48 protein-coding genes (2 of these 48 only partly in view) are annotated in these 56946 nt (G+C 68.5%); 27 read left to right on the top strand and 21 right to left on the bottom strand.

What is annotated here, in order from left to right; translation table 11 throughout:
• The 6 genes from C7443_RS09915 to C7443_RS09890 form a co-directional block, all read left to right on the top strand.
• Positions 1-584: the end of a TRAP transporter large permease gene (locus C7443_RS09915; RefSeq protein WP_110018454.1), read on the top strand. 700 nt of this gene lie to the left of the window's left edge; only the last 584 of its 1284 coding nucleotides appear in the window; its start codon lies beyond the left edge, outside the window; its stop codon occupies positions 582-584.
• 73 nt (positions 585-657) lie between these two features.
• The gene (locus C7443_RS09910; protein WP_110018453.1) at positions 658-1326 is read left to right on the top strand and encodes a response regulator; all 669 of its coding nucleotides are present in this window, start codon (positions 658-660) and stop codon (positions 1324-1326) included.
• Positions 1323-2696, top strand: coding sequence for a sensor histidine kinase (locus C7443_RS09905; protein WP_110018452.1), 1374 nt, complete (start codon positions 1323-1325; stop codon positions 2694-2696). The genes C7443_RS09910 and C7443_RS09905 overlap by 4 nt, the downstream gene beginning before the upstream one ends.
• A gap of 83 nt (positions 2697-2779) precedes the next feature.
• Positions 2780-3361: a cytochrome b gene (locus tag C7443_RS09900; RefSeq protein ID WP_110018451.1), complete on the top strand. Its 582-nt coding sequence runs from the start codon at positions 2780-2782 to the stop codon at positions 3359-3361.
• Positions 3362-3377: 16 nt separating this feature from the next.
• Entirely contained in the window at positions 3378-4748 is a 1371-nt protein-coding gene (locus C7443_RS09895; protein ID WP_110018450.1) for a cytochrome C, read from the top strand.
• Positions 4749-4756: 8 nt separating this feature from the next.
• Positions 4757-5143 (top strand): c-type cytochrome, encoded by a 387-nt coding sequence (locus C7443_RS09890; protein ID WP_110018449.1) that lies wholly within the window; start codon positions 4757-4759, stop codon positions 5141-5143.
• Between the two features lie 66 nt (positions 5144-5209).
• Here C7443_RS09890 and mepK read toward each other — a convergent pair whose 3' ends face one another.
• A complete protein-coding gene (gene mepK, locus C7443_RS09885) occupies positions 5210-6232 on the bottom strand; it encodes a peptidoglycan L,D-endopeptidase MepK (protein WP_170123572.1) in 1023 nt (340 codons plus the stop codon).
• A 193-nt stretch (positions 6233-6425) separates the two neighbouring features.
• Between mepK and ybaK the strand changes: the two genes are divergently transcribed.
• Positions 6426-6914, top strand: a complete 489-nt coding sequence (ybaK, locus tag C7443_RS09880) for a Cys-tRNA(Pro) deacylase (RefSeq protein WP_110018447.1) — start codon at positions 6426-6428, stop codon at positions 6912-6914.
• 5 nt (positions 6915-6919) lie between these two features.
• Here the strand turns inward: ybaK and C7443_RS09875 are convergent, their stop codons facing one another.
• Complete coding sequence (locus C7443_RS09875; RefSeq protein WP_110018446.1) at positions 6920-7123, bottom strand: SlyX family protein; 204 nt, start codon at positions 7121-7123, stop codon at positions 6920-6922.
• A 111-nt stretch (positions 7124-7234) separates the two neighbouring features.
• Between C7443_RS09875 and rlmKL the strand changes: the two genes are divergently transcribed.
• From rlmKL to C7443_RS09860, 3 genes are all read left to right on the top strand, one after another.
• Positions 7235-9397 (top strand): bifunctional 23S rRNA (guanine(2069)-N(7))-methyltransferase RlmK/23S rRNA (guanine(2445)-N(2))-methyltransferase RlmL, encoded by a 2163-nt coding sequence (gene rlmKL, locus C7443_RS09870; protein WP_110018445.1) that lies wholly within the window; start codon positions 7235-7237, stop codon positions 9395-9397.
• A gap of 304 nt (positions 9398-9701) precedes the next feature.
• Entirely contained in the window at positions 9702-10706 is a 1005-nt protein-coding gene (locus C7443_RS09865; protein ID WP_110018444.1) for a PEP-CTERM sorting domain-containing protein, read from the top strand.
• A gap of 176 nt (positions 10707-10882) precedes the next feature.
• Positions 10883-12181 carry a tetratricopeptide repeat protein gene (locus C7443_RS09860; protein ID WP_110018443.1) on the top strand — a complete coding sequence of 433 codons (1299 nt, stop codon included), beginning with the start codon at positions 10883-10885 and terminating at the stop codon, positions 12179-12181.
• A 12-nt stretch (positions 12182-12193) separates the two neighbouring features.
• On the opposite strand, the gene C7443_RS09855 is transcribed toward C7443_RS09860, so the two are convergent.
• Positions 12194-12946, bottom strand: coding sequence for a phosphodiester glycosidase family protein (locus C7443_RS09855; RefSeq protein ID WP_110018442.1), 753 nt, complete (start codon positions 12944-12946; stop codon positions 12194-12196).
• A 4-nt stretch (positions 12947-12950) separates the two neighbouring features.
• A complete protein-coding gene (locus tag C7443_RS09850; protein WP_110018441.1) occupies positions 12951-13865 on the bottom strand; it encodes a DMT family transporter in 915 nt (304 codons plus the stop codon).
• A gap of 180 nt (positions 13866-14045) precedes the next feature.
• On the opposite strand from C7443_RS09850, the gene C7443_RS09845 reads away from it, so the two are divergent.
• On the top strand, positions 14046-15341 hold the full coding sequence (locus C7443_RS09845; protein ID WP_110018440.1) for a hypothetical protein: 1296 nt from the start codon (positions 14046-14048) through the stop codon (positions 15339-15341).
• Between the two features lie 13 nt (positions 15342-15354).
• On the opposite strand, the gene C7443_RS09840 is transcribed toward C7443_RS09845, so the two are convergent.
• Both C7443_RS09840 and C7443_RS09835 read right to left on the bottom strand, forming a co-directional pair.
• The gene (locus C7443_RS09840; protein ID WP_110018439.1) at positions 15355-16146 is read right to left on the bottom strand and encodes a PhzF family phenazine biosynthesis protein; all 792 of its coding nucleotides are present in this window, start codon (positions 16144-16146) and stop codon (positions 15355-15357) included.
• Positions 16147-16207: 61 nt separating this feature from the next.
• Positions 16208-16441 carry a DUF1127 domain-containing protein gene (locus C7443_RS09835; protein WP_110018438.1) on the bottom strand — a complete coding sequence of 78 codons (234 nt, stop codon included), beginning with the start codon at positions 16439-16441 and terminating at the stop codon, positions 16208-16210.
• A gap of 94 nt (positions 16442-16535) precedes the next feature.
• On the opposite strand from C7443_RS09835, the gene ehuR reads away from it, so the two are divergent.
• The 5 genes from ehuR (at position 16536) to C7443_RS09810 (ending at position 22906) form a co-directional block, all read left to right on the top strand.
• A complete protein-coding gene (gene ehuR, locus C7443_RS09830; protein ID WP_110018437.1) occupies positions 16536-17915 on the top strand; it encodes a MocR-like ectoine utilization transcription factor EhuR in 1380 nt (459 codons plus the stop codon).
• A gap of 47 nt (positions 17916-17962) precedes the next feature.
• Positions 17963-18670, top strand: a complete 708-nt coding sequence (locus C7443_RS09825; protein WP_110018436.1) for an alanyl-tRNA editing protein — start codon at positions 17963-17965, stop codon at positions 18668-18670.
• A gap of 296 nt (positions 18671-18966) precedes the next feature.
• The gene (locus C7443_RS09820; protein ID WP_110018435.1) at positions 18967-19587 is read left to right on the top strand and encodes a hydrolase; all 621 of its coding nucleotides are present in this window, start codon (positions 18967-18969) and stop codon (positions 19585-19587) included.
• A 195-nt stretch (positions 19588-19782) separates the two neighbouring features.
• Positions 19783-22257 (top strand): ankyrin repeat domain-containing protein, encoded by a 2475-nt coding sequence (locus C7443_RS09815; protein WP_110018434.1) that lies wholly within the window; start codon positions 19783-19785, stop codon positions 22255-22257.
• A gap of 55 nt (positions 22258-22312) precedes the next feature.
• Entirely contained in the window at positions 22313-22906 is a 594-nt protein-coding gene (locus C7443_RS09810) for a hypothetical protein (RefSeq protein ID WP_110018433.1), read from the top strand.
• Between the two features lie 4 nt (positions 22907-22910).
• Here C7443_RS09810 and nhaA read toward each other — a convergent pair whose 3' ends face one another.
• A complete protein-coding gene (nhaA, locus tag C7443_RS09805) occupies positions 22911-24083 on the bottom strand; it encodes a Na+/H+ antiporter NhaA (protein ID WP_110018432.1) in 1173 nt (390 codons plus the stop codon).
• Between the two features lie 283 nt (positions 24084-24366).
• On the opposite strand from nhaA, the gene mobB reads away from it, so the two are divergent.
• Entirely contained in the window at positions 24367-24894 is a 528-nt protein-coding gene (mobB, locus tag C7443_RS09800; protein ID WP_110018431.1) for a molybdopterin-guanine dinucleotide biosynthesis protein B, read from the top strand.
• Here the strand turns inward: mobB and metH are convergent.
• Positions 24876-28568, bottom strand: coding sequence for a methionine synthase (gene metH / locus C7443_RS09795; protein WP_110018430.1), 3693 nt, complete (start codon positions 28566-28568; stop codon positions 24876-24878). The two genes, mobB and metH, sit on opposite strands and share 19 nt — an antisense overlap.
• Before the next feature lie 502 nt (positions 28569-29070).
• On the opposite strand from metH, the gene ilvB reads away from it, so the two are divergent.
• The 4 genes from ilvB to C7443_RS09775 all read left to right on the top strand — a co-directional run bounded on the left by ilvB (position 29071) and on the right by C7443_RS09775 (position 33975).
• On the top strand, positions 29071-30735 hold the full coding sequence (gene ilvB, locus C7443_RS09790; RefSeq protein ID WP_110018429.1) for an acetolactate synthase large subunit: 1665 nt from the start codon (positions 29071-29073) through the stop codon (positions 30733-30735).
• A 3-nt stretch (positions 30736-30738) separates the two neighbouring features.
• The gene (gene ilvN / locus C7443_RS09785; protein WP_110018428.1) at positions 30739-31035 is read left to right on the top strand and encodes an acetolactate synthase small subunit; all 297 of its coding nucleotides are present in this window, start codon (positions 30739-30741) and stop codon (positions 31033-31035) included.
• Positions 31036-31377: 342 nt separating this feature from the next.
• The gene (locus C7443_RS09780; protein WP_110018427.1) at positions 31378-33135 is read left to right on the top strand and encodes a 2-oxoacid:acceptor oxidoreductase subunit alpha; all 1758 of its coding nucleotides are present in this window, start codon (positions 31378-31380) and stop codon (positions 33133-33135) included.
• Positions 33136-33138: 3 nt separating this feature from the next.
• On the top strand, positions 33139-33975 hold the full coding sequence (locus tag C7443_RS09775) for a 2-oxoacid:ferredoxin oxidoreductase subunit beta (protein WP_110018426.1): 837 nt from the start codon (positions 33139-33141) through the stop codon (positions 33973-33975).
• A 41-nt stretch (positions 33976-34016) separates the two neighbouring features.
• On the opposite strand, the gene C7443_RS09770 is transcribed toward C7443_RS09775, so the two are convergent.
• The 3 genes from C7443_RS09770 to C7443_RS19880 are packed head-to-tail and all read right to left on the bottom strand — an operon-like array spanning position 34017 to position 35940.
• On the bottom strand, positions 34017-34259 hold the full coding sequence (locus tag C7443_RS09770) for a DUF6868 family protein (RefSeq protein ID WP_110018425.1): 243 nt from the start codon (positions 34257-34259) through the stop codon (positions 34017-34019).
• Positions 34260-34279: 20 nt separating this feature from the next.
• Entirely contained in the window at positions 34280-34966 is a 687-nt protein-coding gene (locus C7443_RS19885) for a hypothetical protein (RefSeq protein WP_146213279.1), read from the bottom strand.
• The gene (locus C7443_RS19880; protein ID WP_146213278.1) at positions 34963-35940 is read right to left on the bottom strand and encodes a hypothetical protein; all 978 of its coding nucleotides are present in this window, start codon (positions 35938-35940) and stop codon (positions 34963-34965) included. The genes C7443_RS19885 and C7443_RS19880 overlap by 4 nt, the downstream gene beginning before the upstream one ends.
• Before the next feature lie 354 nt (positions 35941-36294).
• Here C7443_RS19880 and C7443_RS09765 point away from each other — a divergent pair, with 354 nt between their 5' ends.
• Both C7443_RS09765 and C7443_RS09760 read left to right on the top strand, forming a co-directional pair.
• The gene (locus C7443_RS09765; protein ID WP_110018424.1) at positions 36295-36489 is read left to right on the top strand and encodes a hypothetical protein; all 195 of its coding nucleotides are present in this window, start codon (positions 36295-36297) and stop codon (positions 36487-36489) included.
• Between the two features lie 64 nt (positions 36490-36553).
• The gene (locus tag C7443_RS09760) at positions 36554-37510 is read left to right on the top strand and encodes a glycoside hydrolase family 17 protein (RefSeq protein WP_110018423.1); all 957 of its coding nucleotides are present in this window, start codon (positions 36554-36556) and stop codon (positions 37508-37510) included.
• Positions 37511-37516: 6 nt separating this feature from the next.
• Here C7443_RS09760 and ptsJ read toward each other — a convergent pair whose 3' ends face one another.
• Entirely contained in the window at positions 37517-38815 is a 1299-nt protein-coding gene (gene ptsJ, locus C7443_RS09755; protein ID WP_110018422.1) for a MocR-like B6 salvage transcription factor PtsJ, read from the bottom strand.
• Between the two features lie 109 nt (positions 38816-38924).
• Between ptsJ and C7443_RS09750 the strand changes: the two genes are divergently transcribed.
• Together C7443_RS09750 and rhtB are read left to right on the top strand one after the other, a co-directional pair.
• Positions 38925-39632, top strand: a complete 708-nt coding sequence (locus C7443_RS09750) for a glutamine amidotransferase (protein WP_110018421.1) — start codon at positions 38925-38927, stop codon at positions 39630-39632.
• A gap of 183 nt (positions 39633-39815) precedes the next feature.
• Positions 39816-40445 (top strand): homoserine/homoserine lactone efflux protein, encoded by a 630-nt coding sequence (gene rhtB / locus C7443_RS09745; RefSeq protein WP_110018420.1) that lies wholly within the window; start codon positions 39816-39818, stop codon positions 40443-40445.
• Positions 40446-40451: 6 nt separating this feature from the next.
• Here the strand turns inward: rhtB and C7443_RS09740 are convergent, their stop codons facing one another.
• The 6 genes from C7443_RS09740 to C7443_RS09715 all read right to left on the bottom strand — a co-directional run bounded on the left by C7443_RS09740 (position 40452) and on the right by C7443_RS09715 (position 46417).
• On the bottom strand, positions 40452-41183 hold the full coding sequence (locus C7443_RS09740; RefSeq protein ID WP_170123570.1) for an HD-GYP domain-containing protein: 732 nt from the start codon (positions 41181-41183) through the stop codon (positions 40452-40454).
• A 74-nt stretch (positions 41184-41257) separates the two neighbouring features.
• A complete protein-coding gene (locus C7443_RS09735; RefSeq protein ID WP_170123569.1) occupies positions 41258-42589 on the bottom strand; it encodes an MATE family efflux transporter in 1332 nt (443 codons plus the stop codon).
• On the bottom strand, positions 42580-43416 hold the full coding sequence (locus C7443_RS09730) for a D-hexose-6-phosphate mutarotase (RefSeq protein WP_110018417.1): 837 nt from the start codon (positions 43414-43416) through the stop codon (positions 42580-42582). Before C7443_RS09730 ends, C7443_RS09735 begins: the two co-directional genes overlap by 10 nt.
• 48 nt (positions 43417-43464) lie before the next feature.
• A complete protein-coding gene (locus C7443_RS09725) occupies positions 43465-44109 on the bottom strand; it encodes a LysE family translocator (protein WP_110018416.1) in 645 nt (214 codons plus the stop codon).
• Positions 44110-44212: 103 nt separating this feature from the next.
• Positions 44213-45220, bottom strand: a complete 1008-nt coding sequence (locus C7443_RS09720; protein WP_110018415.1) for an alpha/beta hydrolase — start codon at positions 45218-45220, stop codon at positions 44213-44215.
• Positions 45221-45298: 78 nt separating this feature from the next.
• Positions 45299-46417, bottom strand: a complete 1119-nt coding sequence (locus tag C7443_RS09715) for a GGDEF domain-containing protein (RefSeq protein ID WP_110018414.1) — start codon at positions 46415-46417, stop codon at positions 45299-45301.
• Positions 46418-46607: 190 nt separating this feature from the next.
• Here C7443_RS09715 and uvrA point away from each other — a divergent pair, with 190 nt between their 5' ends.
• Together uvrA and C7443_RS09705 are read left to right on the top strand one after the other, a co-directional pair.
• Positions 46608-52262 (top strand): excinuclease ABC subunit UvrA, encoded by a 5655-nt coding sequence (uvrA, locus tag C7443_RS09710; RefSeq protein ID WP_110018413.1) that lies wholly within the window; start codon positions 46608-46610, stop codon positions 52260-52262.
• An 80-nt stretch (positions 52263-52342) separates the two neighbouring features.
• On the top strand, positions 52343-52792 hold the full coding sequence (locus C7443_RS09705; protein ID WP_110018412.1) for a thioredoxin domain-containing protein: 450 nt from the start codon (positions 52343-52345) through the stop codon (positions 52790-52792).
• Positions 52793-52982: 190 nt separating this feature from the next.
• On the opposite strand, the gene otnI is transcribed toward C7443_RS09705, so the two are convergent.
• From otnI to C7443_RS09690, 3 genes are all read right to left on the bottom strand, one after another.
• Positions 52983-53774: a 2-oxo-tetronate isomerase gene (gene otnI / locus C7443_RS09700; protein ID WP_110018411.1), complete on the bottom strand. Its 792-nt coding sequence runs from the start codon at positions 53772-53774 to the stop codon at positions 52983-52985.
• A 43-nt stretch (positions 53775-53817) separates the two neighbouring features.
• Positions 53818-55104 (bottom strand): hypothetical protein, encoded by a 1287-nt coding sequence (locus C7443_RS09695; protein ID WP_110018410.1) that lies wholly within the window; start codon positions 55102-55104, stop codon positions 53818-53820.
• 406 nt (positions 55105-55510) lie between these two features.
• On the bottom strand, positions 55511-56946 hold the 3' portion of the coding sequence (locus C7443_RS09690) for a DUF6600 domain-containing protein (RefSeq protein ID WP_110018409.1). 439 nt of this gene lie beyond the right edge of the window; the window shows 1436 of its 1875 coding nt (coding positions 440-1875); its start codon lies off the right edge, out of view — the gene reads right to left on this strand; the stop codon is at positions 55511-55513.

Genomic DNA, 56946 nt, shown 5'->3' with positions numbered 1-56946 from the left:
TGTTCACGCCGACCGAGGCCGCGGCGATGAGCGCCGTCTACGCCTTCATCGTCGCCGTGTTCGTCTACAAGGACATGCGCCTGAAGGACGTGCCGAAGGTGCTGCTGAGCTCGGCGAACATGTCGGCGATGCTGCTCTACATCATCACCAACGCGGTGATGTTCAGCTTCATCATGACCGACCAGAAGATCCCGCAGACGCTGGCCGAGGTGATGATCGGCAGCGGCCTGGGGCCGGTGACGTTCCTGCTGATGTGCAACATCGTGCTGCTGCTCGCCGGCAACGTGATGGAGCCGTCGTCGATCGTACTGATCTTCGCGCCGATCCTGTTCCCGATCGCGATGCAGCTCGGCATCGACCCGGTGCACTTCGGCATCCTCATCGTCGTCAATATGGAAGTCGGCATGTGCCATCCGCCGGTCGGCCTCAACCTCTACGTCGCCTCCGGCATCACCCGCATGGGCATCACCGAGCTGACGATCGCGGTGTGGCCGTGGCTGCTGACGATGCTGATCTTCCTCGCGCTGGTGACCTACATCCCGGCGATCTCGCTGACGCTGCCGAAGCTGCTCGGCGTGATGTGAGCGGGCAAGCGGGAGCGGCCGTCCGCCGCTCCCGCTTGCCGCCCACCGGCGCGCAGATGATGATCTGCGCATCATGCGTCTGCTGCTGGTGGAAGATGACTGGCCCCTCGCCGCCGGACTGCGCGAGGGGCTCGAACGCGAGGCCTTCCAAGTCGATCAGGTCGACTGCGGCGAGCACGCCCTGAGCGCGCTGGCGCTGACCCACTACGACCTGGCGCTGGTCGACATCGGCCTGCCCGGCATCGACGGCTTCGAGCTGGTGCGCCGCCTGCGCCGCGCCGGCTCCAGCATCCCGCTGCTGGTGCTGACCGCGCGCGACGCGCTGGAAGACCGCGTGCACGGCCTCGACATCGGCGCCGACGACTACCTGCTCAAACCGGTCCTGCTGCCCGAACTGGTGGCGCGGGTGCGGGCGCTGATCCGCCGCAGCCGCGCCGCGGCCTCACCGCGGCTGTGCTTCGGCGCGCTCGAACTCGACCTCGCGCTGCACCAGGCTCACCTCGACGGCGCCGCCCTCGAACTGACCGGGCGCGAGTGGGACGTGCTCGAACAGCTGATGCTGGCGGCGCCGAAGATCGTCTCCAAGCACACCCTCGCCGAGAGCCTGAGCCGCTGGGACAAGGAGATCACCGGCAACGCCATCGAGATCTACGTCTCGCGCCTGCGCGGCAAGCTCGGCGCGGCGGTGGCGATCCGCACCGTGCGCGGCATCGGCTATCGCCTCGAAGAAGCCGTGCGATGAGCACGCGGCGTGCCTCCAGCCTGCGCCGGCGGCTGCTGCTCGGCCTGCTGACGCCCTTGCTGACGCTGGTCGCGCTCGGCGGCATCACCGACTACCGCACCGGCCTGCAGGTCGCCGACGACGCCTACGACTACGCGCTGACCAGCACCGCGATCGCCCTCGCCGCCCGCCTCGAACTCGACAAGGACCACGACCTCGATGTCGATCTGCCGGCGGCGGCCGAGGCGATCCTGCGCGCCGATGCCAGCGACCAGATTTTTTTCGCCGTCACCGACGTGCACGGCCGGCTGATCTCCGGCGACCCGTCACTGCTCGAACTGGCCATGCCGCCGGGCTCGGCCAATCCGGGCTTTCGCAACGTGCGCCGCGGCGCGCAGCCGCTGCGCGTGGCCACCTACCACTATCAGGGCCCGGAAGGCAGCGCGACGATCGTCGTCGCCGAAACCACGCTCAAACGCCAGCGCGCGGCGCGCACGGTACTGGCCTCGGCAATCTGGCCGAACCTGCTGATGTGCGTGGCCACGCTGCTGATCGTCGCCCTCGGCGTGCACATCGCGCTGCGCCCGCTCGACGAGCTCAGCGGGGAACTCGACCGGCGCCCGCCCGATGCACTCGGCCCGATCGCCGAAGGCGACACGCCGCGTGAGGCACGCACGCTGGTCGCGGCGCTCAACCGGCTGATGGCGCGGCTGCAGCAGGCCGCAGCCGCGCAGCAGGCGTTCATTTCCAACGCCGCCCACCAGCTGCGCACGCCGCTCGCCGGCCTGCAGACGCAGCTCGACCTGGCGCTCGATGCGCCGCCCGAACAGGCACACGCCCGCCTCGCCGCGATCCGTGCCGCCGCCGCCCGCCTGGTCCACCTCACCCAGCAGATGCTGGCGCTGGCGCGCGCCCAGCCGGAAGCCGCCGCCAGTCAGGAATGGCAGCGGCTGGAGCTCAGCGCGCTGCTCGAAGAAGCCGCCGGCGAGCAGCTCGACAAAGCCATCGCCCAGGATGTCGACCTCGGCTTCGAGCCGGCGCCGGCCGGCGTCAACGGCTCGCACTGGCTGCTGCACGAGATGCTGGCCAACCTGATCGACAACGCCATCGCCCACACCCCCGCCGGCGGCCAGGTCACCGTGCGCTGCGGCCTTGACCCGGCCGGGCTGGGCTTCATCGAAGTCGAGGACAGCGGCCCCGGCATTGCCGACGCCGAGCGCGCCCACGTCACCGAGCGCTTCTACCGCGTGCCCGGCACGCGGCGGGCTGGCAGCGGCCTCGGGCTGGCGATCGTGCGCGAATGCGTCGAGCGTCACGCCGGCCATCTCGACATCGCCACCGCCGGCAACGGCCACGGCGCGCGCATCCGCGTCACCCTGCCGACGGCCTGAACGCGACCGTCACCGCTGTCAGGAATCCGAAGGCTAGGGCCGGCTAGCGTCCGCGCATCCGGTCAACCTGCGCGGCCACTGCCATGAGCCATCCGCTTTCCTCCTCCCGTCCTGACGCCGGCCATTCGCCGGCGACGATCCTGCTGCACTGGCTCAGCGTGCTGCTGATCGTCGGCGCAGTCGCTGCCGTCGGCCTGCGTGAGCTGGCGGACGACAAGGCCAGCCGCCAGCTGCTGCTCGATATCCACCGCCAGCTCGGCCTGTCCGTGCTGCTGCTGCTGTGTGCCCGCGTGCCGCTGCACCTGTGGCAGCGACCGGCAGCAGCGGCGATGGCCTGGCCGCTGCGCTGGGCGGCAGCAGCCACGCACCTGGCGCTGTATGCCCTGTTGCTGACCCTGCCGCTGCTCGGCTGGGCGCTGTCCGACGCCCGCGGCCAGCATCCGCTGCTGCTCGGCTGGCTGCACCTGCCGACGCTGGTGGCGACCGATCCCGACCGCGCCGATCTGCTCGCCGATGCCCACGTCGCCTGCGCCTGGGCGCTGCTCGCCGCCGTCAGCCTGCATGTCGCCGCCGCGCTCTGGCACCACTGGGTGCGCCGTGACGCGGTGCTGCGCGCCATGTGGCCGGCCGCACGACGACTCGCTCCCCGCTTTCCGCAACCCTGAGAGAAGGTTCCCGACCATGTCCCACACCAGCCACAGCCGTGGCCGCGGGGCAGGCGTTCGCCTGCGTCTGCTGGCGGCCCTCACCCTGCCGCTGCTCGCCGCCTTCGCCCGCGATGCCCTCGCGGTGCCGAGCTTCGCCCGCCAGACCGGGCAGGACTGCGTCGCCTGCCACGTCGGCGGCTTCGGCCCGCAGCTGACGCCATACGGCGTCAAGTTCAAGCTCGGCGGCTTCACCGACAGCGACGGCAAGGACAACAAGATCCCGCTGTCGGCGATGGCGGTCGGCGGCCTCACGCACACCGCCAAGGCGCAGGAGGAAGCCCCGACCGATCGCACCGGCACCAACAACAATCTGGTACTCGACCAGGCGTCGATCTTCCTCGCCGGCCGCGCCAGCGAATACATCGGCGCCTTCATGCAGGGCACCTACACCGGCGCCGACAACAAGTTCGCGATGGACAACGCCGACGCCCGCGCCGTGCGCACGCTGGAGCTCGACGGCACCGACCTGACCTTCGGCCTGTCCCTGCACAACACGCCGGGCATGCAGGACCCGTTCAACACGCTGCCGGTGTGGCGCTTCCCGTATGTCGGCTCGTCGGTGGCACCGGGACCGGCAGCGGCACCGATCTTCGATGGCGGTCTGGAACAGCATGTCACCGGGCTGTCGGCCTACACCTTCGCCGACGAGCACTTCTACGCCGAACTCGGCAGCTACCGCTCACTGTCGCCGGCCGCGCTCGACAGCCTCGGCCTCGGCCGCGACAGCTACCCCGGCAAGCTCGGCTCATCGACGTCCTACTGGCGCGTGGCGTTCTTCGATGATCTGAAGAAGTCCGCCTTCTCGCTCGGCGCCTTCGGCTTCAATGCCGCACTCGACCCGTCCGGCGACGGCAGCAGTAACAGCGACCATTACCGTGATCTCGGCCTCGACGCGCACTACCAGTTCCTCGGCACCCGCGAGCACATCGGCACACTCAACGCCAGCTATATCCGCGAGCATCAGGGGCTCGATGCCAGCGCCGCCGCCGGCAATGCCGACAGCGCCAACGGCCGCCTCAACGAGCTCAATCTCAACGCCTCCTACACCTACGACCAGACCTGGGGCCTGACGCTCGGCCGCTTCATGATCCAGGGCAGCCGCGACGCCGCGCTCTACGCCGACAGCGCCAACGGCTCGCCGGACAGCGCCGGCTGGGTGCTGCAGACCGACTGGACGCCGTGGGGCAAGGAAGGTTCGTGGGGTTCGCCGTGGGCCAATCTGCGCGTCGGTCTGCAATACACCGCCTACGACCGCTTCGACGGCGCCAGGCACAACTACGACGGTGCCGGCCACGACGCCAGCGACAACAACACCATTTACGCCTTCATCTGGACATCGTTCTGAGGTCGATCATGAATCGCTTGTTTCGCCGCGGCCGCGCGCCGCTGATCGCCGCCACCCTGCTGCTGGGTGGCGGACTGGCCCATGCCACGGGCGACGTGCAGCGCGGCGCCGACGTCTTCGCCACCGAATGCGCCGAGTGCCACAGCGTCAAGGCCGGCCACGACAAGAAGGGGCCGTCGCTGTTCGCCGTGCTCGGCCGCAAGGCCGCGAGCAACCCGGACTTCGCATACTCCGATGCGATGCGCCAGAGCGGCCTGACCTGGACCGAGGATCGCCTCACCGCCTACATCGGCGCGCCGCGCAAGACCGTGCCGGGCGGCAAGATGAAATACGACGGTCTGAGCGATGCCGCGCAGCTGACCGACCTGCTCGCCTTCCTCGCCGCCCAGCACTGAGCGCCGGTTCACGGCAATAAAAAAACCCCGCCGCGGCGGGGTTTTTCATGTCGCGGGAGGCAACGGTCAGCCCCAGGAGCGCACCGGCCCAGAATCCATGTGCACGAAGTTGCTGCGCGGGTAGTAACCAACGCCACCGGCACGCAGGGACAGCGCGGCACGGCGCATCTGCGCCAGGCTCGCGCCCGGCATGCGCACATCGAGCGCCTTGGCCTGGATGTGATAGCTGTTCTTGGCCACACCGCGCGACTCCTCGCGCAGCAGGTTGTTGGTCTCGCGCGAGCGATAGCCACTGATGATGTGGGTCTCGCGCCGGCCCATCATCAGCTGCACCGCATAGAGGATGTCGAACACGCGCGGATCGAACAGCTTGAACTCATCGTTGTGATGATCGCGCAGCGTCCACGACAGCTCCTTGATCGACTGGTTCAGGTAGCCGGTATTCGGCGTCCAGAACACCTCGCGGATGCTTTCACCGGTATTCGGTGCATAGAAGCTGAGCTGGCGATCGCCATTGCGGAAAATTTCATCCGGCGACAGCGTGCGCGAGTCGGTGATCACCGCCGGCGCCGACAGCGAACGGGTATCGCGGTCGCTGTCACGCTCACGGATGGTGACGTGTGCGACTGCCGGCTTGCCGCCACGCAGACGCGCCTTGTAATCGGCACCGGTGGTGAAACGGCCGTTCTTCAGAAAGCGGTCGCGCCGGTTGCTGAGACTGCCGCGGCCACCCCGCAGGTCGCGCACGTCGCGTGAAGCCGAGGCCACTTTTGCGCTGCTCCGCGACTTGCCAGCCGCCGCACGCGAGTTGCCGGCAGAGGCCGTCACCGTCCGCTTGCTCGGCGTGGGCTTGCTGCTGCTCGCTTTCGTCGCAGTCGCCTTGGTCGGCTTGGTCGCCGCCGGCTTGGTGACGGATTTCGCCGTCGACTTCACCGGCTTGCCGGACTTCGCAGCGATCGCCGTCTTGGCGAGCACGGGCAGCGCAGCGAGACTACCGACCGCAAGTGCGGCGATGCGCAGGAAACCGCGACGACGCAGGCAGGGTTGCGCGTCATCGTCGGGCTGCACATCGACAATACGGGTGGCCATCGGTCGCTGCAGCTTGTCCTGAATTGGCATCAGTCGAAACCTCGGAAGAAAAAATTTCGAACGATTGTTACGCATTTTGACAGTTGTATGCAAACCGTAAATCGCGTTGCTGCACAGCAAAAAGCTTTTTCAAAACAGCAACAAACATCTCCAAAGCCGGCACCACTGCTGGCCTCGATGCGGAATTTTCATCATGAGCAAACCCCGTCCACCCGTCACACCAGCCGTGCGCACGTTGCGCAATCACGACATCCGTTTCGACGACCATCTGTACGACTACGAGGAAAAGGGCGGCACATCCCACAGTGCGAAATCACTGGGAGTCGACGAACACCTTGTCATCAAAACCTTGATCATGGAAAACGAGCATCACGAACCGCTCATCGTGCTGATGCACGGTGACCGGCAGGTGTCAACGAAGGAACTGGCTCGCATGCTCGGCGTCAAGAGTATCCAGCCCTGTGCACCCGAAGTCGCCAACCGCCACAGCGGTTACCTCGTCGGCGGAACATCCCCGCTCGGCACGCGCCACCCGATGCCGGTCTATATCGAAGCCAGTATCCTCGAATTGCCGCGCATCTACCTTAACGGTGGCAAACGCGGTTATCTGGTCAGTCTCGATCCGCAGGATCTGGCGCGCGTGCTCAAGCCGACGCCGGTGCACGTCGCCATCGAGGGCTGACGCGCTCAGTAGTGCGGCGGCGGTGTCTCCTCGGACGGCAGGGCGATGTTCGAGGCCGTCTGCGCCCGCAGCTGCTCGCGCAGGCGCTGCATTTCGAGACGCAGCGTGTCGATCTCGCGCCCCTGGCGGTAGAGCACGTCGCTCAGATCGGCAAGCAGCGCATCCTGGTGTGCCAGACGGATTTCGAGCTCGATGATGCGATCTTCCATCGCAGAAACCTCGGCGGACCGGACGGGGCCGCGCATCATAGGCGGGCGGGTACGCGGAAGCCACGCCGGCGGCATGTAAAATGTCATGCCCTGTCCAGACGATGCGCCACGATGCCTGCCGATTCCTACTTCGCCACCGCGCCGAAAGGCGTCGAGCCCCTGCTGGCTGCCGAACTGCGCGCCCTCGGCGCCGCTGATGTACGCGAAGCGCGCGGCGGCGTGAGCTTTGCCGGCGAGCTCGCCGTCGCTTATCGCGCCTGCCTGTGGTCACGCACCGCCAACCGTATTCTGCTGCCGCTGGCGCACATCGCCGCCGGCGACGCCGATGCGCTCTATGCCGGCATCGCCGCACTGCCCTGGGAACAGCACCTCGATCCCCAGGGCACACTGGCCGTCGATTTCGTCAGCAGCGGCACGAGCGGCATCCGCCACACGCAGTACGGCGCCCAGCGCAGCAAGGACGCCATCTGCGACCGCCTGCGCGAACGCTTCGGCGTGCGCCCCTCGGTCGACCGCGAGGCGCCGGACCTGCGCATCAACGTGCACGCCGTCGGCGAACATGCCGATGTGGCGATCGACCTGTCCGGCGACAGCCTGCACCGGCGCGGCTATCGCAGCGACGGCGCGCTGGCGCCGCTGAAGGAAAACCTCGCCGCGGCGCTGCTGCTCAAGGCCGGCTGGGCCGACATCGCCGCCGCCGGCGGCGGCCTGCTCGACCCGATGTGCGGCTCCGGCACCTTCGTCATCGAGGCGGCACTGATCGCCGCCGACATCGCCCCCGGCCTCGGCCGCAGCGACTGGGGCTTCTACGGCTGGCAGCAGCACCAGCCGCAGCTGTGGCGGGCGCTGGTGGAAGAAGCCCGTGCGCGCCGCGCCGCCGGTCTGGCACGTCCGCTGCCGGCGCTGGTCGGCAGCGACCACGAGTCGCGGGCGATCCGCGCCGCGCTGGCCAACGCCGAGAACGCCGGCCTGCACGGGCGCGTGCATTTCGAAACGCGCGAACTGGCGGCGGCCGTGGCACCGAAAGGCGCACCCGGGCTGCTCATCGTCAATCCGCCGTATGGCGAACGCCTCGGCGAGGTCGAGGCACTGGCCGCGACCTATGCCCTGCTCGGCGATCGCCTGAAAACCGTCTTCAAGGGCTGGCAGGCCGCGGTGTTCACCGGCAATCCGGAGCTCGGCAAGCGCATGGGCCTGCGTGCGCACAAGACGCACTCCTTTTATAACGGCCCGATCGCCTGCAAGCTGCTGCGCTTCACGGTCGACGATGCCGCTTTCGTCGATCGCGATGCCGCCGACCGCCGCCAGCGTGAACACACGCTGCAGCAGGCGCTGGCCGGCGGCGGCGAGGCGCTGCTCAACCGCCTGCAGAAAAACCTGCGCACGCTCGGCCGCTGGGCGAACCGCGAAGGCATCGAGTGCTACCGCCTCTACGATGCCGACATCCCCGAGTACGCCATCGCCGTCGACCTCTACGGCGAATGGGTGCACGTGCAGGAATACGAAGCGCCGCGTTCGATCGACGCCGACAAGGCGCAGCAGCGCCTGCAGCAGGCGATGACCATCCTGCCGCACGCGCTCGGCATTCCAGCCGAACGCATCGCACTCAAGGTCCGCCGGCGGCAGAAAGGCAGCGCCCAATACGAAAGACAGGCCAGCCGCGGCGATTACCTGGAAGTGCACGAAGGGCCGGCGCGCTTGTGGGTGAATCTGTTCGATTACCTCGACACCGGGCTGTTCCTCGACCACCGCATCACCCGCGCGCGGGTCGGCGAGCTGGCGCGGGGGCAGGATTTCCTCAATCTGTTCGCCTATACCGGCGCGGCGACCGTGCACGCGGCGCTGGCCGGCGCCCGCTCGACGACCACCGTCGACATGTCGGCGACCTACCTCGACTGGGCTCAGGCGAACATGGAGCTCAACGGCCTGACCGGCCCCGAGCACCGCTACGAACGCGCCGACTGCCTGGCCTGGCTCGAACGCGCGCGCGGACGCTTCGGCACGATCTTTCTCGACCCGCCGACCTTCTCCAATTCCAAGCGCATGGAAGACACATTCGACGTGCAGCGCGACCACGTGCGCCTGATCCGCGCCGCGCTGCGCCTGCTGACGCCGGATGGCGTGCTGGTGTTTTCCAACAATCACCGCCGCTTCCGCCTCGACACCGAGGCACTCGCCGATCTGCAGATCGAAGACATCAGCGCACGCACGATCCCGAAGGACTTCGAACGCAATCCGCGCATTCACCGCTGCTGGACGATCCGCCACGGCTGACACGCAGCCCACGAATCGGACACGCCTATCCGTTCCTCCCAAAGCGCACGGACGACGGCCGCCGCCGGGTACACAGAGGCGGTCGCACGCCCCTTTTGACAAGTGCGTGCTTGGCAATTCTTAGCAAGCCTTTACATAAAGAAATGTTCAAAAAACATTAAAATATGTTTATGTTTTTGATTTAAGAATTAAAAACACACATTGGCCTCAACTTTGCTTAAGAGTGTCAGCTTTGCCATGGAAACCGTTCCATCGCGAAGCGCTGGTGACGACAGACCTTACAGGACTCATGGAGAGCACTCTGATGACAAAGATGAAGCACCTCGCCATTGCGGCCGCGTTCAGCGCCGCGGCCCTGGCCTCCGGCTCGACTTTTGCGGCCGCCACCATCATCAATCCGGCGGGCACCGTTGCGCTCGGCGTCAACAATTTCGGCGAGCTGAACACCTCGGTCGGCAGCATCGTCAGCAATGCCAGCTCCACCGGACTGGCCTACAAGTTCCCCGACGGCAGCTGGCGTGATGCCACCAGCCCGGGCTGCCTGTGCGAGGGCTGGGGCGTATCGGTCAACAACAGCATCAGCGGCTCGGCGAACCGTGACGACGGCACTGTCGGGCTGACCCTCGGCAGCTTCACGTCGACGGCGTCGACGGCGACCTCGACCGTCTCGCTGAGCAGCCTGAGCGGCCTGACCGTCACTCACGCGTACGCGCCGGCCACCAACGCATCGAGCAATCTGTTCGTCGCCAACGTCACGATCAGCAACAACACCGGTGCCGATGTCAGCAACGTCAAGTACGTGCGCGTCATGGACTGGGACGTGCCGCCGACCGAGTTCAGCGAGTACGTGACCATCAAGGGCACGGCGACCACCACGCTGCTCGAAACCTCGCATGACAACGGTTTCGCCAGCGCCAACCCGCTGGCCTTCACCTCGCCGCTCAACGGCGCGACGCTGAACACCGACTTCACGGACAATGGCCCGGCCGACCACGGCGCCTACTTCCTCTTCAACTTCGGCACGATCGCCGACGGTGACTCCTACACCTTCCAGATCTTCTACGGCGCCGCGGGCAGCGAAGCCGACGCGATCGCCGCGATCGGTGCCGAAGGCATCGAGCTGTACTCGCTCGGTCAGTCGAACGGTGGCCAGATCACCGGCTCGCCGGCGACCTACATCTTCGGCTTCTCCGGCGTCGGTGGTACGCCGGTGGTGCCGACCAACCCGGTCCCGGAAGCCGGCTCGCTCACGCTGCTGGCCCTCGGCATGGTCGGTCTGCCCTGGCTGCGTCGCCGTCGCGTGCGCTGATCACCCGTGTGTCGCCGGCCGTCGAATCCGGCCCGCGGCACCACTGATCGGACACTGACGGTAAACCTCCCTGTCGTGCCCCCGGACGGGCGACAGGGAGGTTTTTTCATGGCCGCCGATACCGGCACACTGCGTGAGGCAGGCCCTGTCTGGACGACACCCGGAAATTCCCCGACATGAAAACCATCATGCTGTTGCCGATCGCCGCATCGCTGGTCAGCGCGCTGGCCATCGCCAAGCCATTGCTGCCGCCGCAGGCTGCGGAGTATTCGGAGCACCCCGCCTTCGACGGCAATTCCGGCTATCTGGCCCACCAGGAAGGTCTGGCGAAATTCGCCGCCGGTGATCTCGATGCCAGCGAGGCCGCCTTCCGCCGCAGTCTGGAGCTCGACCCGCATCGCGTCGAATCGCTGCTCGGCCTGGCCGAGATTGCCTTCCGCCGCTCACGCTTGGCCGAAGCCAAACAGCTGATCGACAAAGCCGTAACGCTGGCCCCGGACAACGCCGACGTACAGGCGTCGCGTGGCCGGGTGCTGGCACTGGAGGGACATTACAGCGAAGCGGCCGGCGCGCTCGAACGCGCCCTGCAGCTCGACCCCACGCTGCTGCGCGCGCAGATGGACCTGGCTGATCTCGACGCCACCGCACTGAGCAAACCCGATGAAGCCGCGCGGATCTATCAGCGCGTCATCGCGGAGCACCCGGAGCATGCCGGTGCCCATTACGCGCTGGGCACGCTGCTCAGCCGCAGTGGCCAGCCGGCAGCGGCCGAACCGCTGCTGCGCCGCGCCGCCGAGCTGGAACCGAAGAATCCGCTGCCGCATACCGCGCTGGCACGGGTGGCGCTGCAGCGCGGCGACCTGCCGGGAGCCCTCGCTGAAGTCGGGCAGGCCCTCGCGATCGACCCCGCGCTCGCCGATGGCATTGAGCTCAAGGGCGATCTGCTGCTGGCCCGCGGCGATTCCGCTGCCGCGCTCGCCCAGTACCAGAACCTGGCCAGGACACAGCCCGGCAACAGCCGGATCGCGACCAAGATCGGCTCGCTGCAGCAGAGCACCGGCAACGCCGCCGCCGCCATCACCGCCTACCGCGACGCACTGCGCACCGCACCGGACAACGGCATCGCGCTGAACAACCTCGCGGTGCTGCTGATGGAAGCGGACCAGCTCGACGAAGCCCTCGATCTGGCGCGCAAGGCAGCGGCGCAGGCGCCGTATGACGGCAACGTGCTCGACACCCTGGGCGACATCCAGCGCCGGCGCGGCGAGTACGCCGCGGCCATCGACACGCTGCAGCGCGCCAGCGCCGCCGCCCCCGAGCTGGCGCTGATCCGCTTTCACCTCGGTCAGGCCCAGCGGCAGGGCGGTCAGCACGCCGCCGCACGCGCCTCGCTCGAAGCCGCACTGGCGGCGCAGCCCGAGGCCGAATGGAGCGCCGAAGCCAGACAGCTGCTGACGACCTTGCCGAACCCCTGAGCGATAACCCGCTCAGGGTGCCGGCCGCGATACGCCGAGCAGCGCGGCAAACGGCCGCGTGCGCCAGCCCGGCGCACCGTAGGTCTTGCCGTCGACCTGCAGCTGCGAGATCGAGCCATCGAGATACAGCGCGTCGCGGCAGCCGAGTTCATCGCGCAGCATGCTGGCGAAGCGGTAGAAGTTCACCGGCCCGGCGCTGATGGCAAACGCCACCCGCGTCGGCGCCTGCACGCAGACGCCGCTGCGCAGCTTCAGGCTGTCGGAGTCCGGCAGCAGCCGCGGATTGATGCGCCCGCCGATCAGCAGCAGCGGCCCGGACTGCGTCGCCAGACGCAGCGGCCGCGCGCGCCGCGCCCAGTCGCGCGTGGCGACGATGCGCGCCTGACCATGACGGTCGACGACGAACACGCCGTTCGGCTGCAGAAAGAAATTGCCGCCACCGCGGGCCGTGTTCAGCGCCACCTGCTCCCGACCGTCCTCGACGGTCAGGCCGAGCGGCACCTGCCCTTCGGCATAGATGCCGGCATTGGTCGCGAACAGCAGCTCGCGGCCGGCGGCGCGCTCGTGCTCGGCCAGCGCCGCCAGCGTGCCCAGCGGTTCGCCGCGCCGGTCACGCCAGTACAGACGCAGCGCGTCGCGCTGCAGGTCGAGCTCGACGACGGTGTATTCGGCAGCGGCGTGCGTCAGCGTGCGGCTTTCCAGCGCCAACGCCGGCAGGCTGAACAGCAGCAACAGGCAGCACAGGACGAACGACAGCGGCGACATCGGCTCAGGACTTCTTTAGGCTGACCAGCAGCACACCGCTGATCACCAGCGCCGCACCCAGCCACTGCAGCGGCAGGATCGACTCGCCGAGAAACACCGCGCCCATGGCGATGGTCAGCACCGGCCCGACCGAGGCGATCAGCGAAGCGCGACCGGCACCGAGGCGGCGGATGCCGGCCGACATCAAAAAGGTCGGCAGCACCGTCGAAATCAGCGCCATCGCCAGCGCCAGCCCCCACACCGGCGGCGCCACCTGCGGCCAGCGCACGCCGTTGGCGAGCGCGTAATGCAGCAGCACGCCGGTGGTCGACACCAGCAGCGCCAGCGCGGTAAAGCGCGTCGCGCCGAGGCGCGCGATCATCGCGCCGCTGCCGACCAGGTACACCGCGTAGGACAGCGAACTGAGGAACACCAGCGCCACGCCCCAGTACAGCTCGCGCTGCGCACCGACGCCCTCGCCGGCGACCACCAGCGCCATGCCGGCGTAGCTCAGCGCCAGGGCGCCCCACTCGCGCCCGCTCGGCCGGTGGCCGAGCAGCGCCCGGATCAGCACCACCAGCGTCGGGTAAAGGAACAGGATCAGCCGCTCCAGGCTGGCGCTGATGTACTGCAGACCGAGAAAATCGAACAGGCTGGCGAGGTAGTAACCGGCGATGCCGAGCGCAATCACCGCCAGCCAGTCGCGCCGGGTCATCGCCTGCGTCGCACCGCGCGTGCTCCACCACGCCGCCAGCAGAAAGAACGGCAGCGCCAGCGCCATGCGCAGCATCAGCAGCGTGACGGCATCGACCGGCCAGCGGAAGGCCAGCTTGATGAAGATTGCCTTGGCGGAAAATCCGGTCGCCGACAGCACGACCAGCGCGATGCCGTACCAGTCGCGATGGCTCGCGAGCGGGCGGGAAACGGCCTCGGTTTGCATAAAGACCTCGTCAGCCAATGGCCGCATCCACACGGTTGCGGCTGGCCCACGACTCTAAGCCGGCGGCAGCGGATGCCGCCAATTCATGTTTTTCATCCATCGGATATCGGTGAGGAATAGCGGCGCGGCGTGGCCGGCGGCGGGTAAGCTCCGCGCACCACCCTGCCGAGTGCCGCCCCGATGTCACCGTTTCGCCCGCTGCTGCTGTTGCCCTGGCTGTTCGCACTGCCCGCGTTCGCGGCGCCGCCGACGCTGAAGGCGACGGCCTGCGCCGGCCGCCACGAGGACTGTCGCGTCAGCCGCGTGCTGGCCGCCGGCAAGGCGGATGACGGCACGCCACTGAGCATCGCCGAGATCGCCCTCGGCCTCGACGACAAAGCCGACGATGCCCCCGAGGAAGGCTGTCGCAACGAGGACGGCAGCCTCGACGGCGGCCGGGAATGGTGGCTGCTGGCCGGCAGCCGGGCGCCGCAGCACCTGTTCAGCCTGTGCAACGATGGCTACGGCGCCAGCGGCGTCGGCGCCGACGAGATCGTCGCCGGTGCCAACCGCCTGACGCACCGCCAGCTCGGCGGCAGCGCCTGGCGCTGGGAAACCGAGCGCAGCGTCAGCCTGCAGCCGCTGCGGCCGGTACACAGCAGCAGCTGCAGCTTCAACACGGTGCAGGAAGGCAGCGGCACGCGGCAGTGGATCGACCACGCCAAACTGCGGATCCGCCGCCTGGCGATGGTGCCGGCCTCCGAACAGCAGGCCGGCGAGCTCGGCCTCGGCTGCCCGGACGAAAACACCGGCTGGCAGGCACAGCCGGCGCCCGGCCTGGTCGCCGCGCTGCAGCTGCCGCGCATCGATCCGGCCGCCGGCGACGCCGTGCCGGCCCGCGGCCAGACACTCGGCAGCTGCGCGCTGGCGCTCAACGGCAATGGCGAACCGGGCTTTCGCGTTTACGGCGAGGCCGACAGCGAGCGCGACTCTGAAGTCCGCCTGCTGCTCGCCGGCGACCGCACGCTGCTGGTACAGGTCCGCGACAGCCATCCGGATGCGACACCCGCCGACAGCTGGGTGCAGCACGACCATCTGGAATTCTGGCTCGGCCTGGGCACGGCGCCGGACGCCAACAGCCGACTGTCGTCGAAACAGCCGGCACAGCTCGGCGTCACCCTCGACGGCCAGGTCTGGCGCGGCTACGGCAAGGCACCGCTGCCCAAGGTCGAGCGCTGGACGGCACATGACGAGAACGGCCGGGCGCTGACGGTGCTGCGTCTCGACTGGAAACAGGCCATCGCCGACGCCGGCCTGGTCGCGGTCTGGTCGCAGGCCGTCAATGGCCGCCAGCAACGGCTGGTGGCGACCACCGCCATCGTCGGCAACCGCCCGCTGGCGCTGCCGCCGGCGCAGGCGATTCCCGGCCTGCGCTGCCGGCTGCACGACGGCCGGCTCGACGCCGGCAGCGACGGTGGCGACCCTTTCGCCGAGTGAAGCGGCGAGTGCATCAGCCCGGCAGCTCGACCTGACCGCAGAGATAGGTGACGGCGCGGCCGGCGATGCCGACGCGATCCCCGTTCAGGCGCACGCCGAGCGTGCCACCGCGCGCCGAAACCTGGCGCGCGCGCAGCGCGCTGCGGCCGAGGCACTCGGCCCAGTACGGGGTCAGCTCGCAATGCGCCGAGCCGGTCACCGGGTCCTCGTCGATGCCGGCGGCCGGCGCGAAGTAGCGACTGACGAAATCGACCGCCTCGCCCGCCGCGGTGACGATCACCCCCTGGCGTTCGAGCGCGGCCAGCGCGCGGAAATCCGGCCGCAGCGCGCCGACCGCAGCCTCGTCGGCAAACACCGCCAGATAATTGCAGCCGGAATCGAACACCGCCTGCGGCGTGGCGCCGAGCGCTTCACCGAGCCCCGCCGGTGCGCTGATCGCCGTCAGCGTGCGTGCCGGAAAATCGAGTTCGAGACGGCCGTCAGCCAGGCGGGCGACGCTCAGCGGGCCGCTCGCGGTGGAAAACTGCAGCCGCTCGCTGCGCACGCCGAGGTGGGCGAACAGCACATGGGCGCTGGCGAGTGTCGCGTGTCCACACAGATCGACCTCGATCGCCGGCGTAAACCAGCGCAGCCGCCAACCCGCGCCCTCGGCGACCAGAAACGCGGTTTCGGAAAGATTGTTCTCGGCGGCGAGCGCCGCCAGCGTGACATCGTCGAGCCAGTGCGGCAGCGGCATCACCGCCGCCGGATTGCCGCCGAACAGCCGATCGGTAAAGGCATCCACCTGATAGAGGGGCAAGCGCATGGGGGAACTCTCCTGCACGTGATGGCAAAGCCGCCGGCGCTACAGGCCGGCGGCGCGGGCGTCATTCCTGCCAGAAGAACTTGCGGGCTTCTTCCTCAGCCTCGGCGCGGCTGACGCCGATGTCTTTCAGCAGGTAATCCGGCAAGCCATGCAGGTGGCGGCGCTGGCGGTAGCGGCGATACCAGATACCCAGCAGACGGATCATCGCCACGATGCTTGCGCGCAGGCCGATGGTCTCGCGAGCCGGTGCTGGCGATTGCGGCAAGGATGGAGACAATTCTTCGATTGTATTCATCTGTCGATCCCTCATACTGGGAAAATCACGACATTGTCGTCGCGACAATCAGACTAATTGACACAATCGCGATGTCAAGCCAGACTTTGTCACCATGACAATGTGGCAGCCTCACCTCGAAGACTTTCCCGGGCCGCGTTACAAGGCGATCGCCGACGCGATCGCCCGGGCCATCAGCGACGGCGAACTGCAGGCCGGCGAGCGCCTGCCGACGCACCGCGAGCTGGCCGAGCGCCTCGGTGTCACCGTCGGCACCGTCACCCGCGCCTACGCCGAAGCCGAAGCACGCGGGCTGACCAGCGGCACCGTCGGCCGCGGCACCTTCGTGCGCGAACGCCGCCTGCAGGCGCCGGCGATGATCACGCCACCGGCGCCGGGGCTGATCGACCTGTCGGTCAACCGCCCGGCGCTGGCCTACCAGGCGCCGGAGCTCAGCCAGGTGCTCGGCGCGATCGCCGGCTCGCTCGACCTGTCGAGCCTGCTCGACTACGCCCCGGACACCGGCCTGGCACGTCACCGCGACGCCGGCGCGCAGTTCCTCGGCATGCTCGGCGTCGACTACGCGCCGGAGCAGGTGGTGATCAGCTGCGGTGCCCAGCACGCGCTGCTCACCGTGCTGACGGCGCTGACCGAGCCGGGCGACGTGCTGCTGGTCGAGGCGCTGGCCTACCCCGGTCTGCTGGCGGTCGCCAATCAGGCGCGGCTGCAGGTGGTGCCGGTGGCGATGGACGCCGACGGCCTGCTGCCGGAGGCGCTGCGCGAGGCCGCCCGCACGCACCGGCCGCGACTGCTCGCCTGCGTGCCGACGTTGCACAACCCGACCACGGCGGTGCTGCCGGCCGCGCGCCGCGCCGAAATCGCCGAGATCGCCCGCGAATACGACTTTCTGCTGCTCGATGACGACGTCTACGGCTTCGCCGTGCCCGATCGTCCGCCGGCACTCAGCACCTACGCCCCCGAGCGCAGCTGCTACGTCACCTGCACCTCGAAGGCGCTGGTGCCGGGGCTGCGCATCGGCTACATCGGCACGCCGGCGGCCTACACCGCGCGCATCAGCGCCGCGGTGCGCACCTCGGTGTGGATGGCACCGCCGCTGATGGCGGAAATCGCCGCACGCTGGATCGAGGACGGTACCGCGCAGCGGCTGATGGACTGGCAGCGCGGCGAGGCCGGCGCCCGCCAGGCGCTGGCCGCGCAGATGCTGGCCGGTTTCCCGCACCAGGCCCAGCCGCAGGGCTTTCACCTCTGGCTGCCGCTGCCTGAACCCTGGCGTGAAAGCGAATTCGTCGCCGCGGCGCGCGCGCGCGGTGTCGCCGTCGCTCCGGCCGACCTGTTCGCCGTGCAGCGCGGTGCGGCGCCACCGGCACTGCGCCTGTGCGTCAGCGCACCACCGACGATCGAGGTGCTGCGCGCAGGTCTCAGCGTGGTCGCCGAACTGCTGGCGCAGCCGCCGGGGGCGCCACTGCTGTTCTGATGTCCCGATTGTCCCCCGCTTTGTCCCACCGCGATGGAGAGCCTGCGATGACCCTTGCCCTGTTCCGCGACGATCCCTACCTGCGCCAGTGCAGCGCCACCGTCACCGCCGTCAGCGATGCCGGCATCGAGTTCGACCGCACGCTGTTCTACCCGCAGGGCGGCGGCCAGCCCGGTGACAGCGGCACGCTGCAGCGGGCCGACGGCAGCCGCCTCGCCATCCTCGACACGCGCAAAGGCGACACGGCTGATGCCATCGTCCACCTCGTCGCCAGCGATGCCGCACGGCCGGTGCCCGGCGAGACGGTGACGCTCGAACTCGACTGGGAACGCCGCCACCGCCACATGCGCATGCACACCTGCCTGCACCTGCTGTCGACGGTGGTCCGCGCCGGTGTCACCGGCGGTTCGATCAGCGCCGACAAAGGCCGGCTGGACTTCGACCTGCCGGAGATGCTGCTCGACAAGGCCGAGATCGAGGCACAGCTCAATGCGCTGATCGCGGCCGACCATGCCGTCGGCACGCGCTGGATCAGCGACGCCGAACTCGATGCCCAGCCCGAGCTGGTGAAGACGCTGTCGGTGCAGCCGCCACGCGGCCAGGGTCGTGTGCGCCTGGTCGAGATCCCCGGCATCGACCTGCAGCCCTGCGGCGGCACGCACGTCGCCCGCACCGGCGAAATCGGCCGCATCCGCGTGGCGAAGATCGAAAAGAAGTCGACGCACAACCGGCGAGTCATCCTGAATTTCGCCTAACGAAAATTCAGCTCCGGTTCAGCTGTGGCGGCAGACGCGGCCGGCAACGTCAATCGACTTTACATCGACACCGGTCGAGCTCGGAAAATTCAGCCTATTTCATCTACCAATCAAGCAATTGAATTATTGGCTTCACAATTGCTTGCAGCAGCATGAGCACATGTGCAGTGCGCAGCCCGCAGTTCACGATACGCAATGCACATGCTTCCCCGTGGACGCCTGGTTCGATCGCGTCCCTCTACCCTGCGCAAGGATGCGTCCTGTCGCCAGGATGGGGATCGACATGGAGATACCTCATGCTGCTGTATCCCGACCAATCCGCCCTGCTGGTGATCGATCTGCAGGAACGCCTGGTGCCGGCGCTGCATGCCGGCAGCGCTGCGGTGACGCACACGCGCTGGCTGATGGAAGTCGCCGAACGCCTGCACATTCCGACGCGCGTCACCGAGCAGAATCCGCGCGGTCTCGGTCACACCGTCGCTGAGCTGCAGCCACTGATCCCGCGTGGCGGCCTGTTCGAAAAGATCTTTTTCAACGCCACCTTCGAAGAGGATCTGCGGCCGCGGCTGCTGTCGCTCGGCCGTCGCCAGTGGGTGCTGGCCGGTGCCGAGGCCCATGTCTGCGTGCTGCAGACCGCTTTCGGCCTGATGGACCTCGGCCACCAGGTCTTCGTCGTCGAGGAAGCCGTCGACTCGCGCCAGCCGCGCGACCGCGCCCTGGCGCTGGAGCGCCTGCGTGCCGCCGGAGCCAGCATCGTCAGCCGCGAGATGGTCGCCTTCGAGTGGCTGCGCCGCGCCGGCACCGACGTCTTCCGCAGTATCAGTCGCGACTACATCCGCGACGCCAAACCGGCGGCCGCGCCGACGATGGCCTCGGCACCGCTGGAACAGCGCGCTCGCGAGCTGCGCGCGATCTGAGAAACGCTGCAGCGCAGCAAACCACAGCCTGTCGCAAAGCCGACAAGCGCGACTCCAGCCCGCCGCCAGCCCTGCAGCCGGCGGCCGGACTGGCGCCGCAACTCGCTGTCAAACCGCCCAAAATCATCCATTGACGCGATGGCCATGCTTTTGCATGGAGGAGTCAGACCCCCTCCTGCCGAGCGCCGCCCCGTCATGCCTGACGATTCCGCATCCGCCCCGTTTTCGTCTGCAGCCGCCCATGCCGAAGTGCTCGCCTATCACGCGCGCAGCAAGCACCGGCGCGAGCGCTATGCGGCCGGCCCGGAGACGCTCGACTGGAGCGCGCAGCCCGATCCGTTCCGCCACTGGGAGGGCAGCGAACGCATCATGCTGGCGCAGCCCGATCTCGCCGCCGGCCCGGACTGGAGCCGCCTGTGCCTGCCCGGCGGCGTACCGCCGCAGGCACTCGACCTCGACGCCATCGGCACGCTGCTGGCGCTGAGCTTCGGCATCGCCGCATGGAAAGAACTCGGCCCCGACCGCTGGGCGGTGCGCTGCAATCCGTCGAGCGGCAATCTGCATCCGTCCGAGGTCTGGCTGATCTGCCGCCACATCCCCGGCCTCGACGACGGCCTGTATCACTACGCGCCGCGCGAGCACGCGCTCGAATGCCGCGCGCGCTTTGCGCCGGCGGCGCCCGGCATCGCCGAGCTCTACGTCGCCCTGAGCTCGGTGCACTGGCGCGAGGCCTGGAAATACGGCGAGCGCGCCTTCCGTTACTGCCAGCTCGACAGCGGCCATGCGCTCGGCGCACTGCGCTATGCCGCGGCACTGCTCGGCTGGGAAACCCGTCCGGTCGCGCTCAGTCACGCCGAGCTGATGCACGGCCTCGGCCTCGACCGCGACACCGACTTCCCCGGCAAGGCCGAGCGCGAGGATGCCGAATGGCTGTGCGCGCTCGGCCCGCAGGCGCTGGCCAGCGCCGCCGCGGCACTGCCCAACGCTGCCGACCGGCCGCAGTGGTTTGGCCGCGCCAACCGGCTCGACCGCTATCCGATGTACCGCTGGCCGGCGATCGATGCCGTCGCCGCGGCGACCTGCTTTCCGGCGCCGCCGCCGGCCGCCGCCGCCGCGCCGGTCGAGCTGCCGGTGCGCGATCTCGCCAGCGGCGGCCCGAGCGCCGCGAGCCTGCTGCGCGCGCGGCGCAGTGCCCAGCGCTTCGAACGCGACGCGCGGCTGCCGCTCGCCGACTTCTGGCGCCTGCTCGACGCCCTGCTGCCGCGCCCTGCCCAGCTGCCGTGGGACGTCTGGCCACAGCCGGTGCGGGTACATCCACTGCTGTTCGTGCACCGCGTCGACGGTCTCGAACCCGGCCTCTACGCCCTGCCGCGCTCGCCGGCCGCGCTCGCTACGCTGCGCACGGCACTGCAGGCGGACTTCGAATGGCGCCGGCCGGACGGCTGCCCGCCGCATCTGCCGCTGTATTGCCTGCTGTGCGGCGATACCCAGCGCTCGGCGCGCGCGCTCGGCTGCGGCCAGGCGATCGCCGGCGACGGCATGTTCGCGGTGGCGATGCTGGCCGAATTTGCCGCACCGCTGCGCGAAGCCCCGTGGACTTACCGCACGCTGCATCAGGAGGCCGGCCTGCTCGGCCAGGTGCTGTATCTGGAGGCGACCGCGCTCGGCCTCGCCGGCACCGGCATCGGCTGCTTCTTCGATGACGCCGGCCACGAGCTCTACGGCCTGCAGGACCAGAGCCTGCAGACGGTTTACCACTTCACGGTCGGCCGCGCGGTCACTGACGCACGCATCCTCAGCCTGCCGCCCTACCCGGCGCCCGGCAGCGCCGCAGCCACCCCTGCCACCCCGCACGCACCGGAGACCCGCACGATGAGCGGCGAACGTACCTTCCAGCGCCTGACGCCCGCCGAGGCGCAGCAGATGATCGCCCACGAAACCGAGCTGCTGCTGCTCGACTCGCGCGATGCCACCGACTACGCCCGCGGCCACATCAACGGCGCCGTGCACCTCGACGGCCGCAGCATCAGCAAGACCCTCCGCGCCACGGCCAAGGCACGCCCGCTGCTGATCTACTGCTATCACGGCAACGCCAGCCAGACCTGGGCGCAGACCTTCGCCGATTTCGGCTTCCAGCGGGTGTTCGACCTGTGCGGCGGCTATACCGCCTGGCAGGCGCATCTGGCCGACACGCTGCTGCCGTCGCCGGATACGCGCGAGCTGCCGTTTGCGCTCAGTGCCTGGCTGGAACTGCAGGGCTTTGGCCGGGTGCTGGATGCCGCCCTGCCCGGCAGTGGCGTCACGCCGCTGATGCGCGCCTGCCAGCTCGGCGCGACCGAGATCGTCGAAGCACTGCTCAAGCTCGGGGCCGACGTCCACGCCAGCAACAGCGATGGCAATCAGGCGCTGTGGCTGGCCTGCTACGCCGATGCCCCGGCGCTGATCGAGGCGCTGGTCGCTGCCGGGGCCGACCCGGATCACCGCAACGACAGCGGCGTCAGCACGCTGATGTACGCCGCCTCGGCCGGCAAGACCGCCTGCGTCGAACGGCTGCTCGCGCTCGGCGCCGACCCGACGCCGGAATCGGCCGACGGCTTCACCGCGCTCGACATGGCCGCCAACCGCGAGTGCCTGAACCTGTTGCGCAAGGCACGCAAACCGAACGCCTGACATCCGCGAGCGACTAGCATGGGCAGTGCTCATCCTGCCACCGGGGAATCCGTCCATGCGTCTGCTCATCGTGCTCGCCTCGCTCGTCGCCGTCGGCTACGGCATCGTGCAGTGGCGGGCGCAGCGCGCCGAAAGCTGGCAGGCCGGCGACTACATCCACGCCGAACCGAAGCAGACGCCCACCGACGCCGCCGCGTTTACCTACAAGGCCTTCCGCATCCAGCCGCTGGCGCGCTTCGAGATGGAGGCGCGGGCACTGCACACGATGAGCTACCGCTTCGATGAGGGCGCGGCGCTGGTGCCGGTGGACGTCGCCTTCGCCTGGGGACGCACCTCGGACCAGCGCGTGCTCGACCAGCTCGACATCGGCCAGGGCGCACGCTTCTACACCTGGCGCTATGAAGGCGAGCCGCCGCTGCCGCCGGCCGAGATCAGCGCCAGCAGCGCCAACATGCACCTGATCCCGGCCGACGCCGGCGTTGCCAAGCGCATCGCCGCGATCCACCCCGGCCAGCGCGTCTGGCTCAAGGGGTATCTGGTCGAGGCGTCGCGCGACGACGGCTGGCACTGGCGCAGCTCGCTGACACGGCTGGATACCGGCAACGGTGCCTGCGAGCTGGTCTACGTCGAGGACATCGAGCTGCGCTGAGCGCTCAACTGCGCCGCGGCAGCACCTGGCGCAGCACCAGGTAACCGATCAGGCCGGAGAGCAGCGAGCCGCCGATGATGCCGATGCGCTCGGCGAAGATGCGCTCGGCGTCGCCCTCCTGAAAGGCCAGCGAGCCGATGAACAGACTCATCGTGAAGCCGATGCCGCAGAGCACGGCCACGCCGTACAGCGAGCGCCAGCCCGCGCCTTCGGGCAGGCGCGCCATGCCCAGGCGGATCGCCAGCCAACTGAAGACGAACACGCCGATCTGCTTGCCGAACAGCAAGCCCATCGCGACCCCGAGCGCGACCGGGTGCAGCAGCGCCTCGGCGCCGACGCCGGCCAGGCCGATGCCGGAGTTGGCGAAGGCGAACAGCGGCAGGATGCCGAAGGCGACCGTCGCGTGCAGATCGTGTTCGAGCGTGCGCAGCGGCGAGAACTCCGGTGATTTCTCGCTGCGCAGCGGAATGAACAGCGCCAGCGCGACACCGGCCAGCGTCGCGTGCACGCCGGACTTGAGCAGCGCCACCCACATCACCAGGCCGATGAACAGGTACGGCGTGAAGCGTGTCACGCCGCGACGGTTGAGCAGGTACAGCAGCGGCAGGCAGGCGAGCGAGACGACGAGCGCCGTCAGCGACAGCTGTGAGGTGTAGAACAGCGCGATGATGACGATGGCGCCGAGGTCATCGAAGATCGCGATCGACACCAGGAACACCTTCAGCGCCGTCGGCACGCGATCGCCGAGCAGCGAGAGGATGCCGAGCGCGAAGGCGATGTCGGTCGCCGCCGGAATCGCCCAGCCATTCAGCGACACCGGATCATGGAAATTGAACGCCGCGTAGATCAGCGCCGGCACCAGCATGCCGCCGAGCGCGGCGATGGCCGGCAGCGCGATCTGCCGCCGGTCGGAGAGCTCGCCTTCGAGCACCTCGCGCTTGAGTTCGAGGCCGACGAGGAAGAAAAACACCGCCATCAGGCCGTCGTTGATCCACAGCAGCAGCGGTTTGGCGATTTCCAGCGGGCCGAAGCGCACCACGACCGGAATGTCGATGAACAGGTTGTAGTAATGCGCGAGCGGCGAATTGGCGACCAGCATCGCCAGCACGGCAGCGAAGAACAGCACGATGCCGCTGGCGGCTTCGAGCTTCAGGAACTCCCTGATGGCATTGAGCATGCGGAGTAATGACCTCTGATTCAGTGCGCTGAAGGAACACAGCCGGCAACCCGCGGCGGCGGCAATGACCGGCGGATGCCGTCAAGTGCTGCCCCGCGCCTGCACCGGCAGGCGGAAAAGACAGGCCGGAATCTTACAGGTAATAAGCTGCCGCTGTCCGTTACCGTGAGTTGCCGCCTCAGGAAACGGCCTGGATCAAAGGCTTGCTGCAGCGCTGGCCAAGCGGGCAGCGGACTCCCGCGATATAGTGGCAGCAGACTCCGCCGCTGCCAGTTTCCGCGTCATGCTCCTTACGCCCTGCCTCGGTTTCGCCGCCTGGAGCGGCACCGGCAAGACCACGCTGCTGACGGCGCTGATCCCGCGGCTGCGCCAGGCCGGGCTGCGCCTCGGCCTGCTCAAGCACAGCCATCACGCCTTGGAGATCGACCACCCGGGCAAGGACAGCCAGCGCCTGCGCGCCGCCGGCGCCACGCAGCTGGTGATCGCCTCGAACCGGCGGCTGGTGCACTTCGAGCACGGTGCCCGGGATTTCACCGCGGCGATGGCGCGGTTCGACCGCGCCGACCTCGACCTGATCCTGGTCGAAGGCCACAAGCACGCCGCGCTGCCGAAGATCGAGCTGCACCGCGCCGCACTCGGCCACGCCCTGTTGGCGACACACGATGCGCACGTCATCGCCATCGCCAGCGACGATCCGCAGCTGAGCAGCACGCTGCCGGTGCTGCCGCTCGATGACGCCGATGCGCTGGCGGCCTTCGTGCTGCAGCGCTGGCGCGCGGGCGCGCTCGCCGCTCACTCGCCCGGGTCGTAACCCAGGTTCGGCGCCAGCCAGCGCTCGGCGGTTTCCTGGCTCCAGCCCTTGCGCCGGGCGTAGTCCTCGACCTGATCGCGGGCGACGCGGCCGATGCCGAAGTAGCGCGCCTGCGGATGGGCGAAGTACCAGCCGGAGACCGCCGCGGTCGGCAGCATCGCGAAGTTCTCGGTGATCGAGATACCGGCGCGCGCCTCGACGTCGAGCAGCTGCCACAGCGTCGCTTTTTCGCTGTGATCCGGGCAGGCCGGGTAGCCCGGCGCCGGGCGGATGCCGCGATAGGCCTCGGCGATCAGCTGCTCGTTGTCGAGCTGCTCGTCGGCGGCGTAGCCCCACCATTCCCTGCGCACGCGCTCGTGCAGGCGCTCGGCGAACGCCTCGGCGAGGCGGTCGGCCAGCGCTTTCAGCAGGATGGCGTTGTAGTCGTCGTGCTCGGCCTCGAAGCGGGCGACATGAGCATCGATGCCGATGCCGGCGGTGCAGGCGAAGGCACCGACCCAGTCCGCCGTGCCGGCCGGCGCCAGATAGTCGGCGAGCGACTGGTTCGGCTTGCCGTCCGGGCGCACGTTCTGCTGACGCAGGTGGTGCAGGCGCGCCAGCTCGCGGCTGCGCGTTTCATCGCACCAGAGAATGCTGTCGTCGCCGTCGCGGTTGGCCGGGAACAGGCCGATCACCGCATTCGCCGACAGCCAGCGCTCGTCGACGATGCGCGCAAGCATCGCCTGCGCGTCGTGGAACAGCTTGCGCGCCTGCTCGCCGACCACTTCATCGTCGAGGATGCGCGGGTATTTACCGGCCAGCTCCCAGGCGGCGAAGAACGGCGTCCAGTCGATGCGCTCGACCAGCTCGGTCAGCGGGTAATCGGTGAACACCTGCACGCCCGGCACCCGCGGCGCACTCGGCGGGCAGGCGCTCCAGTCCGTCTGCAGGGCGTTGGCCTGCGCCTGCGCGAAGCTCAGCAGCGGCTCGCGGTTGCGGCGGTTCTTGTGCAGTTCGCGCTTGGTGGCGTAGTCGGCCTTGACCTTGGCGGCGAACTCGTCGCGCAGCTCGCTGCTGACCAGCGACTGGGCGACGCCGACCGCGCGCGAGGCATCCTTGACGTAAACCACCGGCCGCGCGTACTGCGGATCGATCTTCACCGCCGTGTGCATGATCGAGGTGGTGGCACCGCCGATCAGCAGCGGCAGCGCGAAGTCCTGGCGCTGCATCTCCTTGGCCACGTGCACCATCTCGTCGAGCGAGGGGGTGATCAGGCCGGACAGGCCGATGATGTGGGCGTCGACCTCGCGGGCTTTGGCGAGGATCTTGTCGGCCGGCACCATCACGCCGAGGTCGAAGACCTCGAAGTTGTTGCACTGCAGGACCACGCCGACGATGTTCTTGCCGATGTCGTGCACGTCGCCCTTGACCGTGGCCATGACGATGCGGCCGTTGCTGCTCGCCGCCTGGCCGGAGCGCGCCTTTTCGGCCTCGATGTAGGGGATCAGGTAGGCGACGGCTTTCTTCATCACCCGTGCCGACTTCACCACCTGCGGCAGGAACATCTTGCCGGCGCCGAACAGGTCGCCGACGACGTTCATGCCGTCCATCAACGGCCCCTCGATGACCTGGATCGGCCGTGCGAAGGTCTGCCGGGCTTCCTCGGTGTCGGCCTCGACGAACTCGTCGAGGCCCTTGACCAGCGCGTGCTCCAGGCGCTTGGCCACCGGCCAGCTGCGCCATTCGAGGTCGGCGGTCTTCGCCGCGCCGCTGCTGCCGTCGCCCTTGTAGCGGTCGGCGACTTCAAGCAGGCGCTCGGTGGCATCGGCCCGGCGGTTGAGGATGACGTCCTCGACGCGCTCGCGCAGCTCGGCGGGAATGTCCTCGTAGATCGCCAGCTGGCCGGCGTTGACGATACCCATCGTCATGCCGGCGCCGATGGCGTGGTAGAGGAACACCGAGTGGATCGCCTCGCGCACCGGGTTGTTGCCGCGGAAGCTGAAGCTGACGTTGCTGACGCCGCCGGAAATCATCGCCTGCGGCAGGTTCTGCCTGATCCAGCGCGTGGCCTCGATGAAGTCGACCGCGTAGTTGGCGTGCTCGTCGATGCCGGTGGCGACGGCGAAGATGTTCGGGTCGAAGATGATGTCTTCGGCCGGGAAGCCGACGGTCTCGGTCAGCACCCGGTACGAACGCGCGCAGATCTCGCGCTTGCGCGCCAGCGTGTCGGCCTGACCCTGCTCGTCGAAGGCCATGACGATCACCGCCGCGCCGTAGCGGCGCACCAGCCGCGCCTGGGCGATGAACTTCGCCTCGCCTTCCTTCAGCGAGATCGAGTTGACCACCGCCTTGCCCTGCACGCACTGCAGGCCGGCCTCGATGATCTCCCACTTCGAGGAGTCGATCATGATCGGCACGCGGGCGATGTCCGGTTCGCCGGCGATCAGGTTGAGGAAGGTCACCATCGCCGCCTGCGAATCGAGCATGCCCTCGTCCATGTTGATGTCGATGACCTGCGCGCCGCTGTCGACCTGCTGGCGGGCGACGTCCAGCGCGGCGGCGAACTGGCCTTCCTTGATCAGACGCTTGAACGCCGCCGAGCCGGTGACGTTGGTACGCTCGCCGACGTTGACGAACAGGCTGTCGGCGGTGATGTTGAACGGCTCCAGCCCCGACAGCCGGCAGGCCGGCGCGAGCGCCGGCCGCCGCCGCGGCGGCAGGCTGGCGACGGCCTCGGCGATGGCGCGGATGTGATCCGGCGAGGTGCCGCAGCAGCCGCCGACGACGTTGACGAAGCCCGATGTCGCCCACTCGCGAACCTGCACCGCCATCGCCGCCGGTTCGAGGTCGTATTCGCCGAATTCATTGGGCAGGCCGGCGTTGGCGTGCACCGACACCCAGGTCTCGGCGACGCGGCTCATCTCCTCGACGTACGGCCGCAGCAGATCCGGGCCGAGCGCGCAGTTGAGGCCGAAGCTCAGCGGCTGCACATGGCGCAGCGAGTTGTAGAACGCCTCGGTGGTCTGCCCCGACAGCGTGCGCCCGGAGGCATCGGTGATGGTGCCGGAGATCATCACCGGCACGCGGTAGCCGAGCTCGTCGAACAGCTCCTCGATCGCGAACAGCGCGGCCTTGGCGTTGAGCGTGTCGAAGATGGTCTCGACCATCAGGATGTCGGCACCGCCTTCGAGCAGCGCCCGCGCCGCCTCGACGTAGCAGCCGCGCAGCGCGTCGAAAGTGACGTTGCGTGCCGCCGGATCGTTGACGTCGGGCGAGATGCTCGCGGTACGCGAGGTCGGGCCGAGGATGCCGGCGACGAAGCGCGGCTTGTCGGCGCTCGCATACTCGTCGGCCACCGCCCGCGCCAGGCGGGCGGCCTCGCGGTTGAGCTCCGGCACCAGGTCTTCCATGCCGTAGTCGGCCATCGACACCCGGGTGGCGTTGAAGGTGTTGGTCTCGATGATGTCGGCGCCGGCTTCGAGGTAGGCGGCGTGGATGCCGCGGATCACCTCGGGCCGGGTCAGCACCAGCAGGTCGTTGTTGCCTTTGAGGTCGCGCGGCCAGTCGGCGAAGCGCGCGCCGCGATAGTCGGCCTCGCCCAGCTTGTGACGCTGGATCATCGTGCCCATCGCGCCGTCGAGGATGAGGATGCGGCGGTCGAGCAGCTCATGGAGCTGAGCGAAACGGTCGGTCATGGCGGTGGCTTCGTCGCAAGGTCACACGGGGGGCGCGATTCTCGCGCCTGTTCCCTGCCGGATCAAATTCATAGCGCTGCACCGAGCCGCCGCCAAGCGGCGACAGGAGGGGACTCGACACCCCCCCCGACGCTATTGCGTCCACCCGCGCTGCCAGCCGGTGCCGCAGCAGGATGAAAAATCCTCCAGCACGGGCTTGTGCAGTGCACCGTGCACCGCTAAAGTCCGCAACCCGAAACCCGCACCGCAAGATGAACCTGACGATGCACGCCTTCCACTACAGCCGAGCAGTGAATCGAGCCGCCCCCCGGGCCGCCGGCCTCGCTCTACGCGTAGTACTGCTGGTAGCTGACGCTCGCGCGTCCGCGACGGTTCTGGCGTAGCCCCACGGTTTCCAAGCTTCCAGAACCCCCCGCCGGCGCTAGCGAGCCGGCGGGGGGTTCGCGTTTTCACGGCGTCTTCCTCCACCGGCACCACCGGCCCCCACGGAGATTGAACGTCGATGAAGATGACCGGAGCACAACTCATCACCCGCCTCCTCGAACGCCAGGGCGTGCGCACCGTCGCCGGTATCCCGGGCGGCGCGATCCTGCCGCTGTACGATGCGCTCGGTGAGTCCGAGCTGATCCACCACGTGCTCTGCCGCCACGAGCAGGGCGCCGGCTTCATCGCCCAGGGCATGGCCCGCGTCAGCGGCGTGCCGGCAGTGTGCATGGCCTCCAGCGGCCCTGGCGCGACCAACCTGCTCACCGCGATCGCCGACGCCCGCCTCGACTCGATCCCGATCGTCGCCATCACCGGCCAGGTGCCGAGCGGCATGATCGGCACCGACGCCTTCCAGGAGGTCGACACCTACGGCCTGACGGTGCCGATCACCAAGCACAACTACCTGATCAACTGCGTCGAGGAATTGCTCGACGTGATTCCGCGGGCCTTCAGCATCGCGCTGTCGGGTCGTCCCGGGCCGGTGGTGATCGACGTGCCGAAGGACATCCAGCTGGCGACCATCGAGTTCGAGGAATGGCCGCAGCCGGGCCGCGCCGCACCGGCACCGCAGCCGGCCGACGCCGCCATCGAGCGCGCCGCGGCGATGATCAACACCGCGCAGCGCCCGGTGCTCTACCTCGGCGGCGGCGTGGTGCACGCCGGTGCCGCGCCGCTCGCCCGCGAGCTGGCGCAGCGCGCGCAGCTGCCGGTGACGACGACGCTGATGGCGCTTGGCGCGCTGGCCCACGACGATCCGCTCGCGCTCGGCATGCTCGGCATGCACGGCGCGCGCTGCACCAATCTCGCGCTCAACGAGTGCGACCTGCTGATCGCCGTCGGCGCGCGCTTCGATGACCGCGCCACCGGCAAGGTCGCCGAGTTCTGCCCGGGTGCAGCGATCGTGCACATCGACATCGACGCCAGCGAACTCGACAAGATCAAGACCGCCCACATCGGCCTCAACGGCGATGTCGGCGAGGTGCTCGCCCGCCTGCTGCCGCGCATCGGCTGCCCCGACCGCAGCCCCTGGCTGACACGCATCGCCGAACTCAAGCGCGACTTCCCGCTCAGGCTCGACGGCGACGACGATCCGCGCCGCCACTACGGGCTGATCAAGGCCGTGGCGCGTGCCGCCGGCCCGCGCGCGATCGTCACCACCGACGTCGGCCAGCACCAGATGTGGGCGGCGCAGGCCTACCCGCTGGAGCGGCCGCGGCAGTGGCTGACTTCCGGCGGTCTGGGCACGATGGGCTTCGGCGTGCCGGCGGCGATGGGCGCCGCGCTCGCCGACCCCGAGCGCCCGGTGGTGTGCTTCAGCGGTGACGGCTCGATCCTGATGAACATCCAGGAACTCGCCACGCTGGCCGAAGAAAACCTCAACGTGAAGATCGTGCTGCTCAACAACCGCGCGCTCGGCCTGGTGCACCAGCAGCAGACGCTGTTCTACGGCGGCCGCCTCAATGCCTCGGTGTTCCGCGGCCAGCCGGACTTCGTCGCCCTCGCCCGCGCCTTCGGCCTGCGCGCGGTCGACCTCGATGAGGAAATCGACGTGCGTGACGCGCTCGCCGCAGCCTTCGCCGAGCCCGGTCCCTGCCTGATCCACGCCTCGATCGAAATCGAGGAAAAGGTCTATCCGATGGTGGCCCCCGGCGCCGCCAACACCGACATGATCGGAGGCTGAACCATGAATGCGACCCGTACCGTGCCGACCGCGCTCGCCGTGCTCGAACTCACCGTCCACAACCACCCCGGCGTGATGTCGCACGTCTGCGGCCTGTTCGCCCGCCGCGCCTGCAACGTCGAGGGCATCGTCTGCCTGCCACTCGACGACGGCAGCCGCAGCCGCATCTGGCTGCAGGTGCCAGACACCGAGATGCTCGAACCGATGACCCGCCAGGTGCGCAAGCTCGAAGACGTCATCGAAGTGGTGCGCCACGACGACGGCCACGTCGTGTTCACGCAGATCGCAAGCGCCGCCTAACGGCGACGCCACCCTGCAAGCCCCCCCCGGGCGCACGGGGCGGTCGCGGCGGATGGCTGCCGCGGCCGCCCCGTTTTGCTGTCGCGGGCCACGCTGTTGCGTCACACAAAAATGTAGCCTGCCGGTAGTGTGCAATCCTGTCACTGCACCACAAAAGTGCACACAACATATTGTCGGCAAAGGCTTTTTCTCTTGGCTGCAGGCACTTTTCCGCGACTTTATTGCCGCAGCGCAATAATCGCCAGAAGTGCCAATGCTATCTATACCGACCTTTGATCGACCCAGCCGGCGGGCCGATCCCTCGTCTTCTTTTTTCCCCCATACGAGGAGGTCGCGAGTCATATGGACCATCATTCCCTTTCCATCGCCCTGTGCGGCTCCGGCGGCGCTGGCGTGATGACCGCCGGGCAGATGCTGCTCGACGCCGCCGCCACCGCAGGCGCCTACGGCCTGATGTCAAAGGCGCTGGGCCCGCAGATCCGCGGCGGTGAAGCCGCCGCGCTGCTGCGTCTGGCCAGCCGCCCGGTCGACTCACCGGACGATGTTTTCGACGTGCTGCTCGCCGTCGACTGGAACAACATCGAACGCTTTGCCGCCGAGCTGCCGCTGCAGCGCCACAGTCTGCTGATCGCCGATCCGGCGGCCGGCGTGATTCCGCCGGCGATCCTCAAAGCCGAACCGCGCGTGGTCGAAGTGCCGCTCGGCGCGCTGGCGACGGCATGCGGCGGCCGCGTCAACATGGTCGCGCTCGGCCTGCTGGCGACGCTGGCCGGCCTGCCGGTCGAGGCGGTCGAAGCGGTGATCGGCATCGAACTCGCCGACAAGGGCGAAGCCGCCGTCGCCAGCAGCCGCGCCGCGGTACTCGCCGGGGCTACGGCAGCGGCGACCATCGAGGGCATCGAGCGCCTGCCGCTGCCGGCCACGATCAACGAAGGTGCACGGCGCTGGGCGCTGAGCGGCAACGAGGCGAGCGGCCTCGGTGCGCTGCGCGCCGGCGTGCGCTTCGTCGCCGCCTACCCGATCACCCCGGCGACCGAGATCCTCGAATGGCTGGCGCCGCGCCTGCCGCGCGTTGGCGGCAGTCTGGTGCAGGCCGAGGACGAGCTGGCCTCGATCAATATGATCATCGGTGCCGCCTACGGCGGCGTGCCGTCGCTGACAGCGACCTCCGGCCCCGGTCTGGCGCTGATGACCGAAGCCATCGGCCTCGCCGTCGCCGCCGAAATCCCGCTGGTGATCTGCAATGTGATGCGCGGCGGGCCGTCGACCGGCATCCCGACCAAGTCCGAGCAGGCCGATCTGGACATCGCCCTGCACGGCCTGCACGGCGATGCGCCGCATCTGGTCACCGCCGCCGCCGGCATCGCCGACTGCGCCTTCACCACGCAGTGGACGGTGCAGCTCGCCGAGGCACTGCAGGTGCCGGGCATCGTGCTCAGTGACCAGGCCAGCGGCCAGGCGCGGGCGATCGTCGACGCTCTGCCCGATCCGGGCCTGCGCGCCAGGCGCCAGACCGCCGAGGCTGACGCCGAGGGCTACATGCGCTACGTGCCGACCGCCGACGGCATCTCGCCGATGGCGATTCCCGGCACGCCGGGCGGCGAATACACTGCCGACGGCCTGGAGCACGCGCCGCGCGGCACACCGTCGACGCAGGCCGCGCATCACCGCGAGCAGCTCGACAAGCGCCGTCACAAGCTTGAGCAGTTCGACTACGGCGAGGACTGGGCACTGTGCGAAGGCGACGAGTGGGCCGATACCGCCGTCATCACCTTCGGTTCGCTGACCGGCGCCGCGCGCGAAGCCGTCGCCCGCCTCAACGCCGCCGGTGTGCCGGTGCGGCTGCTGTCGCTGCGCCTGCTGGCACCGGCGCAGCCGGCAGCCTTTGCGGCCGCGCTGTTCGGTGTCGAGCGCGCGCTGGTGGTCGAGCAGAATCATGACGGCCAGTTCCTGCGCTACCTGCGCAGCACCTGCCCGCTGCCCAAGCGCACCGTCGGCCACCACCGCCCCGGCCCGGTGGCGATTCGCCCCGATGAGATCGTCAAAGCGGTGATGACGCTGATCGCACTGCCCCAGTCCACGCTGGTCGAGGAGGTCTGAACGATGGATGCCGTCACCAAGCCCAAACTCAAGGCCAAGGATTACCAGTCCGACATCAAACCGGTGTGGTGCCGCGGCTGCGGCGCCTACTCGGTCATCGCCTCGATCACCCGTGCACTGGCCGAGCTGCAGCTGCCGCGCGAGGAGGTCGCTTTCGTCTCCGGCATCGGCTGCTCCTCACGCATTCCGGCCTATGCCTCGGTCTACGGCTTCCACGGCGTGCACGGCCGTGCGCTGCCGCTGGCCACCGGGCTGAAGATCGCCCGCCCAGAACTGACGGTGCTCGCCGCCGGCGGCGACGGCGACGGTTTTTCGATCGGCGGCAATCACTTCATGCACGCCTGCCGGCGCAATGCCGACATCACCTACATCGTCATGGACAACGGCGTCTACGGCATGACCAAGGGCCAGGCCTCGCCGACCGCCGCGCCGGACTGGACCGGCAGCGTGCTCACCCCCGACGGCCCCGGCGTACCGGCCTTCCGGCCGCTGGAAATCGCCCTGGCCGCCGGAGCGAGCTTCGTCGCCCGCTCCGCCGCCAACGATCCGGCACAGATGAAAGAACAGATCGTCGCGGCGATCCGTCATCCGGGCTTTGCGCTGATCCATGTGCTCTGCCCCTGCGTCACCTACCGCCCGGAGCAGCAGGACGAGTTCAAGGCTCGCGCCCATGCCGACTGGCAGCCGACCGGCGATCGCGGCGAAGCCTTCAACCGCGCGCTGGTCGATGACGGCTACACCACCGGCATGCTCTACATCGCTCCGCGCCCGGTCTACGCCGCCCACCCGGCCGCACCGGCCACGCTGGACGAGATCGCCGCCGAGTTCACCGTCGGCTGACGCAGGCCGCACCGCCCTCCCGCAACGGGCGGGCGGTGCGCTCAGCCCCAGATCCGCAGCGCGATGCCGGGGATCAGGAACAGCAGCAGCACGCCGATCTTGTAGACGGCCATGCCCGCGTAATGGATCGCATCGAAGCGCTCCAGCGACAGGCGGAACCAGCGCGTATGCAGCCGGTAGAGCGCATCGTGCGCCCCCACGAACGCGCCGAACCAGATCAGCAGCACGAGGTAATGCAACAGGGCTGAGCCGAGCAGGACGTTGCTGAGATTTTGAGCTGTCATAAAAATAGTCCAAAAAGAGGTTAGCCGTCTTTAAAATCATCCAAATTTTCAGGTTTATCGTTCGTTTTACTACTCTTTAATAAATTTCGTTGTTCTAAAATCGACTTTTTATTTTCCAGGTTTTTCGCACGTTTCAATTGTTCTAAAGTAAATCGTTGCAACTCGTAAATTTGATAAGGCAACAAAATGACTTTTGTACTCGTAAGAAATAAAAGGCCAATAAGAAAAATACCACTTGACCGTTGAATCATTGGAGATAAATCACTCCACGGAGCAGCCTTAACACCATCAAAAATCAACCATAAACCACAAACCAATAACGTAAAAAACATTGACATCAACGCAGCACACTGTGAGCGCAGCAAATAACAAATTTTATCAACATAATCAACTGTTGATTCAATTGAAAGCTGTTCACTCCCCGGCATTCTGCCAGTAAAAAGCATCATTGTAACAGTAAACCCGGCCAACACACCGACAGCGCTAACTAGTGCCGCGACAAAATCTTTATTTACTGGAGGCCCGAAATAACCAATTAACGAACCAAATAATAATGGCAAGAAAAAAGCGACAATCCATCTAGAAAAGAAGCTATCTGCCATAGCCGCTTGCTTTTCCATCTCACGCCGAGCAGCATCTGCACTCACCCAATCACTAGGAAGAATTTTTATACGAAAATTAAGCACCCCTTTTTTACCCATAATCACTCACTACTAACTCGATTTATAAATCCTTGATCATTTAAAACACGATACCCCGATTCATCAACCGCTTGAAGTTCAAGCAAATACAGGCACATCTCTTGCATAAGGCGATCTCTATTAGGATGCTTTCCTTTTGTTGACGGAATATCGACTTGTTTTTTATATTTAAACTTCTCAATACCATTAATAACATTTCCATTATTTAGAACTATTTGAATAGATTCAAGATCCTCATCCGTCTTAAATTCTTCAACAGCCTCCACTATATCATTTTCATTTAGCTTACTGCCCTTCCATGAAACGACAACATTAGATGCCCCACGTATATTATCATTAGCCTCGCCCAACAGCTTTCTAAATTTTTTCATATCCTGCCCAATAGCATTGGATGCTTTCATAGAAAAACCTGCAGCCCCACCACCACGCTTAATCGCCGCTTTCAAATCATGACTAATAAAATCACTAAAATACAACTTCGGATATTTTTTTTCTTCAATTTTACCCATAATGAAATTCAATAGTTTTTCAACAGCCGCCATACCACCACAACCTCGAATGCTTTCAACAACACATACATCACCGTATGCTAATATACGCATTACATTTACAACTTCTCGGTTCGCCCCCCCATCTCCACCACCAAGTTCAGACATATTTATTTTCAACCTTTCATGCTGTAATTCAGCAGTAATCTGCGCAGGTATATGCCCCGGCTGATACGTACAAAACTCAAAAATTACTGCATAGTTGCCAAAAACATCAAACTCCCACATATCGTTAATGAAATAGAAAAACTCATCATCAAAACCATTAGAACTAATAGAATTTGGTGGTGGATAATGCCGATCAGCAACCAGAGGGCATAATCGAAAAATATCCCTTACAACCACATCAATAGGTTTCGCTTTAAAATCAAGATTAATAGATGCGTAAGCAACAGCTTTCAAAGCCAGTGTTCTTTTCAATTTTTTTGACATCAATATTTACCATCTCAGCGTAGAAAAATAGTTACACGAGAACAAAAACCTCGGTCACAACTTTCAACTTCATATTTTTAATCAATGCCAATTCAACACCATCACCCCATTAACGAAAACTATCCAGAGTTTCACAATCGCTTCTAACAAATATAAAAACAATAAGATATGAACCGCATCACATGCTTTATAAAAACTACAGACAGCCTCTCTTCATCAGTCTTTCCTCTGCAAAGACACAAAAATATTCAACTGACACCCAACTTAATGCACAGCACACAAACATTTCACGCCAAGTATCATGTCTGCACACTTCAACTTACTGCCACCAATTACCAGAACACGAGGCAGTTCATGGCCGACATCCTTCCATTCAAGCGCCCGAAACCCGCCGATCGCATGGACGCCGCAGCGGGCAAGGAACTGTGCAAGTCCGGGTTTCACAAATGGGAAGTGCTGAAGGAGCGCCAGTTCGACGTCAAGCTCGGCAAGCTGGTGACCGCCTACCGCTGCAAGCGCTGCGGGGCGACGAAAACCGAGGCACGCTGAAACGGCATCGCCCGTGCGTGGCGGCGCGTATGCTGAGCGCCCCCTCCCCGCCGGAAGCCGCCCGATGCGTCGTCTGTTCGCTGTCCTGATGCTGTGCTGCTGCACCGTGCTGCCGGCCGCCGCGGCCGATCTCAGCCACCTGCGCGCGGCACTCGCCAAGGCGCGCTTCATCGCCTACACGCCGAGCGCCTACGCCGAAACCGCCGACGGCCAGCCACTGCCGGTCGGCACGGCAGCCCTGCGCCATGATCTCGAAATCCTGCGCCCGGACTTCGACGGACTGGTCACCTACGCCTGCCGCGACGGCCTCGAACAGCTGCCGGCGATTGCCGCCGGGCTGGGATTTCGGGCGCTGGTGATCGGCGTGTGGAATCCGGCCGACCCCGCCGAGATCGATGCCGCGATCGCGGCCGCCCGCGCCTATCCACAGCTCGTCGTCGCCATCTCGGTCGGCAACGAGGGGCTGATCAGCCAGCGCTACGACTGGGCGACGCTGAAGGCCGGCATCGAGCGCGTGCGCGCCGCGCTGCCGGCGCTGCCGGTGAGCACCTCGGAGCCCTTCGTCATCCACCTCGACCGCGCGCCGGAAGGCTTTCTCGCCGCGCAGGACTTCCTGCACCCGAACATCCATCCGCTGTTCGAGAGCTGGTTCACGCCGCAGCGCCTCGACGGCGGCATGGACTTTCTCGCCGCGATCCTCGATCGCCTGGCGCAGGCCGCGCCGGGCAAGCCGATCCTGGTCAAGGAAACCGGCGTGCCGGGGCAGCCCGATGGCGAGTGGTCACCGGCGGTGCAGGCCGCGTTCTGGAGCAGGCTGGAGACGCGCTTTCCGCGGAACCAGCAGCGCGCCTTCACCGCCTTCGAAGCCTTCGATGCACCGTGGAAGCCGATCGCGCTGGCACGCCAGTTCGCCAAGCTCGGCTTCAAGCCCGACCCGCGTGAAGCCTTCTGGGGTTTCTACACCAGCACGGGCGAGCCGAAGCCGGTGGTCACCGCACTGCGGGCGCTGCGCCCGCGCTGAACGCGCTCACACCATGAGCCGTCGCAGATCGGCCGCTAAACGGCGTGCCGTGGCGGCGTCCAGCGTCGAGACGGTGATGCGCAGGGCGTGCGCCGGCGCTGCGATGGCAAAGCCGGTGCCGCCGCGCAGCAGCCAGCCCTGGCGCGCCAGCGCCGGCAGCAGCGGCGCCGGATCGCAGGTCAGCGGCACCCAGACGTTGAGTCCGTCGCAGGGCTCGGCGGCATCGATGCCTTCGCTGCGCAGGGCATCGATCAAGGCCGCGCGCCGCGCCGCGTAGCACTCCGCCGCCTGTTCGACCTGCTGCATCGCCGCTGGCGAGGCCAGCAGCGTGCGCACCGCGCCCTGCAGCAGATGACTGACCCAGGTCGTACCCGGCGCCAGCCGCATCGCCAGCCGGCCGGCGGTGTCGGCGTCACTGGCGACGCAGGCCAGGCGCAGATCGGGACCGAAGGCCTTCGATACCGAGCGCACCAGCGCCCAGTGCGCGGTAGCCGCCGGCACGATCGAGCAGAACGGCGTGCGCGCGAGCAGCGCGAAGTGATCGTCCTCGATCACCAGCACGTGCGGATAGGCGGCGAGCACCTCGCGCAGCGCCGCGGCCCGTGCCGGCGTCAGGCTGCAGCCGGTCGGATTGTGCGCGCGCGAGGTGCACAGCACCGCCTGTGCACCGGCGGCCAGCGCCGCCGCCAGCGCCTGCGGGCGCATGCCTTCGGCGTCCACCGCCACCGCCAGCGCCTCCAGCCCGGCGAGGCGCAGCGTATTGATGCTGCCGAGGAAACAGGGATCTTCGACGGCGACCTTGTCACCCGCCACCAGGTAGGCGGCGAGCAGGCGCTCGATGGCATCGACCGCGCCGTGCGCGAGCTGCAGCGTGCAGCCGGGACGGCAGTCGGGCTGCAGCCAGCGCCGCGCCAGCCGCTCCAGCTCGGCATCGAGCACCGGCTCACCGTACAGGTGCGGCCGATAGCTGCCGCCGGCGGCCAGCACGGCCTGCAGATCCGGCAGCAGCGCCGGATCGGGACTGCCGCCGGCGAGATCGCACAGCGTCGATCCCGGCGCCGTGCCCTCCTGCTCGCCGGGCTGCGCCAGCTCGCGGATCAGCGTGCCGTTGCGCCCCAGCGTCTGCGCGATGCCGGCGGCGACCAGTCGCCGGTAGGCGGCGGCGACGGTGTTGCGGTTGACCTGCAGCCGGCCGGCCAGCTCGCGCACCGTCGGCAGCAGCTCACCGGCCACCAGCCGCCCGGCATGCACTTCGCGGCGGATGCTTTCGAAGATTTCGGCAACGCTGCGCCCGTCGATGTTCATTTGTCCCATGACAGTCTGCTTTTTTGTCATATGCCAATATATACTGCCGGCGGACCGCTGCGCTCAGCCCGCGAGCCCGGATGGATTCCACGATTCCGGAGACGACACGATGAAGACCGCTCTCGCCCTGCGTCACATCCACTTCGAGGATCTCGGCACGCTGGAGCCGCTGCTGCGCGCGCGCGGCTTCGAGCTGCGTTATCTCGATCCGGCGGTCGACGAGCTCAGCGCAGTCGATGCCGACGCCGCCGACCTGCTGATCGCGCTCGGCGCACCGATCGGCGCCTTCGACGAGGCGCTCTACCCCTTCCTCACCACCGAACTGCAGCTGCTCGAACGGCGCCTGGCCAGCGGCCGGCCGCTGCTCGGCATCTGCCTCGGCGCGCAGCTGATCGCCCGCGCGCTCGGCGCCGGCGTCGCGCCGATGGGATACAAGGAAATCGGCTTCAGCGCACTGACGCTGACGCCGCAGGGGCAGGACTCGCCACTGGCGCCGCTGGCCGGCGTGCCGGTGCTGCACTGGCACGGCGACCGCTTCGAACTGCCCGCCGGCTGCACGCCGCTGGCCGGCACGCCGCTGTGTGCCGAGCAGGCCTTCGCCCGCGGCGATGCGCTGCTGGCGCTGCAGTTTCATCTGGAGGCCGACGCCAGCCGCATCGAACGCTGGCTGGTCGGCCACTGCTGCGAACTCGGTCAGGCCGGCATCGACCCGCGCACGGTGCGCGCGCAGGCACGGGAGCACGGCGCGGCGCTGACGGCGGCGGCGCAGCAGAGCCTCGGCAGCTGGCTCGATCGGCTGGGCTTCACGGCGGTGTGACGCCAGGCCTGGAGGCCGTGGAGATACCGCTCAACGCGCGGTGAGCCGTGCGTGCAGAGCAGCACCGCAGACACGGCAGCACCACTTGCCAAAGTCGCGGCGTGCAGGCAGTCGCAGCGCTGTACCGGCCGCTGCGGCAGTGCCAGACTGGACGGCTCCCTGATTCGATCGGACCCCACTGCAATGGACTTCCACGTCTGGCTGACCTACCTCGCCGCCTGCATCGTCATCAGCGTTTCGCCGGGTGCCGGCGCGGTGAATACGATGAGCAACGCGATCAGCTACGGCCGCCGCCGCGCAATCGCCAGCATCCTCGGCCTGCAGGGCGGTCTGATCGTCAACACGCTGCTGGTCGGTGTCGGCCTCGGCGCGCTGATCGCCGCCTCGGCGACGGCGTTCATGCTGATCAAGTTCGCCGGCGTCGCCTACCTGATCTGGCTCGGCGTGCAGAAGTGGCGGGCGCCGGTCAACTACGCGGTCAGCACGCACGACGTCGAGCCGCCGCCGGCCGGGCGTTTGTTCTGGCAGGCGGTGATCGTCAACATCACCAACCCGAAGGCGATCGTGTTCCTGGTCGCGCTGTTCCCGCAGTTCCTCGATCCGCAGCGCGCGCAGCTGCCGCAGGTGCTGATCCTCGGCGCCACGCTGGTCGGCGTCGACATCATCGTCATGTGCGGATACGCAACCCTGGCCGGAGCACTGCGCCGCTTCGTGCAGGACGCCCGCCGCATGCGCCTGCAGAACCGCATCTTCGGCAGCCTGTTCGTCGGCGCCGGCCTGCTGCTGGCCAGCGTGCGCCGGCAGGGCGCCTGAAACCGTCTACGGCTGCGCGCCCAGCGCCGCCCCGCTGCGCAGCTGCTCGAACAGGCGCAGCGCCTGCGCCTCAAGGCAGGCGTGAGCGACGGCCAGTGTCGGCCAGCAGCGCTCGAAGGCATCGACCACCTGCGGATCGAAAGCACCGCCGCGCTCGCCGCGCACATGCGCCAGCACCTGCGCCTCGTCGAGCGCCGGGCGATAGCAGCGCGGCATGCTCAGCGCATCGAAGCAGTCGCAGATCGCGGTGATACGCGCACACAGCGGAATCGCCTCGCCACGCAGACCATACGGATAGCCGCCGCCGTCGAAACGCTCGTGGTGTGCGCCGGCGATGGTTGCCGCCATCGTGAACAGCGGATCGTCGCCGGCGGCGAGGATGCGCGCGCCGTACTCGGAATGGCGACGCATGATGCGGATTTCCCCGGCGTCGAGCGGACCGGGCTTGAACAGCACGACATCGGGAATCGCCAGCTTGCCGATGTCGTGCATCGGTGCGGCGACGCGCAGTGCCACGCAGGTGGCCTCGTCGAGGCCGAGGGCATGGCCGATCAGCTCGGCCATGTAACCGACGCGCAAGGTGTGACGGCCGGTGTCGTCATCGCGCAGCGCCGAAGTCACGAACAGGCAGCGCAGCGCTGGCAGTACCGCGCTGTCGCCGGCCAGTGCGGCGAGGTCACGGAAATAATCGTAGGGATCGGCCAGCGCGCGCGTGACCGCGAGGTTGGCTTCTTGCATCGACGTGATACTCCGGCAGGCAGCGGCGCAATCCATCGCGCAGGTATCGTGCAGGGAGATATACGCCGCTTTTGTCACAATGTGTGATCCGCCGGCGGCGCGGCGGCCACCCGGCGCAGCAGGCCCGGCCAGCACAGCGCCAGCAGCGCGCCGCGCAGCACGAAAAACAGCAGCAGCGCCGCCCACAGGCCGTGGTTGCCGAAACGCCCCAGCCCCCACCACAACGCGAGAAAATAGGCGGCGACGGCGATCAGCATCATGTCGCGCAGCGGCGCGGTGTGCAGCGCACCGAAGAACAGGCCGTCGAACAGAAAAGCGGCGACGCTGAGCAGCGGCACCGCCGCCAGCCACGGCAGGTAGTCGAGCGCCAGCGCCCGCAGCTCGGGACTGACCGTGACCAGCGCCACCAGCGGCTCGCGCGCGCACCAGATCAGCCCGCTCAGCAGCAGCGCAGTCAGCAGCGCCAGGCGGCCGCTGCGCACGGCCACGACGCGCAGCAGCTGCGGATCGCGCGCGCCGACCGCCTGCCCGGCCCAGACTTCGGCGGCATTGGCAAAGCCGTCGAGGAAAAAGGCGCTGACCAGCAGCCACTGCATCAGGATCTGGTTGGCCGACAATGTCAGCGTCGACAGGCCGGCGCCGACGCGGGTGAAGGCGGTGAAAGTCAGCATCAGCAGACAGGTGCGGATCATGATGTCGCGGTTGGCGCGGAACAGCTGCAGCAGCCGGTCACGCCGCAGCACGCCACCGCGCCAGGCCGCCGGGCGCAGCGCATGACGCGCCAGCCACAGCGCCCAGACGCAGACCAGCCCTTCGCACAGGGCCGTGCCGAGGCCGGCGCCGGCCGGCCCCCAGCCCAAGCCGAGCACGAACAGCGCCGTCAGCGCGACGTTGCTGGCGTTGAGCACGATCTGCAGCAGCATCACCAGCCGCGTGCGCCGCTGGCCGATGAACCAGGCGAACAGCGCGTAATTGGCCAGCGCGAACGGCGCCGAGCCGATGCGCCAGTTGAAATAGTCGCGCGCGTAGCCCTCGACGTCGGCCGCTGCCGCCATCAGCGTCAGCGCCTGCTCGCGCAGTGGCCGCGCCAGCAGCAGCAACAGCAGGCCGATGCCGGCACCGAGCAGCAGCGGGCGCAGCAGCGCGGCATCGAGTTCGGCGGCATCGCCGGCGCCGACGGCCTGCGCCGTCAGGCCGACGGTGCTCTGGCGCAGGAAGGAAAAGATCCACAGCAGCATCGTGAAGATGGTGCCGCCGACCGCCACCGCGCCGATGTAGGCCGGGTCCGGGAAGCGGCCCATGATCGCCGTATCCGCCAGGCCGAGCAGCGGCGTCGCCAGATTGGCGAGGATCACCGGGGCGGCAAAGTGCAGCAGCTCGCGGTTGCCTGGAGCCCTTACGCGCACCCGTCGACACGCACCGTCTGCACGCCGCGCCAGCGGGCGCCGGGTGCCAGCACCACCGGATCGTGGATCACCGCCGCCTCGACGCAGACGTAGTGGCGCTCGCCGCCGGGCGGCAGATCGGTCAGTGCCGCGGCCTTGTCCGGCCCCGGATTCCACACCACCGCATCGCTGAAACCGCTCTGCGTCAGCAGCAGATCACCGGCGCCGGTGGCCAGGCGGATCACGCCCGGCAGCGCCGGATAGACGCGGTCGACCTCGGCACCGAAGCGCAGCGGCGTGAACTCGGCCGGCTGCGGCACGCCGATGCCGGCCGCCGGACCGGCGTGATCGATCCACTCGCTGGCCTCCAGTCCGCGCAGCTCGGCCTGCGCCAGATCGCTGACGGCGAAGTAGCCGTGCAGCGCCACGGTGAAGCTCAGCGCCGTGTCGCCGGTGTTGCGCACCTGCAGCGCGAGTTCGAGCTGCCGGCCGGCCGCGGTCGCTTCCAGCTCGCAGTGGAAGGCGAAGGGCCACAGCCGGCGGGTGTCGTCGTCATCGGCGATCGCAAAGCGCAGGCTGGCCCGCCCCTCGGCATCGGTGCCGGCGGCGACGCAGTCCCAGCGCCGGTTGCGCACGAAGCCGTGCTTGGGCAGCGTGCCGAAGCCGCTGAACTGCGGAAAGCAGACCGGCACGCCACCGCGGATCGACTGCCCCGGGCCGGACACCGCCAGCGGGCTGAGAAACAAACGCTCGACGCCATCGGCACTGCGCCAGGAGGTCAGGTGGCCGCCATACGGGCAGGCCGCGAGCCGGGTACCGTCGTGGGCTTGGGCTTCGATCAGGTCCATGCAGAGAAGCTCCTGAAAAGGCTTCGGGAATAAGGAATGACCCCGCACTCAGCGATCGAGCGCAAGCCTGGCCGCCAGACCGACGAACAGCGAGCCGGTGCCGGCTTTCAGCCAGCGCTGCACCGCGGTGCGACCGCGAAAGGCGCGCGCGGCGAGGTCGGTGGTATGCATCAGGACCAGCATCCAGCCGATACCGATGCCGACGAAACACAGCCCGAGCGCGGCGAAACTCCACACCGTGCCGGGACCGGGCTGCACGAACTGCGGCAGGAACGACACGAAGAACAGACCGACCTTCGGATTGAGCAGATTGGTGACGATGCCCTGCCGGAACAGCCGCCCGCCATCGACCGCACCGTCCGGTGCACCGGCGGCGGCGATCGCCACGCCATCGCCCTGACGCCAGGCCTCGCGCAGCAGCTGCACACCGAGCCAGGCCAGATACAGCGCACCGGCGGTCTTGAGCAGACCGAAGGCCAGCGGCGAGGCGGCAATCAGCGCCGACAGGCCGAGCGCCGAGGCGCTGACGTGACCGATGCAGCCGACGCTGATGCCGGCCAGCGAGGCCAGACCGGCGCGACGGCCCTGGGCGACGGTGCGGCCGATGACGTACATGGTGTCCGGCCCCGGCAGCACCGCGAGCAACAGCGCGGCGGCAAGAAAAGCAGGAAAATCATGAATGGCGGCGAACATGGCGCGAACCTCACGGCGCGGCCGCCGCACGCAGCGGCAGCCCGAAAGGCGCGCATGTTACTCCCCTGAAGCGGCGGCGCACGCGGCAGACGCCTCAGCCCCGTCAGCCGCGCAGCACGGCGATGCGGCGCACGGCATCATCGAGCGGCACGCGCCCGCTCTGCACCGCCGCGGCGATGTGCGCGAACACCTTGCCCGCCACCAGCCGGCCGCCGGCGACATCGCTCTGCTGCGGATCGAGCAGGAAATAGCTGTGCCCCTTCGGCGGGTCGTAGAGCGTATTCACGTCATCGCAGTCGATGGCGTAGACGTTGCCGGGCACCTGGCGCATGTCCTCCGGGCCGGTGTGGCCGAGGCGGCGCGAGGCGACGCCGTTTTTCAGGTTGGAGACCTTGCTGGCGCGCAGCGCCAGATCGTCGGAGGCGTGATAGACGACGACGTTGCGCGCGCTGACGGTGATCGGCTCGCCCTCGCCGCCACGCGCCAGCGTTTCATTGACCACGTCGGCGGCGACCATGAACACATTGCGAAACAGCAGCGGCAGCGCACCGCCGCGGTCGTAGCGTGACCAGCAGCTCAACGTGGCGCGCAGCACACGGTTGCCCATCGAATGCGCGAGCACGTTCAGCCGCTTCAGGCAGCTGTCATCGTTCTCGGCATTGCCCGTCTGCCAGGCGAGGAATTTCTCCAGCGCGCGGGCAAAGGCGAAGGCGCTGGCATCGGCGGACTTCTGGTCGTCCCAGTAGTCCTTGACGATGCCGATGTCGTTGTCGCACGGCCAGATCACCGGCACGACGCTGACCAGCAGCGGGTCGATGGCGTCGAACAGGCGCTGCAGCAGCTCGGCGCGCGGAAAGATGTCCGGTTCCGGCTGGTTGGAAAAACCGTGGAAGTACAGCAGCACCTGACGGCGCTGAGCCTCTTTCAGCGCCTGCATGAAGGCCAGCCCGCCGACCTCGACGTAGTCGTCGGCGCCGTCGCGGCGGCAGAAATACACCGCCTGCCCGGCGAAGTTGTCGCGCGTGTCGAAATGGATGCGCCGCTCGCTCATCGGTCGTGTGCCGGCGGCGCGCTCGCGTTCGCGGATGCTGCGGTTGGTCACGAACAGCATGGTGCTCCCCTCCCCGTCCCGGCGCCCGTCGCCTGAGCAGGGAATAGCTGCCACAGCGCAGCGGCGCCAGCGCGCTGTTTACATCGCCTCCTGCTCGACGCGGTCACGTCCGCTGCGCTTGGCGACATAGAGCATGCGGTCGGCGCGCGCCATCATCAGCTCCAGCGTCTCGCGCGCATCACCGAGCTCGCACTCGGCGCACAGCGTGGCGACGCCGATACTGACGGTGATGCCGAAGCCCGAGCCGTCGGCCTCGATCCGCTGGCCGGCGATGGCCTGACGCAGGCGCTCGGCAATGGCGAAAGCCTGCGCCGGGTCGCTGTCCGGCAGCAGCACGACGAATTCCTCACCACCGAGGCGCCCGAGCAGATCACCGGCTCGCGTCGCCGTGCGCAGCGGCTGCACCAGCGCCTGCAGCGCGAGGTCGCCACCGGCGTGGCCGTAGGTGTCGTTGACCTGCTTGAAGCGGTCGACGTCGAGCATCAGCAGCGCCAGCGGCCGGCGGCGCTCGCGGGCGGCGCGGATCAGGTCGCGGCCGAGTTCGAGGAAATGGCGGCGGTTGGGCAGACCGGTCAGCGCATCGGTCGCCGCCAGATGGCGCAGGCGCTGGATCAGCTGTTCGTTTTCGGCACGCAGGCGGAACATGTCGCTGATGCTGCGCTGCATCTGCAGGCCGACGTACAGCAGCAGCGCGCAGAACAGCAGGCCGAGCGCCGAAAACATCAGATACAGCACCGAGCCTTCGAACAGCGGCCGGATCAGCAGGATCGCCATCACCGGCAGCTGATCGACCAGATACAGCCGCGGGTGCGGGTGGCTCATCGCGTTGGTCGCCGAAATCAGCCCGACCTGCACCAGGATCAGAAACATCTGGTTGGTCAGATCACCCGACTGCCAGCCCCAGATCATCGGGCTGGCCCAGACCAGCACATGCGTGCCATGCGCCAGCGAAAACGCCCACAGCCAGCGCGGCAGCTCGGCCGGCTGCCTCTCGCGGCGCAGGAACTGCAGGCACAGCGTGGCGTTGAGCAGCGTCACCAGCAGAGTCGTCAGCGACCACAGCGTCGCCTGCGTGCCGGGCACCCAGTAGCTCGCCAGCGCACCGACCAGCAGCGCCATCGGCGGCGACAGCACACCGTCGCAGCGATGGTTGGCGGCATAGGCGCGTAACTGGTCGAGCTGCAGGCGCGACGCCATGAGACCGCTGTCCGTATCGCGGGCGATGTGAGGCTCACTAGGCATTCCCGATCCATTGGGTGTCCGGCGCGGAGACGGCCGCGACAAGCATAGCCAGTGCCAGCCGGCCGCCACAGGGGGTACACGCCGTGCCACGGCCGGCATGGCACACTCAGCGATCGCCCCGCGTTCAGCCGAACCCCGCTCCCCCATGAACGATCCCCGCACCCCTGCCGCGCCCGCCGTCATCCGCCTGCGCGGTGTGCGCCAGAACAATCTGCGCAATCTCGACATCGACTTCCCGACCGGCCAGCTGACCGTGGTCACCGGCGTTTCCGGCTCCGGCAAGTCCTCGCTGGTGTTCGACACGCTCTACGCCGAAGGCCAGCGCCGCTACGTCGAGACCTTCAGCCCCTACGCCCGCCAGTTCCTCGATCGCATGGACAAGCCACAGGTCGATGCGATCAGCGGCATCCCGCCGGCGATCGCCATCGACCAGACCAATCCGGTGCGCACCTCGCGCTCGACGGTCGGCACGATGACCGAGCTCAACGACCACCTGAAGCTGCTGTTCGCCCGCACCGCGCACCTGCACTGCCACGGCTGCGGCCGCGAGGTGCGCCGCGATTCGGCCGACTCGATCCTCGCCGACCTGAGCACGCGCGCGGCGGCAGCCGGCGATCCGCGGCTGATCGTCACCTTTCCGCTGGCGCAGCCGGCGCAGTTCAGCGAAGCGGAGATGGAAGGGTTTCTCGCCCAGCAGGGCTTTACCCGCGTGCATGCGCGCGCGCCGGGCCTGCTGCACGTGGTCGCCGACCGCCTGCGCCTGGGCAACGCCGAGCGCGCCCGCGTCCACGAGGCGCTGGAGACGGCGCTGCAGCACGGCCGCGGCCGCGTCGACGTGCACCTCGCCGACGACAGCGCCACGGTGTGGCGCTACTCGACCGACCTGCACTGCCCGGATTGCGACATCCACTACAGCGAGCCGACGCCGAGCAGCTTCAGCTTCAACTCACCGCTCGGCGCCTGCGAAACCTGCCGCGGCTTCGGCCGCGTCATCGGCGTCGACTTCGGCCTGGTGGTGCCGGACGAAGGCAAGACGCTGGCCGAAGGCGCGATCAAGCCCTGGCAGACCGAAAGCTTCGCCGAGTGCCAGCAGGACCTCGTCAAATACGCCCGGCGGCACGGCGTGGCGCTCGACATCCCGTTTCGCGAGCTGCCGGCCGAGCACCGTCAGTGGGTGCTCGAAGGCGATGCCGACTGGGTCAGCTGGGAGCGCTCCTGGCCGCGGCTGTGGTACGGCGTGCGCCACTTCTTCGACTGGCTCGAAAGCAAGGCGTACAAGATGCACATCCGCGTGCTGCTGTCGAAGTACCGCGCCTACACGCCGTGCGCGGTCTGCGCCGGCGCGCGCCTGCAGCCGGCGGCGCTGGACTTTCGCCTCGGCAGCCGCGCCGACGCCGATGCGGTGCTGGCACCGGCGGCGCGCTTCCTGCCGCGCCACGTGCGCTATCGCCGCGCCGTGCTCGAAACCCTGCCCGGCCTCGGCCTGCACGATCTGATGCTGCTGCCGATCGGCCGCCTGCGCGAGTTCTTCACCACGGTGACGCTGCCAGCGCCGCTCGACGAGGCCACCGACATGGTGCTCGGCGAGGTGCGCGAGCGCCTGCGCTACCTGTGCGACGTCGGCCTCGGCTACCTGACGCTCGACCGCCAGTCGCGCACGCTCTCCGGCGGCGAGGTGCAGCGCATCAACCTGACCACCGCGCTCGGCACCTCGCTGGTCAACACTCTGTTCGTGCTCGATGAACCGTCGATCGGCCTGCATCCGCGCGACATGGGCCGCATCGTCGGCGTGATGCAGCGGCTGCGCGCGCAGGGCAACACGCTGGTGGTGGTCGAGCACGATCCGCAGATCATGTTCGCCGCCGACCGCCTGCTCGACATCGGCCCCGGTCCCGGCGCGCGCGGCGGCCGCGTGATGTTCTTCGACCGCCCGCAGCAGCTGGCGCGGGCGCACGACTCGCTGACCGCCGACTACCTGCTCGGCCGCCGGCAGGTCGCCGCCGGCCAGCGCCACCGCGCGGTCGGGCCGGACACGCCGCGCCTCGAACTGCTCGGCGCCAGCGAACACAATCTGCGCCAGCTCGACCTCGCCGTGCCGCTCGGCCGCCTGGTGTGCATCACCGGCGTCTCCGGCTCCGGCAAGTCGACGCTGGTGCAGGACGTGCTCCATCCGGCGCTGGCCAAGCATTTCGGCCAGCCGGTCGAAGCCCCCGGCGCCTTCCGCGAACTGCGCGGCGCGCAGCAGCTGGGCGCCGTGGTCCTCGTCGACCAGAGCCCGATCGGCAAGACCGCACGCTCCAATCCGGCGAGCTACGTCGGCGCCTTCGACGCCATCCGCAAACTGTTCGCCGCCACCGACACCGCCCGCGAGCGCGGTTACACCGCCGGCACCTTCAGCTTCAACGCCGGCAAGGGCCGCTGCCCGACCTGCTCCGGCTCGGGCTTCGAGCACGTCGAGATGCAGTTCCTCAGCGACGTCTACCTGCGCTGCCCGGACTGCGACGGCAGCCGCTACCGCGCCGAGGTGCGTGAAGTCGAACTGGCCGGACACTCGATCGCCGCGGTGCTGGAACTGACGGTCGCCGAGGCCATCGACTTCTTCGCCCCGCTCAAAGGCGGTCAGGAGGCGGTGCGCGCGCTGCAGCCGCTGGCCGACGTCGGCCTCGAATACCTGCGCCTCGGCCAGCCGGTGCCGACGCTGTCCGGCGGCGAGGCGCAGCGCCTCAAGCTCGCCGGCCACCTGGTCGCCGCCGCCCAGGCCGCGCGCAAGCAGCGGCGCAACGCCGAGGCCGCCCGCGCCGGCACGCTGTTCATCTTCGACGAGCCGACCACCGGCCTGCATTTCGAGGACATCGCCCGCCTGCTGCGCGCCTTCGAGCAATTGCTCGCCGCCGGCCACAGCCTGCTGGTGATCGAGCACAACCTCGACGTCATCGCCGCCGCCGACTGGATCGTCGATCTCGGCCCGGAAGGCGGTGACGCCGGCGGCACGCTGGTCTGCGCCGGCCCGCCAGCCGCGATCATCGCCCACCCCGGCTCGCACACCGGCCAGGCCCTGCGCGACTACCAGCGCGAGATGGCGCGCCTCGCCGCCCAGAACCTGCCGGCGCCGGCCGGCGCCGTCGGCGAGGCGAGCGCCGCCTACTCGTTCACCGCCGCGCCGCCGCCAGCCGCCGCGGCACCGGACGCCATCCAGGTGCTGCACGCGCGCGAGCACAATCTGAAGAACATCAGCGTCGACATCCCGCACCGCGGCTTTACCGTGGTCACCGGGCCGTCGGGCAGCGGCAAATCGACGCTGGCGTTCGACATCGTCTTCAACGAGGGGCAGCGGCGTTACCTGGAGTCGCTGAATGCCTACGCCCGCCAGTTCGTGCAGCCGGCGGCGCGGCCGGACGTCGACGCGATCCACGGCATTCCGCCGACGGTGGCGATCGAGCAGCGCGTGTCGCGCGGCGGGCGCAAGTCGACGGTGGCGACGCTGACCGAGGTCTATCACTTCCTGCGCCTGCTGTGGATGAAGCTCGGCACGGCGTTCTGCCCGGACTGCAACGTGCCGATCGAGCCGCAGAGCGCCGACGCCATCGCCGCCCGCCTGCTGCGCGACTGGCGCGGGCGGCCGCTGACGCTGCTGGCGCCGCTGGTGATCCACCGCAAGGGCCTCTACACCGACCTCGCCAAGTGGGCGAAAGGCAAGGGCTACACGCGGCTGCGCGTCGACGGTGAATGGCTGCCGGTGGCGCCGTGGCCGCGGCTGGACCGCTTCAGGGAGCACACGCTGGAGCTGCCGGTCGCCGAGCTGGTGCCGGATGCCGCCGACGAGGCCGCGCTGCGCCGCGCGCTCGATGCGGCGCTGGCGCACGGCAAGGGCGTGGTCCATGTGCTCAGCGACGACGGGGTCGCGGTGTTTTCCACCAAGCGCGCCTGCCCGAGCTGCGGACTGAGCTTCGCCGAGCCGGACCCGCGGCAGTTTTCCTTCAACAGCCCGCACGGCTGGTGCCCGGAGTGCCAGGGCACCGGCGTCAGCCTGCGCGGCTACCAGAGCCGGGACGAGCTCAGCGCCGAGCAGAGCGATCGCGCCATCGACGACTGGCTCGATGCCCGCGGCGACGACACCCCCTGCCCGAGCTGCCACGGCGAGCGGCTCAACCGCGTCTCGCGCGCGGTGCGTCTGCGCGGGCTGTCGATCGGCCAGCTGACGGCGCGCGCGGTGCGCGAGGTCGCGGCGTTCTTCGACGGTGTCGATTTCGACGGCCGCGAGGCGGAAATCGCCCGCGATCTGCTCGCCGAGATCCGCGCGCGGCTGAGCTTTCTGCAGGAAGTCGGCCTCGGCTACCTGACGCTGGCGCGCGGTGCGCCGACGCTGTCCGGCGGCGAAGCGCAGCGCATCCGCCTGGCCGCGCAGCTCGGCAGCAATCTGCAGGGCGTGGCCTACGTGCTCGACGAGCCGACCATCGGCCTACACCCGCGCGACAACCGCATCCTGCTCGACGTGCTCGAACAGCTCGAAGCCAAGGGCAACACGCTGCTGGTGGTCGAGCATGACGAGGACACCATCCGCCGCGCCCATCACGTCATCGACCTCGGCCCCGGCGCCGGACGCCTCGGCGGTGACGTGGTGGCCGAGGGCACGGCGGCCGAGCTGGCGGCCAATCCGGCCTCGCTGACCGGCCGCTTCCTCGCCGCGCCGCTGCGCCACCCGCTGCAGCCGCGCCGCGCCGTCGAAGCCGGCCAGCCGGCGATCGAGCTGCTCGGCGCCACGCGCCACAACCTGAAGAACGCCTGCGCCCGCTTCCCGCTCGGCCGGCTGATCGTCACCACCGGCGTCTCCGGCTCCGGCAAGTCGACGCTGGCCCGCGACGTGCTGTTCACCAACCTGCACGCGCTGCTCGAAGCGCGCGGCCGCAAGCGCGATGCGCCGGCGGTCGCCGTCGAGCTGCTCGGCTGCGCCATCCTGCGCGGCTGGGAGGGCGTCGCCCGCGTGCTCGAAGTCGACCAGACGCCGATCGGCAAAACGCCGCGTTCCTGCCCGGCGACCTACGTCGGCTTCTGGGATCACATCCGCAAGCTGTTCGCCGACACCCAGGAAGCGCGCATCCGCGGCTGGGGGCCGGGGCGCTTTTCCTTCAACACCGCCGCCGGCCGCTGCCCGGTGTGCGAGGGCAACGGCAGCGTGCGCGTGGAGATGAACTTCCTGCCCGACGTCAAGCTGCCCTGCGAAGCCTGCGGCGGCGCCCGCTTCAACAGCGAAACCCGCGAGCTGCGCTGGCGCGGTCTGAGCATCGGTGAAGTGCTGGCGCTGAGCATCGACGACGCGGTCGAGGTGTTCGCCGCGCACCCGCCGGTGCACCACCCGCTGAAGCTGATGCAGGACGTCGGCCTCGGCTACCTGACGCTCGGCCAGCCCAGCCCGACGCTGTCCGGCGGCGAGGCGCAACGCATCAAGCTGGTCAGCGAGCTGGCCAAGGTCAAGACCAGCCTGCGCACCGGCCGCAGCAGCCCGCACACGCTCTACGTGCTCGACGAGCCCACTGTCGGCCTGCACATGGCCGACGTCGAAAAACTCGCCCGCGTGCTGCACCGCCTGGTCGACGCCGGCAACACCGTGGTGCTGATCGAGCACAACCTCGACCTGATCGCCGAAGCCGACTGGATCATCGACCTCGGCCCCGAAGGCGGCGACGCCGGCGGCGAAATCGTCGTCCAGGGTCCGCCCGACACCCTGATCGCCGCACAGGCGCACTCGCATACCGGACGGGTGCTGGGGGAATTTCTACGGGAGCGGGGAAATACGCCGTAATCGGGCAAGATCACGATCGGAATGCCTGCTCCCACACTTCATGAAACCCACCTGCCACCCCGCCCCCTGAGTCAGCACCCATGCCCCGCAAGCCCATCCTGCAACTGCTGATCGTCGCCGCACTGGTCTGGCTGGGGCTGCGCGGGCAGTCGCCGGGGCCGGGGGCGGATGCGATCGCGGCGGCGGTGCCGGTGGCGGCGCGGGAGATTGCGGTGCTGTACCTCGGTGCGCGGGATTGCCCGTACTGCCGCGCCTGGGAGGCACAGCAGCGGCCGGCGTTCATGGACTCGGCGCTGGCGCAGCGGGTGCGTCTGCTGGAGTCGGTGCGCGCGAGCTTCCGTGAGCCGGCACGGGCGGCGGATCTGCCGACGGGACTGGCGCTCGACACCGCGGCGCTGCCGCGGCCGACGCCGGCCTTCGTGCTGCTGGTCGACGGGCAGGCGGTGGCGACGGTGATCGGCGGCAATGGCTGGAGCGAGCGCCTGCTGCCGGCGCTGGAGCGGGTGACCGGCGTCGCCGGACCGCAGTGAGCCGGCGCGGCACGCGCCTTCCCCCTGACACTATGCCGCTGAAACAGACGCTTACAGACGGCACGCCCTCGGCACCGGAAAAAATGGGACGCGCAATGAGCGACGCGGTGGCGAGGCTCCGCGCGGGGTCGCGCCGCCGGCGCGTGCAGGGCGGTTGCCCGCCCTGCCCCATCACCCGCGGGAAGCCGGGCTACTCGGGATGCGCGGCGCGCCAGGTGTGCAGCCAACCGAGGCCGCTGCGGGTGCCGTTCTGCGGGCGGTATTCGCAGCCGACCCAGCCGCGGTAGCCGAGCGTGTCGAGCAGTTCGAACAGGTAGGGATAATTGATCTCGCCACGGTCCGGCTCGTGGCGCTCAGGGACGCCGGCGATCTGGATATGGCCGATGCCGGCGAGATAGCGGCGCAGCGCGGTGGCGAGATCGCCCTCGACGATCTGCGCGTGGTAGAGGTCCATCTGCACCTGCAGATTGTCGGCACCGACCTCGGCGACGATGGCGTGGGCCTCGTCCTGACGGTTGAGGAAATAGCCCGGCATGTCGCGCGGGTTGATCGGCTCGATCAGCAGCGTGACGCCGTGAGTCGCCGCGCGCATGCAGGCATGGCGCAGATTGGTGACGTAGACCTGCCGGCAGACGCTGCGCGAGCTGCCGGCCGGCACCACGCCGGCCATCACGTGCAGCCGCCGGCAGCCGAGCGCGGCGGCGTAGTCGAGCGCCAGCTCGACGCTGTCGCGAAAGTCGACGTGGCGGCCGGGCAGGCAGGCCAGACCGCGCTCACCGGCGTCCCAGTCGCCCGGCGGCAGGTTGAACAGCACCTGTTCCAGACGGTGCTCACGCAGCTGTATCGCCAGTTCCGCCGCCGAACAGGCGTAGGGGAACAGGTACTCGACACCGTGAAAGCCGTCGGCTGCCGCCGCGGCGAAGCGTTCGGGAAAGGTGTGCTCGGTGTACATCAGGCTGAGGTTGGCGGCGAAGCGCGGCATGATCGACGACTCCCTGTGATGACAGTACGCGGATTATGCGCGCTCACCACGGCCAGTCGGCCGGGCGGCGCGGCCACCAGCTGGTCGGCCGGTTCGGATCGCCCTCCGGCACCACCAGCGAGCCGACGTAGTCGGCATGGTTGTAGACCGCGGCGATCGAACGCTGGATCGCGTCGAGGTCGGCGTCATCGACGATGCCGTTGCTGGTCGCCTTGTAGAACTGCACGGTGATGCGGATCGGGAAGTTCGGGTCGCGTTCGAGCTTGTCGCCACTGCCTTCGCGGTAGGGGCCGAGCAGCGGGCCGTGGCCGAGCACCGCCTGTTCGACGTCGCTGCCGCGCGATTTTTCCGCGGCCGCCGGCGCCGGTGCCGGCATCGCGGCCGTCGGCACCGGCAGCCCCCAGAGCACGCCGCGGTTGCGATGCTTCAGCGGCACCTGCACCAGCATCAGCATGTCGGCGCCGCGTGCCAGCGCAGTGCGCTCGCCGGCGTTCTGCGCGCCGCCCTGGCCTTCGATGCGCGCCTTGACGTCGCTCAGGCGCTCGGCGGTCAGCGCAGCGCGTTCGCCGTTGGCGTTGAAATACAGCTCCTGACCGTGGCGCAGCGCGCGGTCCTCGCGGCTGTTGTCGATGACGCGGAGGCTGGTGCCTTCGCGGGTGACCAGCAGCGTCAGCACCGCCGGTGAGCCGGGCGCCGACTGGTAATTGAACACCACCGGATTGAAGGTCGCCTTGCCGGCGGCCGGCACCGGCATGAACACCGCCTGCGCGCTGACCAGGAAATGCGTGTCGCGCGGGTCGGTGAGATCGTTGGCGCCCTTCAGACTATCGGGCACCGAGGCCCAGGAACGCAGCTCGCTCAGCACGTCGAGCAATGGCACCGCCCGCAGCGGCGCGCCGCGCTCGTTGCCGACCCGCACGAAGAACTTGTCGGCCGGCACGTCGCCGGTGCGATCGCTGAAATTCGGGTAGCGGATCACCGGCATCAGCGCGCTCTGCCAGCCGCGGGCATCCTCGCGACGCACCTGCAAGGTCAGGTCGCTGATGTTCGGGCCGAGCGCCGAACCGGGGCTGCGGCCGGTGTCCTCCCAGGTCAGATCGACCAGCGCCAGGCCGCGGCTCTGCACGCGGCGCACCAGCTCACCGTCGCGCACCATGCCGGTGACGCGCTCGATGGCGGCGCGGTAGGCGTCATCGGCCGTGGCCGGTCGCCGCGCCGGCGCGGCCCTGCCGTCATCGACGATACCCCAGTCGGGCGACGATTCCGCCGCCGTCACCGCGAGCGGTGCGCAGGCGCAGGCAAGGGCGAGCAAGGTACGAAGCATGGACATGAACGGTTCTCCCTGAACGAAGCGCGCCGGCCGGCGTCGCCGTCGAGAGTGTGGTCCAGCCCGGAAGTTCGTGCGCCCGCCGCCGCCGACACCGGCTGACACGATCACCGCGGCGCACGCTGTGCGGCCCCAAAAAAGAAAAGTCCCGCGAACGGGACTTTTCGTTTTTCGGCCGGCGCTGGTAGCGCACTGCACTTTCGACGATGCGCTGCCGGTACTTCGGTGTGCGCACTTCCTTGAGGATCGGGTGACTGATCGCCCCCCGTTGCCCGGGCTCCTGCCGGGCGGGCTTCTTGTTGGCCATCGCGCTGCCTCGCTGCGGGACTGGATTGCCCCGAAGGACCGGCAGCGTCGGCGAAAGTTGCCCGGGCGGCAACAAAAATCTCGACGCAACGCTGCCCTCCCCTCAGCGACAGCTCGCCCCCTGGCCGCAGCCGTTGAGGATGCTGCGGTCGACCCGCGGCTTGAGCTCCTGCGGGCGCGGCGCCCCCGGCGGATCGATCCGGGTTTCGCGACGCGGCGGCTCTGCGCGCGGCCGCGGCGGCTCCCGCTGTTGCACCTGCGACGGCATGCGCTCGCTCTGATGACGATCGCGGCCGGCATCGGGGAAGCCACGCGGCGCCGGCGCCGCCGGCTCGTAGCGCGGTGCCGGACGCGGTGCCACCGGCATGCCGCCGGGCCAGCGCGGGTGCGGATCGTCTCGCTGCGAACGGCCCTGCGGCGGTACGTAGCCGGGCCCCTGCCAGCCGTCGCGCGCCCGCCGCTCGTAGTCGGGCGGCAGCGGATTGAGCCGCGCCGGCGGCTGGTACGCGGGTTCGCGGGCAGGCGGACGCGGCTGATCACGGGGCGGCACGGTGCCGAAACGCTCGCGCGGCGGCGTCATCGGCGGCAGCGGATTGAGCCGCTGCGGCGTGCGCTCGATGTCCCGCGGGGCGCCTTCGCGGTGCGGCAGCCACGGCACCGGCGCCGCCGGCATGCGCGCCGCGCCCTCGGGGCGTCGCCCGTCATGCGGCGGCCGCGGCCCGCGCGACGCGCCGCCGGCGTAGCCACCGGGCAGCGGCCGGGCGTCGATGCCGCGGGCAAACGGCTGCCAGTCGCCGCTCTGCTGCGGCGGCAGCCGGCGGTAATCACGCGCACCGGAGACGAAACCGGCGCGCGGGGCGAACACCACGGCGCGCTCGCGTTCGGCGTGGACGTAACGCGGGCGGCGCGGATCGAAGCGTTCGCCATCGAAATGCCGCGGCCCCCCCCAGCCGCCCCACCACGGCCGCCCGCGAGCAGACCCCCACCACGGCAGCAGCGGCTCGCCCCAGCCGAGCGCGACCCAGCCGACCGCGGCGCCACCGGGCGGGCCGAGCCAGCCGACCACCGCCGGGGCGTAATCCGGCCGGCGCGTGCGCGGCCCCGGCGCCCAGCCCCAGTCACCGCCGACGCGCACCCAGCGGCCGTAGTGGAACGGCGCCCAGCCCCAGGGCGCGGCGTCGATCCAGCTCCAGCCATACGCCGGGTCATAGATCCAGCGCCCGTCGCTGTACGGTGCCCAGTCGGCGCCGACGCCGCTCGGCAGCCAGACCTCGCCGTAGTTGACGTCATCGATCCAGCGACCGTAGCGATCGAGATCCCCGCTGCCGTAGAGCGAATCGTCGAGGCGCGGGTCGCTGTCGGCGAGCAGCGTCGCCGAGCGTTCGAAGTTCCAGCGGTCCCAGTCATCGGCCGCCGGCGCGTACTGCGGCGCCGGCAGCTCCTCGGCATCGACGGCGATATCGAGCAGCGCATTGCTGCCAACGGCGAGCCCGCGGCCGTTGGCCAGCACGACATCGGCCTCGCCGCCGCGGCGGGTGA

Origin of the sequence: Plasticicumulans acidivorans (assembly GCF_003182095.1) — a bacterium.
Lineage (GTDB): Bacteria > Pseudomonadota > Gammaproteobacteria > Competibacterales > Competibacteraceae > Plasticicumulans > Plasticicumulans acidivorans.
Note: the sequence above shows the minus strand (reverse complement) of the source record. Positions and strands in the feature narration are given on the sequence as shown.

What these genes read in the sequence shown, in the direction of transcription:
- C7443_RS09910 (WP_110018453.1), top strand. Translation starts at nt 658, where the DNA reads ATGCGTCTGCTGCTGGTGGAAGATGACTGGCCCCTCGCCGCCGGACTG.
- C7443_RS09905 (WP_110018452.1), top strand. Translation starts at nt 1,323, where the DNA reads ATGAGCACGCGGCGTGCCTCCAGCCTGCGCCGGCGGCTGCTGCTCGGC.
- C7443_RS09900 (WP_110018451.1), top strand. Translation starts at nt 2,780, where the DNA reads ATGAGCCATCCGCTTTCCTCCTCCCGTCCTGACGCCGGCCATTCGCCG.
- C7443_RS09895 (WP_110018450.1), top strand. Translation starts at nt 3,378, where the DNA reads ATGTCCCACACCAGCCACAGCCGTGGCCGCGGGGCAGGCGTTCGCCTG.
- C7443_RS09890 (WP_110018449.1), top strand. Translation starts at nt 4,757, where the DNA reads ATGAATCGCTTGTTTCGCCGCGGCCGCGCGCCGCTGATCGCCGCCACC.
- mepK (WP_170123572.1), bottom strand. Translation starts at nt 6,232, where the DNA reads ATGGCCACCCGTATTGTCGATGTGCAGCCCGACGATGACGCGCAACCC.
- ybaK (WP_110018447.1), top strand. Translation starts at nt 6,426, where the DNA reads ATGAGCAAACCCCGTCCACCCGTCACACCAGCCGTGCGCACGTTGCGC.
- C7443_RS09875 (WP_110018446.1), bottom strand. Translation starts at nt 7,123, where the DNA reads ATGGAAGATCGCATCATCGAGCTCGAAATCCGTCTGGCACACCAGGAT.
- rlmKL (WP_110018445.1), top strand. Translation starts at nt 7,235, where the DNA reads ATGCCTGCCGATTCCTACTTCGCCACCGCGCCGAAAGGCGTCGAGCCC.
- C7443_RS09865 (WP_110018444.1), top strand. Translation starts at nt 9,702, where the DNA reads ATGACAAAGATGAAGCACCTCGCCATTGCGGCCGCGTTCAGCGCCGCG.
- C7443_RS09860 (WP_110018443.1), top strand. Translation starts at nt 10,883, where the DNA reads ATGAAAACCATCATGCTGTTGCCGATCGCCGCATCGCTGGTCAGCGCG.
- C7443_RS09855 (WP_110018442.1), bottom strand. Translation starts at nt 12,946, where the DNA reads ATGTCGCCGCTGTCGTTCGTCCTGTGCTGCCTGTTGCTGCTGTTCAGC.
- C7443_RS09850 (WP_110018441.1), bottom strand. Translation starts at nt 13,865, where the DNA reads ATGCAAACCGAGGCCGTTTCCCGCCCGCTCGCGAGCCATCGCGACTGG.
- C7443_RS09845 (WP_110018440.1), top strand. Translation starts at nt 14,046, where the DNA reads ATGTCACCGTTTCGCCCGCTGCTGCTGTTGCCCTGGCTGTTCGCACTG.
- C7443_RS09840 (WP_110018439.1), bottom strand. Translation starts at nt 16,146, where the DNA reads ATGCGCTTGCCCCTCTATCAGGTGGATGCCTTTACCGATCGGCTGTTC.
- C7443_RS09835 (WP_110018438.1), bottom strand. Translation starts at nt 16,441, where the DNA reads ATGAATACAATCGAAGAATTGTCTCCATCCTTGCCGCAATCGCCAGCA.
- ehuR (WP_110018437.1), top strand. Translation starts at nt 16,536, where the DNA reads ATGACAATGTGGCAGCCTCACCTCGAAGACTTTCCCGGGCCGCGTTAC.
- C7443_RS09825 (WP_110018436.1), top strand. Translation starts at nt 17,963, where the DNA reads ATGACCCTTGCCCTGTTCCGCGACGATCCCTACCTGCGCCAGTGCAGC.
- C7443_RS09820 (WP_110018435.1), top strand. Translation starts at nt 18,967, where the DNA reads ATGCTGCTGTATCCCGACCAATCCGCCCTGCTGGTGATCGATCTGCAG.
- C7443_RS09815 (WP_110018434.1), top strand. Translation starts at nt 19,783, where the DNA reads ATGCCTGACGATTCCGCATCCGCCCCGTTTTCGTCTGCAGCCGCCCAT.
- C7443_RS09810 (WP_110018433.1), top strand. Translation starts at nt 22,313, where the DNA reads ATGCGTCTGCTCATCGTGCTCGCCTCGCTCGTCGCCGTCGGCTACGGC.
- nhaA (WP_110018432.1), bottom strand. Translation starts at nt 24,083, where the DNA reads ATGCTCAATGCCATCAGGGAGTTCCTGAAGCTCGAAGCCGCCAGCGGC.
- mobB (WP_110018431.1), top strand. Translation starts at nt 24,367, where the DNA reads ATGCTCCTTACGCCCTGCCTCGGTTTCGCCGCCTGGAGCGGCACCGGC.
- metH (WP_110018430.1), bottom strand. Translation starts at nt 28,568, where the DNA reads ATGACCGACCGTTTCGCTCAGCTCCATGAGCTGCTCGACCGCCGCATC.
- ilvB (WP_110018429.1), top strand. Translation starts at nt 29,071, where the DNA reads ATGAAGATGACCGGAGCACAACTCATCACCCGCCTCCTCGAACGCCAG.
- ilvN (WP_110018428.1), top strand. Translation starts at nt 30,739, where the DNA reads ATGAATGCGACCCGTACCGTGCCGACCGCGCTCGCCGTGCTCGAACTC.
- C7443_RS09780 (WP_110018427.1), top strand. Translation starts at nt 31,378, where the DNA reads ATGGACCATCATTCCCTTTCCATCGCCCTGTGCGGCTCCGGCGGCGCT.
- C7443_RS09775 (WP_110018426.1), top strand. Translation starts at nt 33,139, where the DNA reads ATGGATGCCGTCACCAAGCCCAAACTCAAGGCCAAGGATTACCAGTCC.
- C7443_RS09770 (WP_110018425.1), bottom strand. Translation starts at nt 34,259, where the DNA reads ATGACAGCTCAAAATCTCAGCAACGTCCTGCTCGGCTCAGCCCTGTTG.
- C7443_RS19880 (WP_146213278.1), bottom strand. Translation starts at nt 35,940, where the DNA reads ATGTCAAAAAAATTGAAAAGAACACTGGCTTTGAAAGCTGTTGCTTAC.
- C7443_RS09765 (WP_110018424.1), top strand. Translation starts at nt 36,295, where the DNA reads ATGGCCGACATCCTTCCATTCAAGCGCCCGAAACCCGCCGATCGCATG.
- C7443_RS09760 (WP_110018423.1), top strand. Translation starts at nt 36,554, where the DNA reads ATGCGTCGTCTGTTCGCTGTCCTGATGCTGTGCTGCTGCACCGTGCTG.
- ptsJ (WP_110018422.1), bottom strand. Translation starts at nt 38,815, where the DNA reads ATGAACATCGACGGGCGCAGCGTTGCCGAAATCTTCGAAAGCATCCGC.
- C7443_RS09750 (WP_110018421.1), top strand. Translation starts at nt 38,925, where the DNA reads ATGAAGACCGCTCTCGCCCTGCGTCACATCCACTTCGAGGATCTCGGC.
- rhtB (WP_110018420.1), top strand. Translation starts at nt 39,816, where the DNA reads ATGGACTTCCACGTCTGGCTGACCTACCTCGCCGCCTGCATCGTCATC.
- C7443_RS09740 (WP_170123570.1), bottom strand. Translation starts at nt 41,183, where the DNA reads ATGCAAGAAGCCAACCTCGCGGTCACGCGCGCGCTGGCCGATCCCTAC.
- C7443_RS09730 (WP_110018417.1), bottom strand. Translation starts at nt 43,416, where the DNA reads ATGGACCTGATCGAAGCCCAAGCCCACGACGGTACCCGGCTCGCGGCC.
- C7443_RS09725 (WP_110018416.1), bottom strand. Translation starts at nt 44,109, where the DNA reads ATGTTCGCCGCCATTCATGATTTTCCTGCTTTTCTTGCCGCCGCGCTG.
- C7443_RS09720 (WP_110018415.1), bottom strand. Translation starts at nt 45,220, where the DNA reads ATGCTGTTCGTGACCAACCGCAGCATCCGCGAACGCGAGCGCGCCGCC.
- C7443_RS09715 (WP_110018414.1), bottom strand. Translation starts at nt 46,417, where the DNA reads ATGGCGTCGCGCCTGCAGCTCGACCAGTTACGCGCCTATGCCGCCAAC.
- uvrA (WP_110018413.1), top strand. Translation starts at nt 46,608, where the DNA reads ATGAACGATCCCCGCACCCCTGCCGCGCCCGCCGTCATCCGCCTGCGC.
- C7443_RS09705 (WP_110018412.1), top strand. Translation starts at nt 52,343, where the DNA reads ATGCCCCGCAAGCCCATCCTGCAACTGCTGATCGTCGCCGCACTGGTC.
- otnI (WP_110018411.1), bottom strand. Translation starts at nt 53,774, where the DNA reads ATGCCGCGCTTCGCCGCCAACCTCAGCCTGATGTACACCGAGCACACC.
- C7443_RS09695 (WP_110018410.1), bottom strand. Translation starts at nt 55,104, where the DNA reads ATGTCCATGCTTCGTACCTTGCTCGCCCTTGCCTGCGCCTGCGCACCG.